This is a genomic window from Salinarimonas ramus (genome assembly GCF_014645695.1).
Classification (GTDB): Bacteria; Pseudomonadota; Alphaproteobacteria; order Rhizobiales; family Beijerinckiaceae; genus Salinarimonas; species Salinarimonas ramus.
This window is the reverse complement of sequence record NZ_BMMF01000005.1, coordinates 389,375-434,023: the sequence shown is the minus strand read 5'-3', so window position 1 is coordinate 434,023 and position 44,649 is coordinate 389,375. Positions and strand designations below refer to the sequence as shown.

The 44,649-nt window shown below is 70.9% G+C and carries 36 protein-coding genes, 2 tRNA genes, 1 pseudogene and 1 other annotated feature (1 of these 40 running past the window's edge); of the genes and pseudogenes, 18 read left to right on the top strand and 21 right to left on the bottom strand.

All coding sequences use genetic code 11. The features are described 5' to 3' along the window. On the top strand, positions 1-1,227 hold a 1,227-nt coding region (locus IEX89_RS11035), incomplete at its 5' end, for an amidohydrolase (protein WP_210317615.1). 63 nt (positions 1,228-1,290) lie between these two features. Then, positions 1,291-1,758 (top strand): LysE family translocator, encoded by a 468-nt coding sequence (locus IEX89_RS24770; RefSeq protein ID WP_188912715.1) that lies wholly within the window; start codon positions 1,291-1,293, stop codon positions 1,756-1,758. A 411-nt stretch (positions 1,759-2,169) separates the two neighbouring features. On the opposite strand, the gene IEX89_RS11025 is transcribed toward IEX89_RS24770, so the two are convergent. The 3 genes from IEX89_RS11025 to IEX89_RS11015 form a co-directional block, all read right to left on the bottom strand. Continuing rightward, positions 2,170-2,469 (bottom strand): hypothetical protein, encoded by a 300-nt coding sequence (locus IEX89_RS11025; protein WP_188912713.1) that lies wholly within the window; start codon positions 2,467-2,469, stop codon positions 2,170-2,172. A gap of 122 nt (positions 2,470-2,591) precedes the next feature. Next, positions 2,592-3,826, bottom strand: a protein-coding gene (locus tag IEX89_RS11020; protein WP_444544457.1) for an IS3 family transposase whose coding sequence is annotated in 2 segments (ribosomal slippage) — positions 2,592-3,529 and positions 3,529-3,826 — 1,236 coding nt in all. Because the reading frame shifts where the segments join, the coding sequence is not laid out codon by codon here. After that, positions 3,423-3,539 (bottom strand) — a sequence feature (AL1L pseudoknot). Its footprint overlaps the gene before it by 117 nt. Before the next feature lie 254 nt (positions 3,827-4,080). Continuing rightward, a tRNA-Ser gene (locus tag IEX89_RS11015) sits at positions 4,081-4,170 on the bottom strand. Positions 4,171-4,353: 183 nt separating this feature from the next. On the opposite strand from IEX89_RS11015, the gene IEX89_RS11010 reads away from it, so the two are divergent. Then, complete coding sequence (locus tag IEX89_RS11010) at positions 4,354-5,499, top strand: ISAs1 family transposase (RefSeq protein ID WP_188912709.1); 1,146 nt, start codon at positions 4,354-4,356, stop codon at positions 5,497-5,499. A gap of 56 nt (positions 5,500-5,555) precedes the next feature. Here the strand turns inward: IEX89_RS11010 and IEX89_RS11005 are convergent, their stop codons facing one another. Then, on the bottom strand, positions 5,556-6,527 hold the full coding sequence (locus tag IEX89_RS11005; RefSeq protein WP_244645279.1) for a class I SAM-dependent DNA methyltransferase: 972 nt from the start codon (positions 6,525-6,527) through the stop codon (positions 5,556-5,558). Continuing rightward, entirely contained in the window at positions 6,524-7,390 is an 867-nt protein-coding gene (locus IEX89_RS11000; RefSeq protein WP_188912707.1) for a glutamine amidotransferase-related protein, read from the bottom strand. Before IEX89_RS11000 ends, IEX89_RS11005 begins: the two co-directional genes overlap by 4 nt. Positions 7,391-7,473: 83 nt before the next feature. On the opposite strand from IEX89_RS11000, the gene IEX89_RS10995 reads away from it, so the two are divergent. Then, a complete protein-coding gene (locus IEX89_RS10995) occupies positions 7,474-8,451 on the top strand; it encodes a DMT family transporter (RefSeq protein WP_188912705.1) in 978 nt (325 codons plus the stop codon). A gap of 12 nt (positions 8,452-8,463) precedes the next feature. Here IEX89_RS10995 and IEX89_RS10990 read toward each other — a convergent pair whose 3' ends face one another. Both IEX89_RS10990 and IEX89_RS10985 read right to left on the bottom strand, forming a co-directional pair. Then, positions 8,464-9,945: a methyl-accepting chemotaxis protein gene (locus IEX89_RS10990; RefSeq protein WP_188912703.1), complete on the bottom strand. Its 1,482-nt coding sequence runs from the start codon at positions 9,943-9,945 to the stop codon at positions 8,464-8,466. Positions 9,946-9,966: 21 nt separating this feature from the next. Next, positions 9,967-10,527, bottom strand: a complete 561-nt coding sequence (locus IEX89_RS10985) for a PAS domain-containing protein (RefSeq protein WP_188912701.1) — start codon at positions 10,525-10,527, stop codon at positions 9,967-9,969. A 242-nt stretch (positions 10,528-10,769) separates the two neighbouring features. Between IEX89_RS10985 and IEX89_RS10980 the strand changes: the two genes are divergently transcribed. After that, the gene (locus IEX89_RS10980) at positions 10,770-10,931 is read left to right on the top strand and encodes a hypothetical protein (protein WP_188912699.1); all 162 of its coding nucleotides are present in this window, start codon (positions 10,770-10,772) and stop codon (positions 10,929-10,931) included. A 20-nt stretch (positions 10,932-10,951) separates the two neighbouring features. Here IEX89_RS10980 and IEX89_RS10975 read toward each other — a convergent pair whose 3' ends face one another. Continuing rightward, positions 10,952-11,737: a TrmH family RNA methyltransferase gene (locus IEX89_RS10975; protein ID WP_188912698.1), complete on the bottom strand. Its 786-nt coding sequence runs from the start codon at positions 11,735-11,737 to the stop codon at positions 10,952-10,954. Beyond that, positions 11,734-13,347 carry an amidohydrolase gene (locus IEX89_RS10970; protein ID WP_188912696.1) on the bottom strand — a complete coding sequence of 538 codons (1,614 nt, stop codon included), beginning with the start codon at positions 13,345-13,347 and terminating at the stop codon, positions 11,734-11,736. The genes IEX89_RS10975 and IEX89_RS10970 overlap by 4 nt, the downstream gene beginning before the upstream one ends. Positions 13,348-13,468: 121 nt before the next feature. On the opposite strand from IEX89_RS10970, the gene IEX89_RS10965 reads away from it, so the two are divergent. Further along, positions 13,469-13,545, top strand: a tRNA-Arg gene (locus IEX89_RS10965). An 88-nt stretch (positions 13,546-13,633) separates the two neighbouring features. On the opposite strand, the gene IEX89_RS10960 is transcribed toward IEX89_RS10965, so the two are convergent. The 4 genes and pseudogenes from IEX89_RS10960 to rlmN form a co-directional block, all read right to left on the bottom strand. Beyond that, positions 13,634-15,529, bottom strand: coding sequence for a DUF7380 domain-containing protein (locus IEX89_RS10960; RefSeq protein ID WP_244645277.1), 1,896 nt, complete (start codon positions 15,527-15,529; stop codon positions 13,634-13,636). Next, positions 15,516-15,708, bottom strand: a pseudogene (locus IEX89_RS24425) (DUF91 domain-containing protein); the annotation flags it as partial. The gene IEX89_RS10960 and the pseudogene IEX89_RS24425, both read right to left, overlap by 14 nt. A gap of 14 nt (positions 15,709-15,722) precedes the next feature. Continuing rightward, a complete protein-coding gene (locus IEX89_RS10955; protein WP_188912693.1) occupies positions 15,723-16,208 on the bottom strand; it encodes a hypothetical protein in 486 nt (161 codons plus the stop codon). Positions 16,209-16,215: 7 nt separating this feature from the next. After that, complete coding sequence (gene rlmN, locus IEX89_RS10950; RefSeq protein ID WP_188912788.1) at positions 16,216-17,517, bottom strand: dual-specificity RNA methyltransferase RlmN; 1,302 nt, start codon at positions 17,515-17,517, stop codon at positions 16,216-16,218. Between the two features lie 196 nt (positions 17,518-17,713). Here rlmN and IEX89_RS10945 point away from each other — a divergent pair, with 196 nt between their 5' ends. From IEX89_RS10945 to IEX89_RS10930, 4 genes are all read left to right on the top strand, one after another. Beyond that, the gene (locus IEX89_RS10945) at positions 17,714-19,162 is read left to right on the top strand and encodes a LutB/LldF family L-lactate oxidation iron-sulfur protein (RefSeq protein WP_188912691.1); all 1,449 of its coding nucleotides are present in this window, start codon (positions 17,714-17,716) and stop codon (positions 19,160-19,162) included. A gap of 10 nt (positions 19,163-19,172) precedes the next feature. Continuing rightward, a complete protein-coding gene (locus tag IEX89_RS10940) occupies positions 19,173-19,895 on the top strand; it encodes a LutC/YkgG family protein (protein ID WP_188912689.1) in 723 nt (240 codons plus the stop codon). Between the two features lie 136 nt (positions 19,896-20,031). Beyond that, on the top strand, positions 20,032-20,601 hold the full coding sequence (locus IEX89_RS10935; RefSeq protein ID WP_188912687.1) for a PilZ domain-containing protein: 570 nt from the start codon (positions 20,032-20,034) through the stop codon (positions 20,599-20,601). A gap of 182 nt (positions 20,602-20,783) precedes the next feature. Continuing rightward, positions 20,784-23,228, top strand: a complete 2,445-nt coding sequence (locus IEX89_RS10930; RefSeq protein WP_188912685.1) for a mechanosensitive ion channel domain-containing protein — start codon at positions 20,784-20,786, stop codon at positions 23,226-23,228. Positions 23,229-23,253: 25 nt separating this feature from the next. Here IEX89_RS10930 and IEX89_RS10925 read toward each other — a convergent pair whose 3' ends face one another. After that, positions 23,254-25,971: an ATP-binding protein gene (locus tag IEX89_RS10925; protein ID WP_244645276.1), complete on the bottom strand. Its 2,718-nt coding sequence runs from the start codon at positions 25,969-25,971 to the stop codon at positions 23,254-23,256. A gap of 142 nt (positions 25,972-26,113) precedes the next feature. Between IEX89_RS10925 and IEX89_RS10920 the strand changes: the two genes are divergently transcribed. The 3 genes from IEX89_RS10920 (at position 26,114) to IEX89_RS10910 (ending at position 29,112) form a co-directional block, all read left to right on the top strand. After that, positions 26,114-27,292, top strand: a complete 1,179-nt coding sequence (locus tag IEX89_RS10920; RefSeq protein ID WP_188912681.1) for a hybrid sensor histidine kinase/response regulator — start codon at positions 26,114-26,116, stop codon at positions 27,290-27,292. An 8-nt stretch (positions 27,293-27,300) separates the two neighbouring features. Further along, positions 27,301-28,554 carry a pilus assembly protein TadG-related protein gene (locus IEX89_RS10915; protein ID WP_188912679.1) on the top strand — a complete coding sequence of 418 codons (1,254 nt, stop codon included), beginning with the start codon at positions 27,301-27,303 and terminating at the stop codon, positions 28,552-28,554. Positions 28,555-28,773: 219 nt separating this feature from the next. Further along, positions 28,774-29,112, top strand: a complete 339-nt coding sequence (locus IEX89_RS10910) for a response regulator (RefSeq protein WP_188912678.1) — start codon at positions 28,774-28,776, stop codon at positions 29,110-29,112. A 31-nt stretch (positions 29,113-29,143) separates the two neighbouring features. On the opposite strand, the gene IEX89_RS10905 is transcribed toward IEX89_RS10910, so the two are convergent. Together IEX89_RS10905 and IEX89_RS10900 are read right to left on the bottom strand one after the other, a co-directional pair. Next, complete coding sequence (locus tag IEX89_RS10905) at positions 29,144-29,833, bottom strand: DUF4142 domain-containing protein (protein WP_188912676.1); 690 nt, start codon at positions 29,831-29,833, stop codon at positions 29,144-29,146. Between the two features lie 114 nt (positions 29,834-29,947). Continuing rightward, complete coding sequence (locus tag IEX89_RS10900; protein ID WP_188912787.1) at positions 29,948-30,886, bottom strand: dihydrodipicolinate synthase family protein; 939 nt, start codon at positions 30,884-30,886, stop codon at positions 29,948-29,950. Positions 30,887-31,123: 237 nt separating this feature from the next. Here IEX89_RS10900 and IEX89_RS10895 point away from each other — a divergent pair, with 237 nt between their 5' ends. Next, the gene (locus tag IEX89_RS10895) at positions 31,124-31,990 is read left to right on the top strand and encodes a D-amino-acid transaminase (RefSeq protein WP_188912673.1); all 867 of its coding nucleotides are present in this window, start codon (positions 31,124-31,126) and stop codon (positions 31,988-31,990) included. A gap of 91 nt (positions 31,991-32,081) precedes the next feature. Here IEX89_RS10895 and IEX89_RS10890 read toward each other — a convergent pair whose 3' ends face one another. Next, positions 32,082-32,753: an outer membrane protein gene (locus IEX89_RS10890; protein ID WP_188912671.1), complete on the bottom strand. Its 672-nt coding sequence runs from the start codon at positions 32,751-32,753 to the stop codon at positions 32,082-32,084. A 297-nt stretch (positions 32,754-33,050) separates the two neighbouring features. Between IEX89_RS10890 and IEX89_RS10885 the strand changes: the two genes are divergently transcribed. Continuing rightward, positions 33,051-33,566: a tyrosine phosphatase family protein gene (locus IEX89_RS10885; protein ID WP_188912669.1), complete on the top strand. Its 516-nt coding sequence runs from the start codon at positions 33,051-33,053 to the stop codon at positions 33,564-33,566. A 24-nt stretch (positions 33,567-33,590) separates the two neighbouring features. Here IEX89_RS10885 and IEX89_RS10880 read toward each other — a convergent pair whose 3' ends face one another. Together IEX89_RS10880 and IEX89_RS10875 are read right to left on the bottom strand one after the other, a co-directional pair. Beyond that, complete coding sequence (locus IEX89_RS10880; RefSeq protein WP_188912667.1) at positions 33,591-35,231, bottom strand: hypothetical protein; 1,641 nt, start codon at positions 35,229-35,231, stop codon at positions 33,591-33,593. After that, positions 35,228-37,456 carry a transglycosylase domain-containing protein gene (locus IEX89_RS10875; protein ID WP_188912665.1) on the bottom strand — a complete coding sequence of 743 codons (2,229 nt, stop codon included), beginning with the start codon at positions 37,454-37,456 and terminating at the stop codon, positions 35,228-35,230. The genes IEX89_RS10880 and IEX89_RS10875 overlap by 4 nt, the downstream gene beginning before the upstream one ends. Before the next feature lie 448 nt (positions 37,457-37,904). Between IEX89_RS10875 and IEX89_RS10870 the strand changes: the two genes are divergently transcribed. From IEX89_RS10870 to IEX89_RS10860, 3 genes are all read left to right on the top strand, one after another. After that, positions 37,905-38,948 carry an SDR family NAD(P)-dependent oxidoreductase gene (locus IEX89_RS10870; RefSeq protein ID WP_188912657.1) on the top strand — a complete coding sequence of 348 codons (1,044 nt, stop codon included), beginning with the start codon at positions 37,905-37,907 and terminating at the stop codon, positions 38,946-38,948. Between the two features lie 85 nt (positions 38,949-39,033). Then, positions 39,034-41,766 carry a DUF2339 domain-containing protein gene (locus IEX89_RS10865; protein ID WP_188912655.1) on the top strand — a complete coding sequence of 911 codons (2,733 nt, stop codon included), beginning with the start codon at positions 39,034-39,036 and terminating at the stop codon, positions 41,764-41,766. An 85-nt stretch (positions 41,767-41,851) separates the two neighbouring features. Further along, on the top strand, positions 41,852-43,489 hold the full coding sequence (locus IEX89_RS10860; RefSeq protein WP_188912653.1) for an alpha-D-glucose phosphate-specific phosphoglucomutase: 1,638 nt from the start codon (positions 41,852-41,854) through the stop codon (positions 43,487-43,489). A gap of 133 nt (positions 43,490-43,622) precedes the next feature. On the opposite strand, the gene IEX89_RS10855 is transcribed toward IEX89_RS10860, so the two are convergent. Continuing rightward, positions 43,623-44,612: a site-specific tyrosine recombinase gene (locus IEX89_RS10855; protein WP_188912651.1), complete on the bottom strand. Its 990-nt coding sequence runs from the start codon at positions 44,610-44,612 to the stop codon at positions 43,623-43,625. Beyond that, positions 44,609-44,649 carry the 3' end of a histidine kinase gene (locus tag IEX89_RS10850; RefSeq protein ID WP_188912649.1) on the bottom strand. 106 nt of this gene lie beyond the right edge of the window, so 41 of the gene's 147 nt are visible here — the last part of the coding sequence; its start codon lies beyond the right edge, outside the window; its stop codon occupies positions 44,609-44,611. Before IEX89_RS10850 ends, IEX89_RS10855 begins: the two co-directional genes overlap by 4 nt.

The window sequence follows — 44,649 nt, the reverse complement described above, 5'->3', positions numbered from 1 at the left end:
ATCCCGCCGTCAGCCTGCCAGCGATGGAGCCCTGACGAACGATCCGGCCACGCCCAGGATCGTCCATGGCACCGCGTCAGCTACACCACGCCTCGGGACATGATCCCGGGATACGAAGAGCACGAGACGGCGAAGCTGGTGGCGGAGCACCTGCACGCCAGCGGCGTCGACGAAGTGCACACCGGCATCGGAGGCACGGGCGTCGTCGGCGTCGTCGCGGGCAGGAAGGTCGGGGCCGGACGATGCATCGGCCTCCGTGCGGAGCTCGATTGCCTCGCGCTCGACGAGACGACGGGACTGCCTTGGGCCTCGCGGCGTCCGGGCCTCATGCACGCCTGCGGACATGACGGCCACGTGGCGATCCTTCTCGCGGCCGCGAGCTATCTCGCGACCACGCGCGACTTCGCGGGAACGGTGTGCTTCGTCTTTCAACCCGCCGAGGAGGGCGGCGCGGGCGCGAAGGCGATGATCGACGACGGTCTGCTGACCCGCTTCCCCCTGGAGGCCGTCTACGCCATCCACAACGCCCCATGGATCCCGTCCGGCGAGATGGCGGTCAACCCGGGACCGATGATGGCCGCGGCGGACCACTTTAGGATCACCGTCGCAGGCTCCGGGGGGCACGGCGGCATGCCGCATCTCGGCGCCGACGCGATCCTCGCCGCTGCACAGGTTGTGGTGGGCGTTCAGAGCATCGTCGCACGCCACGTCGATCCCTTCGAGGCCGCCGTGGTCAGCTTCGGCGCTATTCAGGCCGGCAGCATGCGCCAGCACAGTGTCATGCCCGCCCGGGCCGACCTCATCGGCACGGTCCGTACCTATTCACCGGATGTCCAGGAGGCGATCGAGTCTCTCATGGGCAGGGTGGTCGCGCATACGTGTGAGGGGCTCGGCGTCTCGGGAGCGCTCGAATATGCACGCTGGTACCCCGCGACGATCAATCACCCGCGGGAAGCCGGCATTGCTCTGGAGGCGGGAGCGGACGTATTCGGCGCCCGGAGCTGCAGGAGCGGCGTCAAGCCGAGCACCGCGGGTGAGGACTTCGCCTTTCTCCTCCGTGAGCGGCCCGGCGCGTATGTCTGGCTCGGACAGGGTCGAACGGGGTCGGCGAGCCTCCACAGCCCGAACTATGATTTCGACGACCGCCTGATCCCGCCGGGGGCCGCCCTGTTGGCCTGCATCGCCGAGCGAGAGCTCGCCGTGGAGGGGAGCGTCGTCCGAGCATGACGTTGCGCGAGATGGCCGGGTCGATCTCTCATAATTGAAACTAAAAATTGTTCAAAAGATCGCTTGCATGATCGATTGCCTTGCAGTCGGTGTCATACTACACCTGCAACATCCTGGAGGCCGCGAAGATGGGCTTATACTCAAATTCTGCTCGGTATAGCTGCAGTTCAATTCTTCGCTGCGGCCAGTCCCGGACCGAATTTCATCATCGTCACCAATTATTCGATCAGCAGGTCCCGTACGTATGGGCTCCTTGCCGTGAGTGGGATACTGGCTGCCCGCGTAACATGGGCACTCATGGCCACCCTCGGGCTCCGCGTCCTTCTAACCAGCTATCCGAACCTCTACGCGGCAATGCAGTACGCATCCGCTGCTTACCTGATCTGGCTCGGCGGAAAGATACTCCTCGGCGCCGTACGCAAGACATACGGCAAGCCGGCATCCGCTGATCTCGATCGGCTCACGGCTTGGGAGGCGGTTCGGGCGGGCTTCGTGACGAACATGACGAACCCGAAGTCAGTCGCCTACTAATCCAGCCTCTTCGTGGTCATGATTCCTCCGCATGCTCCGCTCGATCTCTTCGCCGCGGGCGTCGCGGTTGCGCTGCTGGTCTCGACGCTTTGGTGGGTCTCGGTCGCGACGTTATTCGGCGTAGGCGCAGTGCGCCGCGCGTACGAGCGGTCGAGACGCGCGATCGACCTCCTCATTTGCGGCCTTCTGATCGCCCTGGGAATTCGCATTGCGGTACTTCGCTGATCGCGCGGCCGGGCGCGGTATATCCGCGGTTCCCACCGCCGGTCCTCGACCGTCTCTTCCACACTGCGCATCATCCCCGCGCACGACGAGAGCTCTCAGGGAAGTTCGGACATCAGTAGGGACTTTCACCCCCGCGCCGGTGAGCCTCCGCCATCATCACCCTGCCCGCGGACTTCAGGCACGGCTTCAGTCCTCCTCGTCCAGCCGCTTCCCCTCCTCGATGGACCGGGCGATCCGGCGCTCCGCGTCCTTCAGTACCTCCGCGTAGAGCGCACAGGCCGGCGACAGCCGCGACAGCCCGGCGAGCACCCTCCGCGCGGCTTCGCGTGTCTCGAGGTCGCGGGGCATCGGCTCGCCGGCCGTTCCGGACCAGGAGCCGGACGTCGCCGCGGCGGAAAGCTCTTCGACGGCGTCCTCGATCAGCTTTCCCTCGACGCTCCTGCAGCGATCGGGATATTGTACAGCGAAGGGTTCGCAGGCGAACATGAACGTGTGGTACACGTGCCGGCGGAGCCAGAGCCAAGCGTGCTCAATGTTTCAGCCGCCACGGTGTCGAGCCCGAAAACTGAACCGCGCCGGGTTTGCCGGAGACCGGTTGCTTTGAGTAGCTACGCGGCCTCGGCCTGGTCTTCCAGCGTGGCGTAGTAGCGGGCTTCCGCCTCGGCAGGCGGGATGCTGCCGATCGGCTCGAGCAAGCGGCGATGGTTGAACCAGTCGACCCACTCGAGGGTGGCGAACTCGACGGCGTCGATGTTGCGCCAAGGGCCGAGGTGGCGGATCACCTCGGTCTTGAACAGCCCTATGACGCTTTCGGCCAGAGCATTGTCGTAGCTGTCGCCGACGCTGCCGACGGAGGGCACGATGCCGGCCTCGGCGAGCCGCTCGCTGTACTTTATGGACACGTATTGAACCCCTCTGTCACTGTGATGGACGAGGCGGCTTTGTTCGGTCGGCCGGCGGGCGTGCAACGCCTGCTCCAGCGCGTCGAGCACGAAGCCGGCATGCGCGGTCTGCGAGACGCGCCAGCCGACGATCCGGCGCGCGAAGGCGTCGATCACGAAGGCGACGTAAACGAAGCCGTTCCAGGTCGCGACGTAGGTGAAGTCCGACAGCCAGAGCGCGTTCGGGTTCGGAGCACGGAAGTTCCGGTTCACCCGGTCGAGGGGGCAAGCCGCCGATTTGTTGCTGACCGTGGTCCTCACGCGAGCTCCCCTGACAATGCCCTGGACGCCCATCTGGCGCATCAGCCGCGCCACCGTGCAACGGGCCGCGCGGATGCCCTCGCGGGCGAGCTGGCGCCAGATCTTGCGGACGCCGTAGACACGGAAGTTCTCCTCCCAGACCCTGCGGATGTGGCCTCGCAGAACGGCGTCGGCTCGGGCACGCGCGGAGGCCTTCGTCGGATCCGCACGGCGGGCGAGATGCGCATAGTAGGTCGACGGGGCGATCGGCAGCTCGCGGCAGATCGGCTCGACTCCGTACGCACCTCGATGATCGTCGACGAACGCGATCATGTCTTCGACCGGCGGTCGAGCTCCGCCATCGCGAAATAAGCCGAAGCCTTCCTGAGTATCTCGTTCGCCTGGCGCAGCTCGCGAACCTCGCGCTCGAGCGCCTTCAGCCTGGATCGCTCGTCGCTCGTGAGGCCGCCGCGGCGCCCTGCGTCATGCTCGTCCTGGCGAACCCAGAGACGAAGCGTCTCCGCGTTACAGCCCACCTTCTCGGCCACCGAGCGGATCGCCGCCCATTGCGAGGCGTGCGCCCCCTCGTGCTCGCGCACCAGCCTGACCGCGCGCTCGCGCAGCTCGGGTGGGTACGACTTCGTGATCTTCTTGCCTTCCATGGACCCCATCCTTCCAAACGTTGGGGTCTCCGGCAAACCCGGCGCGGTTCAAACGCCTCGGCGATGAGAATGCTCGATAGCCCGAAAGGCGCTCGGACACGCGCTTGCGAAACCAGTAGATGTTGGTCCTGGGATGCTTTTGAGGCGATGCCGTGGGGGGAGTGACTGTGTAGCACCTTTGCGCAGCACAAAGGCGACCCGAAGGCCAAGCTACGCAGCGGACCTGTTGGCCGACAACACTTTCGAGGTCGTCGTGGCGGAGAGGGGGGGATTCGAACCCCCGATACGGTTGCCCGTATGCCGCATTTCGAGTGCGGTGCATTCAACCACTCTGCCACCTCTCCGAACCGAGGTGGGACGTCGGGCGAGAGCCCGGTCCCGTGAGCGGTGGCGGACGCGATAGCACGGGGGCGCGGGGGCGGCAAGGGGATCTTGCGTGAGCGCTAGGGCAATCGCCTCAGGTTAACGGGCGTGCATCTCTTGACGTGGCGTGATTCCTGGAGGGCTCCCGTGATTCGGAGCCTGCCATGTCCGAGCCCTTTCTCACCCGCTCGCTACTCGACCACTTTTCCGCACTGAAGGACCCTCGTCAGTCCTGCAAGGTGGCCTATCCGTTCCGAGAGATCCTGCTTCTCGTCCTGTGCGGCACCATCGCGGGCATGGAGGATTTCGTCGAGATCCGCGCGTGGGGCGAGCTCCGGCTGGCGTTTCTGCGTCGTTTCCTGTCGTTCGAGCGCGGAATCCCCTCTCACGATACGCTCAACGACATCTTCAATGCGATCGACCCCGAGCTGTTCAAGGCCTGCTTCCTGGAGTGGGTGTCCACGCTACGCGACGACGAGAAGGAGGTCATCGCCATCGACGGCAAGACCTCGCGGCGCACCCATGCGCGCGGCCGGGGCCGCGAGCCGCTGCATCTCGTCTCCGCCTGGGCGACGCGTCAGCGCCTGGTGCTCGGCCAGGAGGCGGTCGCGGACAAGTCCAACGAGATCACGGCCATCCCGCTGCTGCTCGAGCGCCTCGAACTCACCGGAGCCATCGTCACCATCGACGCCATGGGAACCCAGGCGCAGATCGCGAACACCATCGTGAAGCGGGGCGGTGACTACCTGCTCGCGCTCAAGGGGAACCGGCCGGCCACTCATGCCGACGTCGTCGACTTCTTCGCCAATCCACCGCCCGAGATCGCCTTCGACACGCACGTCACCGTCGACGGCGATCTCGGCCGCATCGAGGAACGCCGCCACAGCGTCTGCCACGACGTCGCCTGGCTCGTGTCCGACCGACGCTACCCCGACGAGCCGAGCTTCCCCCACCTCGCCGCCATCGCCATGGTCGAGAGCCGCGTCGAGCAGGCCGGAAAGCCGCGCGTCGAGAGGCGATACTACCTCTCCTCCGCCCTCCTCGACGCCAAGACCTTCGCCGCCGCCGTGCGCGCGCATTGGGGCGTCGAAAACCGCCTCCACTGGGTCCTCGACGTCGTCTTCCACGACGACCTCGCCCGGCTGAGAACCGGTCACGGGCCGCAAAACATGGCCATCGTCAAGCACATGGCCATGAACATGCTCCGGAACCCGAAGGACAAGCACTCCCTCAAGGTCCGCAAGAAGATCGCCGCAATCGACGAGGATTACATGGAGGCGCTCGTTCGTCAGGCCCCGCCGTTAACCTGAAGCGATTCCCCTGGCGTGAGCGCGCGCGCCCGGCTCGGCCGCCGCCCGCGCCACTCTCAGCGGGCGAGGACGACGAGGTGGCCGGGCACGGGGACGCCGGCGTCGCAGCGTGTCGTCGCGGGCTCGATGGCGACGACGCGCAGCCCCGCGCCGGCGGCGCGCGCGCGCAGGAAGCGGGCGGAATGGGAGAAGCGCGCGTCCGCGCCGATGGCGTAGCCCTCCCCCGCGATCTCCTCGTCGAGCGCCTGCACGGAGAAGGCGAAGAGCCCGCCCTCGGCGAGCGCCGCGCCCGCCGCGGCCAGGACGTGGACCGGATCGCCCACGTAGACGAGGACGTCGGCGGCGAGCATCAGGTCGATCGAGGCGGGCGCCATGCCGTCGAGCCAGGCGGTGAGCTCGGCCACGTCGAGCGCGTCGTAGACGCCCTTCTCGCGGGCCTTCTCCACCATGGCCGGCGCGAGGTCGCAGCCGGCGAGACGCGCCACGCGGTCGCGGATCGCCTCGCCCATCAGCCCCGTGCCGCAGCCGAGATCGAGGGCGTGCGCGAAGCGACGCCCGGGCGCGTGGCGGTCGAGCGCGTCGCGCAGGAGCTGTGGGCCGCGATAGCCGAGATCGCCGGTGAGATGCTCGTCGAAGCGCTCGGCGTAGCTGTCGAAGAGGGCGCGCACGTAGCCCTCGGCGATGGCGTCGGCGGCCGGGAGCGCACCGAGCCGCGCCAGCGTGACGCCGACGCCGAGCGCGTCCTCGGGCTCGAGCGTGCGCGCGCGCTCGAGCGCCGCGATCGCGCCTTCGACGTCGCCCTGCGCCGCGAGCGCCTCGCCGAGCAGCGCCCATGCGGGCGCGAAGCCGGGGGCGCGCTCCAGCGCCTGGGCCGCGAGATCGGCGGCGGCGGCGAGATCGCCGTCCTCGAGATAGCCCGCGGCATAGGCGTAGCGGCGATCCGCGAGAATGTCGCCGGTGGAGCGATGGACGAGGAGCGGGCGCGCCGTCACGCGTGCGGCCTCCGAGAGCGGCAGCGGCGCGGTCACGCCCGCCCCCGCGCGCTTTTCGCGGGCAGGACGACCCGCTCGATGAAGTTCGTGATCTCGCGGGTGCGCCGCCGCGGATCGAGGATCTCCGCGTCGAGGCCGTGCCGCCAGGCGAGATCGCGCCGGCCGGGATCGGCGTCGAGCGCGCGCAGGTCGGCGACGTAGCTCGCGGCGGCGCCGAGATCGGCGCACAGGCCGTCCTGCACCAGGCGCTCGCCGTAGCGATCGAGGATCGCGGCGAGCTCGCCCAGCGAGAATTCGGGATGGTACTGCACGCCCCAGAAGAGCCCGCCATCGTGGCGGATCTCGGCGGCCTGGATGCCGGCCATGGCGTTCGCGGCGAGGATCGTCGTACCCTCGGACGCCGTCTCGACGATGTCGAGATGGATCGCCGGCGCGTCGTATGAAGCGGGGCGGCCCGCGAGGAGCGGATGCTCGGCGCCGGCGGCGGTCGGCACGATGCGCCGGGCGAAGCCGACCTCGCGCCCGGCGGGATTGCGCGCCACGACGCCGCCGGCCGCGGCGGCGCCGACCTGGATGCCCCAGCACGAGCCGAAGGCCGGCGTGCCCGAGGCGTAGACGGCGCGCATCAGCTCGATCTGGCGCGCGATCGCGGGGCCGCCGTCGTAGAGGTTGAGCGCCGACCCCGTGAGGAAGACGCCGTCGTAGCCCTCGAGCCCATCGGGACCCGGCAGGTTCGCCCCCTCGTCCGCCGGATGCGCGATGTCGCAGGCGGCGCCCCGCGGTGCGAGCGCCTCCACGAGGGCCGCGTAGCTCTCGCCGAAGGTCTTTCCGAAATCCCGTCTGTGCGTCTCGCGGTCTGCGCGCACGTTGCCCTCGACGACGAGAAACCTTAGAGCCATGGACGGGGTGCCCTCGAGGGTTCCACGAGCCGGACGCCTCGGTGCTCCGGGAGCCCGAGACGAGATCGCGGTGACATAACGCAATGGCGGACGCCCGCAAGCGAAACCAGCCGCAGGCGCCTGCGGCGAAGACGCCGCGCCTGCCGGCCGGCGCAACGTCCCAGGCCTATCTCTTCCTGACGATCACGGCCCTGTCCTGGGGCGGCAACGCGGTGGCGGGACGCCTCGCCGTGGGCGAGGTCTCCCCCATGGCGCTCACCGCCCTGCGCTGGCTGTGCGTCGTCACGATCCTGGTGCCGCTCGCCTGGCGCGACCTGCGCGCCCACGAGGCGACGATCCGCGCCCATTGGCGGCGCATCGCGCTGATGGCCGTGGCGGGCTTCACCTCCTTCAACGCGCTGCTCTACGCGGCCGCGCACTATACGAGCGCGGTGAACCTGACGATCATCCAGGGCGGCATCCCGGTCGTCGTGCTCGTCGGCGCGCTCGTCGTCTACGGCACGCGCATCACGACGCTCCAGGTCGCGGGCATGCTGGTGACGCTCGCCGGCGTCGCCACCGTTGCCGCGCAGGGCAGCCTCGCGACGCTGCTCTCGCTCTCCTTCAATCCGGGCGACGTGCTGATGATGGCGGCGGGGCTCGCCTATGCCGGCTACACGCTGGCGCTGCGCTCGCGCCCGGCGATGCCGCAGCTCGCGTTCTTCACGGCGATGGCGGCGGTGGCCTTCCTGGCCTCGCTGCCGCTGCTCGCCTTCGAGGTCACGACCGGCAGCGTGATCTGGCCCGGGCCGACGGGCCTCGCCATCCTCGCCTTCGTCGCGGTCTTTCCCTCGCTCATCGCGCAGCTCTTCTTCATGCGCGGCGTCGAGCTGATCGGGCCCGGCCGCGCCGGGCTCTTCGTCAATCTCGTGCCCGTCTTCGGCGCGATGCTGGCGGTGGCGATCCTCTCGGAACCCTTCCACCTCTACCACGCGGTGGCGCTCGCCCTCGTGCTCGGCGGCATCGCGCTGGCGGAGCGCGGCAAGGGGAAGGTCGAGAGCACCGCCGGCGCGCGGCGCTGACGGGTTCGCCCGTCAGCGCGCCCGGTCGATGTAGCTCTGCACCTCCGAGGAGAGCTGCGCCGTCTGGCCGTCGAGATCGCTCGAGACCCGGCTGACGGAGGATGCCGCACGCCCGGTCTCGGCGGCCGCGTCGGACACGCCCGTCATGTTGGACGTGATCTCGCGCACGGCGACGGACTGCTCCTCCACCGCCGCGGCGATCTGGTCGGAGGTCTCGCTCAGCGTCGCGATCTGGTCGCGCACGGAGCCGATCACGTCGACGGTCTCGCCGGTCATCGCCTGGATCCCGGCGATGCGCTCCTTGATCTCGTCCGTCGCCTTGGCGGTCTGGGTGGCGAGCTGCTTCACCTCGGCTGCGACCACCGCGAAGCCCTTGCCGGCCTCGCCCGCCCGCGCCGCCTCGATCGTGGCGTTGAGCGCGAGCAGGTTCGTCTGCGCGGCGATGGTCTGGATCACCTCGGTGATGCCGCCGATGGAGGCCGCGGCCTCCGCCAGGCGCTTGACGAGCCCGTCCGCGCCCGTCGCCTGGGAGGTGGCGTTTCGGGCGAGCTCGGTCGCACTCGTCACCTGCCCCGCGATCTCGCCGATGGAGGCGGCCAGCTCCTCCGTCGCCGCCGAGACCGAGGACGCCATGGCCTGCGCCCGCTCGGCGATCTCCGCCATGGAGGAGGCCGAGTGCGCCATGGAGGCGGAGGAGCCCGCCATCTGCTCCACCGCGTGCGTGACGCTCTCGGCGAGGCGCACGTTGTCGGAGATGATCGACCAGGAGACCATCGGCCCGAGATAGGCGCCATCGGAATTGCGGATCGCCGTGACCTTCAGGTTCAAGGTCTCCGGCCCGACGCGGATGTTGGAGTTCATCGGCAGGCGCGCGGGATCGCGCAGGATGCCGTGCTGGTGGGCCGGGTTCTTGTGGAACACGTCGACGGTCGAGCCCATCATCTGGTCGATCTTGATCGGCAGATGCTGCTCGATCTTCTTCAAGGTCTCGCGGCTGGTCTTGTTGAGGTAGTTGATCTTGAAGTCGACGGGATCGCAGGTCATCACCGCGATCGGCATCTCGTCGATCATCTGCAGGAGGCGCTGCGTCTGCGCCTCCTTCTCCAGGATCTTCGTCACGACGTTCCAGGTCAGCGTCGCATGGGTATAGCGCCCGCGCGCGTCGAAGACCGGGGCGATGTGGAGCGACAGGCGCTCGCTGCCGAGCTTGATGTTCGCCGTATGCGGAAGGCGGCTCGGGTCCGAGAGGAGCTTGCGCTGATGCTCCGGGTGCTTGTGGAACACGTCGATGGAGAGCCCGACGATCTTCTCGACGTCGATGTTCAGCTCGTGCGCGATCTCGCGCAGGAGCTGACGCGAGGCGTCGTTGGCGTAGATGATCTCGAAGCTCGGCACCTCGCAGAGCATCACCGCCTGGGGCAGCCCGTCCAGGACGTAGCGGGCGTCGACACCGAGCGAGGACGAGAAGGCGGGCTTGGTCTTGAGGGCGAACATCGTGATGCTCTCCGGCGGGGATCAGTGTCTGACGGGGACGGCGCTCGTGCGGGCGGGGGCGGATCCGAAGCCGCTGCCTCGAGCGAATCCGCTCCCGGGCGCGTGGCCCGCGCGCCCGAAATGGAGGCCGGGGACGACCTCGCTCGCGAAGAGCGCCGTGGAGACCACCCGGCGCCAGCGTCCGAAAGGCTCGGCGCTGGGGCGACCGCGGCGGCGCTCCACCTCCATCTCGAAGGCGGCGAAGCTCGTGATCCGGCCCTCGCCGTCGTGCACCGGATGGATCTCGACGGCGCAGAGATAAGGCGAGCCGTCGGCGCGGTAGTTCAAGAGCACGTCCCGGCAGGCCCGGCCCTCACGCAGGCTCGCGCCCAGGGCGTGGGTATGGCGGCGGTCTGTGTCGCGCCCCTGCAGAAGCCGCGGGCTGCGTCCGATCGCCAGCTCGCGCGCGAGCCCGGACATCGCGACGAAGGCGTCGTTGACGTAGCGGATCGTCGGGCCGGGAGCGTCGAGATCGGCGTCCGTGACGACGATCGCGGTGTCGCGCATCCGGTCGATGAGGTTCATGAGGTCGAATATGGTCATGCACGAATCCTCATGCATGATCCCTTAACGTCAGCTTAAACGAACGGCCCCTTTGCACGTAGTTCTGCTGTAAAAACTCTTAATTAGGCATAAACCCCTTCCGCAAGCTGGTAATACGGGCGCTTGCGTCGACTTGGTCGCTGCCAATTCACCGACAATAAAGACATTGCTGCGTAGAAAGACGTACGACCACTCGGATCGGGAGCATTCCAATGGTTGCCAAGGCTGACAAGACTGCGCGTATGCGTGCACGCTCGATCGCGATCTCGGCGTCGCTGCTCGAGCTGAAGACGCTCTCGGCGGAGATCCGGTCGAACGCCCACGCCTTCCGGGAGAACCTCGACCGCGTCGCCGGCTCGGACGCCCTGTCCAGCATGCGCCACCTGCTCAACACCATCCGCTGAGGATCGGGAGCCCGGCGGGCTCAGCCGTCGAGCCCCGCCAGCGCGTGCAGCGCGATGCCGCTCGTCACGGCGACGTTGAGGCTGTCGAACTCGCCCGCCATGGCGATGCGCAGCGTCCGCGCGCGGGACATGACGGCGTCGGGCAGGCCCGGACCTTCCGTGCCGAGCACGAGCGCGGCACGGGCGGGGGGCCGGAGCGTCGCGAAGGTGTCCGCGCCCCGCGGCGAGAGCGCGAGCGACGTGAAGCCAGCCTCCTCCAGGAGATCGAGGAGCGCCGACGGATCGCCGGCGCGGGCGAAGGGCACGACGAGGGCGCCGCCGGCGGAGACGCGGATCGCCTTGCGATAGAGCGGATCGCAGGTCTCCCCGTCGAGGATCACCGCGTCCGCGCCGAAGGCGGCGGCGTTGCGGAAGATGCCGCCCACGTTGTCGTGGTTCGTCAGCCCCACCAGGGCGACGACGAGAGCCCGCGGCGGGAGGGCGGCGAGCAGCGCGCGCGGATCGGGCGCGTCCCCGCGCACACCGACGGCCAGCACGCCGCGATGGATCGGAAAGCCCGTGACGGAGTCCATCACGGCCTGCGGCGCCACGTAGACGGGCACGCCGGCGGGGATCGTCTCGGCGAGACCGGCCCGCTTCTCGGACAGGAGCGCGGAAGCCAGCGGGAAGCGCCCGCGCGCGACGGCGAGGCGCAGCACCACCTCGCCCTCGATCACGAAGCGACCCATGCGCCCGACGAGGTCGCGCTCGCGCACCGCGCGGTAATCGGCGATGCGCGGGTCGTCGGCGTCGGTGATCGCGATCATGCCGCCTCGTGGGCGATCGCGCCGTCGACGATGGCCATCGTGCAGGCGGTGTCGCGTACGCGGTCCGGCTCGGCGAGGAAGTCGTGCGTGAACACGGCGATGTCGGCCAGCATGCCGGGCGCCAGGCGCCCGCGCGCCGCCTCCTCCTTCTCGACGAAGGCGCCGTACTCGGTGAAGGCCGCGAGCGCCACCTCCGGCGAGACGCGCTCGCCCTCGTCGAGCACGCGCCCGGTGCGCGTGCGCCGGGTGATCATCGCCTCGAGCGAGAGCCGCGGATCGAGCGCGCAGACCGGCGCGTCCGAGGAGGCGGCGGGATGGAGGCCGGCCTCGATCCAGGTGCGGGTCGGGTAGGAGGGCGCCGCGCGCGCCTCGCCCAGAACCTCGACGTAGAGATCGCCGAAATCGTGCAGGAAGACCGGCTGCGGCACCGGCTCGATGCGGAGCCGCGCCATGCGCGCCGTCTGGTCCGGGCGCACGAAGCCGCAATGCTCGATGCGGTGGCGCCGGTCCGGATCGGGCGCGCCCGCGAGCGCCGCCTCCATGGCGTCGAGCGTCTGGTCGATGGCGGCGTCGCCGATGGCGTGGACGGCGAGCTGCCAGCCCTGCTCGTGATAGCGGCGGGTATGGTCGCGCATCTCGGCATCGGTGAGCGACAGGAGCCCGCGCGTCTCGGGCGTGCCGAGATAGGGCTGCGTCATCGCGGCGGTGCGCCCGCCGGCGCTGCCGTCCGTGAAGATCTTCACCTGCTTGGCCATGAGCCGCGTATCGCCCCGCCCCGGCCGCCAGCCGGCGTCGTACGCCGCCTCGGCGATGCCGCCGGGTCCGCCGAGCAGGCATTGCGAGACCCGCACCGGAAGCCGCCCCGCCGCATGGGCCGCGTCGTAGGCGTCGAGCTCGGCGAGCCCCGCGCGCATGCCGACCGCCGCGTCCATCACGCCGACGATCCCGTGGGCGAGGCAGGCGCGCCCTGCGCGCTCGATGGCGGCGACGAGTTCCTCGCGCGTCGGCGCGGGGATCGCGGCGCGCACGGGATCGCGCGCGGTCTCGGCGAGGAGGCCCGTGAGACGCCCCCGCGCGTCCGTCTCGATGAGCCCGCCCTGGGGCGCGACGCTGGTCTCGTCGAGCCCCGCCAGCGCGAGGGCGGCCGAGTTGCAGATCGCCACGTGCCCGCAGGCGCGCACCACGTAAGCCGGGTGATCGGGGGCCGCGCGGTCGAGCTCGTCGCGCGTGGGATGGCGCCCGACGTCGAGGCGCGCCTGGTCGTAGCCGCGCGCCAGGATCCAGGCGCCCTTCGGAAGCTCCGCCGCGCGCGCCGCGATGCGCTTGAGCAGCGCCTCGAGCGTCGGCGCCGCCTGCGGCGTCAGGTCGAGCTCGACCATGGTCATGCCGAGCGGCAGGAGATGCATGTGCGCGTCGATGAGCCCCGGCGTCGCGAGCCGCCCTGCGAGGTCGATCCGGCGGGTGGCGGGGCCGGCGAGCGCGGCGATCTCCCCCGTGGTGCCGACCGCCAGCACGCGGTTTCCGGCGATGGCGATCGCTTCGTGCACGCCCTCGCCGAGCCCCGCGAAGACGCGGCCGTTCGTCAGGATCAGGGTAGGGGCGTCGCGCATGGGGCGTCCTCGTCTCGGGGCCTCCCCGTATAGCGCGCCCCCGAGCCGCCGCAACGCGCATCGCCGCACGCATCGCCTCTTGCCCGGCCTTCGCCGATCGGGTACCAAAGCCGCACGGCAGGCGCCCGTAGCTCAGCTGGATAGAGCGTTGGATTCCGATTCCAAAGGTCAGAGGTTCGAATCCTCTCGGGCGCGCCACGATCCTCTCGGACTTGAATCGCATAGGGCTTGGGGTATCCGGGCTTCTGCGCTGTCCTGAGCCTAGGAGCGCACGAAGAAGATTCGCTTATGTCGGCAATCTGATCTGACCGCGATGAGCGATGAGTGGGATGCAGCAGAGGCGAAATATGAGCCAGCACGCGTAGATCGCGTCTCCACTAAATGGACTGTCATCGTTGAGACGACCATGTGACAGGGCATGGCGAATGGTCGGCCCTGGTTTCGAGAGGAAGACATTATCAATGTCGGCAGTGATGGCCTTTCCAAAGGTGGCCTCCAATTCGGGCCGCATTTGATCGAAGAGCACAGAGATCGACCGGTCCTCCTGCACCTGTTGAGCGTCGTCGAAGCTCGTCACATCGTTGCCGCTCATTTTCAGTACGTGCCGCAACGAATTTTCAAGCATGGGCGTCAGGATGTAGAGGGCGCTTGCAAAATCGCCCTCAAAAAACCTTGTGAATCCGCGGCTAAAAGTTGCGAGTCGGTCCGACGGTACGAAAGGGCTGCCTTGAAGAAGCACATGGAACGTGTCATCGTTGATGTAAAAGCGACCCATGATGTGCTGTCTTGCCGGCTCCATTGTACCAATGGCGTATACGTGACGTCTGATGCCTTCCTGCCGGCTGATCTGTACCCGAAGCGCATCACCATTGTTGTTATCCTGAAAACCCCCGCCCTCGGTTTTGTGGATGACTTTGCCCTCGTGGTCGTGGAACGATGCCCCAAATAGGGAGGACAGTGGATGCTCCCTTATCGATTTGATGGCATCAGCCATAAGCTTGTCCGGATCAGGCGACCGCCCGAGCCTCGCAAACATCAGCAGCACGTCGATCAGCTCCTGTTGTTCGCCGAGCAGCTTCTCCGTCCGCTCGACGGCATCCTTTAGGTCAATTGGATACGAAAAGGAGGACATCTCTTCGGCGATGCCTGATTGGACATTTACCAGCTTGTGGCGAAGCTCAGTCCGACGATCCCGCTTGCCGGGTACGCCGTGATATTCGGCTATCGCTTGGCTGAGCCAATGCGACGCCAGCATTGCCGAGTTGTGACCTTCGGCCTCGGTCACAAGGGCTTCTGCGGCGGCCGTGCGGCACCGGTATTTGCCGTTGTCATCCTTCGCAATGTGGTACGCTCTCACCGCCAGCCGCCAGAGTTCAACCACAATATGCGGATTCGCGAAATCGTTTCGGCTTGTCAGAAACTGTTCGATTTCAGCGGCGAGGTCCTCCGGCGCGGAAATATTGAAGTCCAGGTCCATTTCGAAAAACCAGTGCACGGGAACCGGATTCCCGTCCTTTAACGCGCGCTCTCGAATGGCAATCACCCAATCTCGACACGTTGCAACCTCATCGTTATTCCAACCGACAGCTCTACCGATGGTAAGAGCGCGTCTCAACGCATCGCGCGTTGCGAGCCCGAGCACCGGATCGCTACGCTCCAACCGGTCTTTGAGGCGACGTGCATCTATTCCCTCGACTATACCGGCGTATGCCTCGACGGCGGCTCGTCCAAGCCCTTGTCGCTTTCGTTCGAGCAACCAGCATGTATCAGATAGCCGCGCTTTCAATACCGGGTTTGAGGCTCGCAAAGCGGCGTTCGCCAATGTCTCAACCGGTTGACCCCGGAAGTCCGCGGGAATGGCAGAGCGTCCACTTTCGCTTACCATCATCGGACCAAAAGGAGCGTTTTTCTCGTTTGGCTTGAAATGAAAACTCGTTACGTCCGCCAGCATTGCAAAGACACGGGCAGCAGGGGCGGCGGCCTCATTTCCAAGCTTTTCGTGAAGGTCGGCTGCCTTGCGATAAGCGGTGCTTAGGTCACAGCAATCCGCAGAGTTGCAGCCCTCTATCGGCCCTTCAAACTCCAGGTCGCATATGTCCTCCAATGTGGCCCGCAGCCAGATGGGGATCTGCGTACCTTCCCCATCCGGGGCGACTGACCACTCTGCTTCACGCTCGGTCATAGCTGCGGTCCATTAGCGGCTTGGCACATTCCAGCAATGCCGCGTCGGTGATGATGATTCAAGGCCCCCCCGGTGCCGAAGTGGCCGATATCGCGTACGTCGCGCGTGAAGCCCGTCTCGAGCTGGACTGCGTTAGAGTCCACGTTGACGAAGACTCTAATGTGCCGCCGTGTAGGGCGCTCGGAGGTTGAGGTCACTGCGCACTCTCCCGCCCGGCGGAGCGGCCCGATACCACCCAGTACACCAGCCCCGCGACGGCGCCCGTGACGAACAGGATCGCGGTGAGCCGGCCTTCCGCGGCGAGCGCAGCGGGGTCGCCCGCGCCGCCGCGCAGGAGCCAGGGGATGCCCGCCGTCAGCGTCGCGGTGAGCCCGCCGTAGAGCACGAGGGAGCGCGCGCCCGCGATCTCGCCGAGCGCCGAGACGAGCGTCACGGGGGCGACGACGAGGACGCAGGCGAGCATCCAGAAGCCGAGGACCATCGTCTCGACCATGGGCGCGGGATCGCCGCCGGCGGCCGCCACGCGGAAGATCGCGGCGAAGGCGGCGAGGCCCACGCGCCCGATCGTCTCGCGCGCGGCCGCATCGTTCAGGACGCCGAGCGCGAGCGCGATCGCCCCCGCGGGGATGGCGAGGACGAGGCCGACGAGCCAGAAGACGAGGCGCGAGAGCGCGTGCAAGGCAGCCTCAATCCCCGCTCTCGGCGGCCGCCGCGGCGTAGACGCCCTCCGCGCCGATGCCGCTCTCGAGCATCATGCGCGCGCGGGCACGCAGCTTCTCCGTCTCGCTCTTGAGCTGGCCGCAGGCGGCGAGGATGTCGCGCCCGCGCGGCGTGCGCACCGGCGAGGCGTAGCCCGCGCGGTAGACGATCTCCGAGAAGCGCTCGATCCGCTCCCAGGAGGAGCATTCGTAGCGCGAGCCGGGCCAGGGGTTGAACGGGATCAGGTTGATCTTGGCGGGGATGCCCTGGAGGAGCTTCACCAGCGCGCGCGCGTCGGCGTCCGAATCGTTGACGCCGTCGAGCATCACGTATTCGAAGGTGATGCGCCGGGCGTTGGAGAGGCCCGGATAGGTCCGGCAGGCCTCCATCAAGGCGGCGATCGGGTACTTCTTGTTGAGCGGCACGAGCTCGTTGCGCAGCTCGTCGCGCACCGCGTGGAGCGAGATGGCGAGCGCGCTGTTCGCCTCCTCCCCGAGCCGTCCGATCTGCGGGACGACGCCGGAGGTCGAGACGGTGATGCGCCGGCGCGAGAGGCCGAGCCCCTCGTTGTCCGCGAGGACGCCGATGGCCGCGACTACGTTGTCCGTGTTGTAGAGCGGCTCGCCCATGCCCATGAACACGATGTTCGTGACGAAGCGCCCGCCGTCGGACGGCACGAAGGCGCCCTCCGGCGGGCTCGCGTCCGGCCAGTCGCCGAGCCGGTCGCGGGCGACGACGAGCTGCGCCGCGATCTCGGCCGAGGTGAGGTTGCGCACGAGCTTCTGCGTGCCCGTGTGGCAGAACGAGCAGGTGAGCGTGCAGCCGACCTGGCTCGAGACGCACAACGTGCCGCGATCGCTCTCGGGGATGTACACGCACTCGATCTCCGCGCCCTTGTCGAAGGGGCCGGTGGAGGGCATGCGCAGCAGCCACTTGCGGGTGCCGTCCTTGGAGACCTGCTCGGAGACGACCTGGGGACGCACCAGCGTGTAGTGCTCCGCCAACGTCGCACGCAGGTGCTTGGAGACGTTGGTCATCTTCGAGAAGTCGTCGGCACCGCGAAAATAGATCCAGTGCCAGATCTGCGAGACGCGCATCTTCGCCTCGCGCTCGGGCACGCCGGCCTCCACGAGGCGGGTGCGCAGCTCCTCGCGGGTGAGGCCGACGAGGGAGGGCTGGCCGGCCTGGGCACCGGGGGCGAGCGTCAGCTCGGCGGCCTTCTCGATGCCGCCGGGAGCGAGCCCGGGCGCGTTCGGGTTATGGCGCGCGATGTCGAGCGCGTGGGACATGGTCGGATCGATCCTCTGCGTGATCCGCACCATATAGGGGAAAATCACGGCGAGCGTGAGTCCTCCTCGCGCGCGGCGCGTCGCTCGCGCGAGGGCGCGACCCTGCGCCCCCCTCGCGCCGCCCTCCGTACTCGGCTACAGCTAGAGGCCTGATCACCGCCTGCGATCACCGTCCGCGCCCCGGGAGCGTCTCTCCATGTCCGTCCACGCCACCTCTCCGCACTTCAAGGAGAACGCCCACCACGCGCTGCGTGACGTGCAGCTCCAGCGGGCCATGGGCAACGTGCGGGTCGGGTTCATCGACAAGCGGGCGAAGGCGGCCGCGAAACTGCCCGAGTTCGAGGCGCTGCGGGATTCCGCGCGCGACATCAAGAACCACACGCTCGCCCATCTCGACCTCTATCTCGAGGCCTACGTCGCCAAGGTCGAGGCGTCCGGCGGCATCGTCCACTTCGCCCGCGACGCGGCGGAGGCGAGGCGGATCGTCACCGACATCTGCCGCGAGGCCGGCGCGCGCACGGTGACCAAGGGCAAGTCGATGATCTCCGAGGAGATCGGACTCAACGAGCACCTGGCGGGCCAGGGCATCGAGCCGGTGGAGACCGATCTCGGCGAGTACATCATCCAGCTGCGCCACGAGGCGCCCTCGCACATCATCGCGCCCGCGGTCCACGTCAACGCGAGCCAGGTGGAGGAGGAGTTCCGCCGCGCACACACCCATCTCGATGCCGCGCGCGACCTCTCCGAGCCCGTGAACCTGCTGACCGAGGCCCGCGGCATCCTGCGCGAGCGCTTCCTCGCCGCCGACGTCGGCATCACGGGGGCGAACTTCCTCGTGGCGGAGACGGGCACGTCGATCATCGTGACGAACGAGGGCAACGGCGACCTCACCCAGATCCTGCCGAAGACGCACGTCGTGCTCGCCTCCATCGAGAAGCTGGTGCCGACGCTCGAGGACGTCTCGCAGCTCTTGCGCGTCCTCGCCCGCTCCGCGACCGGCCAGGAGCTGTCCGTCTACACCACCTTCTCCACCGGCCCGCGCCGGGTGGGCGACGTCGACGGGCCGGAGGCGTATCACGTCGTCCTCATCGACAACGGGCGCTCGTCGATGCTGGGCACGAACTTCGAGGAGATGCTGCGCTGCATCCGCTGCGGCGCCTGCATGAACCATTGCCCGGTCTACCACGCGGTGGGCGGGCATGCCTACGGCTGGGTCTATCCCGGGCCCATGGGCGCGGTGCTGACGCCGTCGCTCATCGGCGTCGACAAGGGCGGGCACCTGCCCAACGCCTCCACCTTCTGCGGGCGCTGCGAGAGCGTGTGCCCCGTGCGCATCCCGCTGCCCAAGCTCATGCGCCATTGGCGCGAGCGGGAGTTCGAGCGCCACCTCTCGCCGGCCACCGTGCGCTCGGGGCTGAAGGCCTGGGCCTTCTTCGCCAAGCGCCCGGCGCTCTACCGGCTGGCGACGCGGGTGGGCATGAACCTCCTGGCCTTCGCGGGGCGCTCGAAGGGACGCTTTTCGAGCCTGCCCTTCGCGTCGGGCTGGACGAAATACCGCGACTTCCCGGCGCCACAGGGTGGCACCTTCCAAGAGCGCTTCGCCCGCGAGCGCGCGGCTGGCGCCGGGCGCCGCAAGGTGGCGTGAGGACGAGACGATGAGCACCGCACGTGACGAGATCCTCGCCTCCATCCGCCGCTCGCTCGGCGTCACCGGCGCCGAGCGCCCGCGCCGTGCGATCGTCGAGGAGCGCCTCGCCCGCGCCCCGGCCGGAGTCGTGCCCGCCCGCGGCGGGGTGACCGGCCGAGCGCGCATCGAGCTCTTCATCGCCCAGGCCGAGGCGGCGCTCGCGACCGTCGCGGAAGTGGACGCGCCGGCGGACGTGCCCGCGGCCATCGCCGCCTGGCTGCGCTCGCACAACCTCCCCGCCACGTTGCGCCGGGGCACGGATCCGCGCCTCGCCGCCATGCCGTGGGAGGATACGCCGCTCGCCCTCGACGAGGGGCCGAGCGACGGCTCGGACCTCAACGCGGTCAGCCACGCGCTCGGCGGCGTCGCCGAGACCGGGACCTGCGCGCTCGTCTCCGGGCCCGAGAACCCCTCGACGCTCAACTTCCTGCCCGACAACCACATCGTCGTCGTCGATGCGGGCGAGATCGTCGGCGATTACGAGAGCCTCTGGGCGCGCGTGCGCGAAAAGGCGGGCAAGGGCGCCATGCCGCGCACCGTCAATTGGATCACCGGCCCGTCGCGCTCGGCGGACATCGAGCAGACCATGTTCCTCGGCGCCCACGGCCCGCGGCGCCTGCACATCGTCGTCGTCGGCGGCGGCAAGGCGGCGGGCTCGGGCGAGACGGCGGAGAACGCGCCGCCGGCCTGATTCCTCCGGCGCGACGCCTGGCTCGAATCGGCACGCACCGTCATAACCCGACAGGGACGCAAGCCGCGCGCAAGCACCGCAGCGGAACCTCGCTCGTCCGGGCGCGGAACGGCCGCGCCGGGTCGAGGATGCGGCCATGCGCAGCGACGACGCCTATTCCCCCTTCCACGTCGACCGGCGGCGCGCCGAGCGTCTGCCGCTCGCCCTCTCCTGCCGCATCCTGCTCGGCGACGGCAGCGCGCATGCGGGCGAGACCTTCTGCGTCTCCGCGGACGGCGCGGCGATCCGCACCACGGCGCCCGTCCTCGACGGCGAGATCCTGAACGTCGCGATCTCCGACCTCGGGCTCGCCCGCGCACGGGTCGCGCGCTTCGTCGAGGACGGCATCGGCGTCGCCTTCGAGCGCGACGGTCGCGACGCGCGCGTCGCCGCCCTGATCTGGCTCGAGGAGCGGCTCGAAGGCCGGCGCGCGGAACTGCGCGCGCATCCGCGATCGCTGCCGCCGCCGGCGAGCGCCCTCGTCACGCTCCTCGACGATCCGCCGACGAGCGCCCCCGCCGCCCTCGCCGACGTCTCGCTCGGCGGCGCGCGGCTCGTGACCGAGCTCAAGGCGGGAATCGGCGCGCCGGTGCGCCTCGGCAGCCTTCCCGCACGGGTCGTGCGGGTGCTGCCGGACGGCTTCGCCATCGCGTTCACGCGGGCGTGATCGCCGCGCCACACGGCCCAAGCGCCTCTCGCATCGGCGCAATTTCGATCCGCGCCGGTTCGCGGAGGCGAGCGGGTGCGCGTCGGCGGTTTTCCCGGGAATGGATTTCCCTATAGTGCGGCCCTGCCGCCGGGATTCGCCGGCGCGCCCCACCCCGCCCGACACCATCCTCCCCCGGGATCATGCGACAGCATTCCTCCCTCATCGTCTTCGTTCGCTCCCACACCCGCCTCGCGGCCGTGGCCCTCCTCGTCTCCCTCGCGCTGGCCATCCTGGTGCTCGCGAGCGCGGCCGCCCAGGCGCAGATCCCGGGCCTGAGCCTGCCCGGCGCGGCGGCCCAGGAGGAGGCGCCGCCGGCGGAAGGCGAGGCTCCCCCCGAGGGCGAAGGCGCTCCTGCAGGCGAGGCGCTCCCGCCGGAGCTGGAGGCGCTGCGTGCCGTCATCGCCGACGACGCGGCGCGCGCCCGCCTCCTCCAGGCGCTGGAGGCGACGGCGCCGGACGCGGCCGCCGCCGCGGCGCTCGTGGCCGAGGCCGTGGAGGAGGAGGCGCCGCTGCCCTTCGCCACGATGATCGCCGAGCAGACCCGCGGCGTCGCCGAAGAGATCGCGGGATTGTTCGCGGTGACGGGACGGGCGCTCGAGACCATCACCGCGCTCTGGGGCGACGTGAACCGGGACGACCTGGAGCAGCTCGGCCGCGTGCTGGCCTCCCTCGTCCTCGTCGTCGCGGTGACGATCGCGAGCTATCTCGCGCTGCGCTGGCTCGCCGGGCGCGTCACCGACCGCTTCGCGCGCAGCCGCCAGACCGAGCACATGGTCGGGCGCGTCGTCTTCTCGCTGGCGACCTTCCTCGTCGAGGCGCTCACGCTCGCGGCCGCCTGGGCGATCGGTACCTTCGTCGTCACGAATTTCGGCGGGACGGGCCGCAACGCGATCAACCAGCAGCTCTTCATCAACGCCTTCGTCATGGCCGAGGGCATCAAGCTCGGCGTGCGCGCGATCCTGCGGCCCCGCCGCGGGCGACTGCGCATCGTCCAGCAGATCTCGGACACCGCGGCGGCGTACTGGTACTTCTGGATCGGCCGCACGACCTCGATCGTCGTCTACGCCTTCCTGTTCGTGGCGCCGATCGCCGCCTGGAACGTGTCGTTCACGGCAGGCCAGGCGGTGCGCACCCTCGCGATCCTCGCGGCCTGCCTCGTCGGCATCCTCGTCACGCTGCAGAACCGCGAGGCCGTGCGCCGCCTGATGACGCGCCGGGCCGTCAACGGCAACGGCAACGGCAAAGCCGACGCCACCGCACGCTTCCTCGCGGCGCTCGGACGCGTCTGGCACATCCTCGCCATCGTCTATTTCGTGGCGCTCTTCGTCATCTGGTCGACGCGTCCCCGCGAGGCGCTGAGCTACATGCTCTCGGCGACCTTCGAGAGCGCCATCGCGCTGGCCGTGGGCGTGGGCATCGCCGTCTTCCTGTCGCGCTTCATCACCGGGGGCATGCGGCTCTCGGACGACGTGAAGCAGCGCCTGCCGCTGCTCGAGTCGCGGCTCAACGCCTTCGTCCCGAAGATCCTGCACGTCATCCGCCTCGTCGTGCTCATCGGCATCCTCGTCGCCGTGGCGCAGGCGTGGGAGCTGTTCGACTTCCTCTCCTGGGCCTCCTCGGGCGTCGGGCTCGCGGTGACGACCTCGCTGATCTCGGCCTTCCTGATCGTGCTCGTGGGGATCGCGCTCTACATCCTCGTCTCGTCCTGGGTCGAGTACCGGCTCAACCCCGATTACGGCACGCCGCCGACGGCGCGCGAGCGCACGCTGCTCTCGCTCTTCCGCAACGCCTTCACGGTCACCCTCGTCGTGGTCATCGCGATCATGGTGCTCTCGGAGCTGGGCGTGAACGTCGGGCCGCTCCTCGCCGGTGCCGGCGTCGTCGGCCTCGCGGTGGGCTTCGGCGCGCAGAAGCTCGTGCAGGACGTGATCACCGGCGTGTTCATCCAGCTCGAGAACGCCATGAACGAGGGCGACGTCGTCTCCGCCGGCGGCATCTCGGGCGTGGTCGAGCGCCTCACCATCCGCTCCGTGTCCATCCGCGACCTCCACGGCGCCTATCACCTGGTGCCGTTCTCCTCGGTGGACATGGTCACCAACATGATGCGCCACTTCGCCTATTACGTCGCCGACATCGGCGTCGCCTATCGGGAGAACGTGCCGGAGGTGAAGCAGGCCATGCAGGACGCCTTCGACCTCCTCACCCAGTCCGAGGAGCACGGGGCGAACATCATCGGGCCCTTCGAATTGTGGGGCGTCGAGGCGCTGGCCGATTCGGCCGTGGTGATTCGCGCCCGCATCAAGACGGCGCCCGGCAAGCAATGGTCGACGGGCCGCGGCTATCTCGAGGTCGTCAAGCAGGTCTTCGACGAGCGCGGAATCGAGATCCCCTTCCCGCACCTCACGCTGTATGCCGGCGAGGGCAAGACCGGCACGGCGCCGCCGCTGCGCATCCTCACGGAGCGCGCGCCGGCGAACGCCGAGCCCGCACCCGCGCCTCAGCTCTCGACCGCGAAGGAGGCGGTGGAGAGCATCGCCGCCAACACCACGGCGGCGCCGGAGGAGACCGGGGCGAAGGCGAGCTGAGCCGAGCCGCGTCGGAGTGCGGGGCTCACGCCCGCATCGCCGCCGACGCGTCGTCCGACGAGGGCAGCCGATCGCGGAGCGCCCCGATGGTCTCGTCGAGGAGCGGCGCGAGGGCGTCGATCGCCGCATCGTCCGGCAGCGTGCCCGCCTCGCGCGCCGCGGCCTCGATCAGGGCGAGGCGACGGGCGAGGGCGGCAGCACCCACGTTGAGGCTCATGGATTTGAGGGCGTGCGCCGCGCTCGCGACGCGGGCGGGCTCCGCGCCGTCGCGCACGGAGGAGGCGAGCTCGGCGAGCGCCGGCGGGGCGTGCTCGAGATACAGACCGAGGATGCGCTGCAGGAACCCGGCGCCGGCCCCCGCCGCCATCTCGACGATGCCGGCGACGACCTCCTCGTCGAGCAGCGGCGCGTCGCCGTCCCCGCCGCCGATCGAAGCCGCGGCGGGCCCGGCCGCTGCCACGCCGGCGTCCACGTCCTCCACCGCCTCGCTCGGCGCGAGGTGCTCGGCGAGCGTCCGCGCGAGCGCCGCGAGGGTGAAGGGCTTGTGCAGCACGCCGTCCATCCCCGCCTGGCGCCAGGCGTCGGCGCCGGCGCCGACCACATGGGCGGTGAGCGCCACGATGGGCAGGCGCGGTGCGCCGGTCTCGGCTTCGCGCGCGCGGGCGAGACGCGTCGCTTCGAAGCCGTCGAGCTCGGGCATCGAGCCGTCCATCAGGACGAGGTCGATTCCGCCCGCGGCCATGGCATCGAGCGCCTCGCGGCCGTCCGCCACCGTGCGCGCGACGATGCCGAGCCGCGCCAACGCCTCGCAGGCGACCTCGCGATTGACGGCGCTGTCGTCGGCGACGAGCACCCGCGCGCCGGGAAAGCGCGGCAGCGCCGCGTCCGCGGAGGCCCGCCCCGCCTCCTCGCGCGGGAAAGGCTCGCCGGAAACGAGGCGCGCGAGGGCGAGCGTCCATTCGCTGGGCGCGAGCGGGCGCCTGAGCAGCGCGTCCGCGAGCCCGCGCGCACGCGCCTCCTCGCCCGCGCGCTCGCCGATGGGCGAGAGCGCCAGCACACGCCGCGCGCCGACGGGTCGGCCCTTGCGCAGGAGCGCGTCGGCATCGACGATCCAGTCCGCGTTCTCGGGCGTGGCGTCCGATCGCGTGAGGACGAACCCCGCCGCCGCCAACGACGCTTCGAGCGCGGCGCGCGTCGCCTCGCCGGCGCAGGCGACGACGGCCGGGCGCGGCGCTTCCAGGCGCGCGCGAGTGCCGGCCTCGTCGTCCGCGGCGATGCACGGCAGCAAGACCGTGAAGCACGAGCCCTCGCCGACGACGCTCTCCACCCCGATCGTGCCGCCCATGGCGGCGACGAGCCGCTGAACGATCGAGAGCCCGAGCCCGGTGCCGCCGTAGCGCCGCGTCGTCGACTGGTCCGCCTGGGAGAAGGCCGAGAAGATCGTGCCGAGCTTCTCCTGCGGGATGCCGATGCCGGTATCCTCGACGCGGATCGTCACCCGCTCACCCTCGCCCGCGATCCGCACCAGGACGTGGCCCTGCTCGGTGAACTTCAGCGCGTTGTTGACGAGGTTCGCCACCACCTGCGTGATGCGCACGGGATCGCCGAGGAGGCGCGGGACGGCGGGGTCGATCGCGGCCGCGAGGTCGAGGCCCTTTCCGGCGGCGCGCTCGCCGAAGAGCGTCACCACCGTCTCCGCCGCCTCGGCGAGGTCGACGGGCACGGCCTCGAGCTCGAGCTTGCCGGATTCCACCTTCGAGAAGTCGAGGATGTCGTTGATGATGGCGAGCAGCGACTGGCCGGATCGGGCGATCACCTCGGCGTAGCGCCGCTGGCGCTCCGGGAGGTCGCCGGCGGCGAGGAGCTCGGCCATGACGAGCATGCCGTTCATGGGCGTGCGGATCTCGTGGCTCATCGTGGCGAGGAACTCGGACTTGGCCCGGCTCGCCTCCTCCGCCGCGTCCTTGGCGACGACGAGGTCGCGGGTGCGGTCCTCCACGTCCTGCTCCAGGCGCTCGCGGGCCTGCGCGAGCCGCGCGTCGCGCCGCCTGATCTCGCTCAGCATGGCGTTGAAGCCGAGCGCCAGCTGGCCGATCTCGTCGTCGCTCTCGACGGGGCAGGCCTCGTCGTAATCGTGCGACTCGCGCACGCGGCTCATCGCAGCGGAGAGCGTCACCAGCGGGCGGGTCAGCGCGCGCTGGAAGCGCACCGCGATGGCGAGCCCGATCCCTCCGGCGATCACGGCCGCGCCGAGCCCGACGCCGAGCACCTCGAGCAGCCGCCCCCAGAGATCGCCGGTCATGGCGACGATCTCGAGCGATCCGATCGGCATGCCGCCGTCCACCACCGGCACGCGCACGAGCACCATCGGGGATGTCACGAGCGCGACCACCGAGATCGGCGCGTCCTGCTCCAGCACGAGGGCGTCGGTGAGGCGCACGCCCGTGCCGACCTCCTCGACGATGCGGCCGTCCATGTCGGTGACGGTGAGCGTCGTGATGCCCGGCAGCTCACGGATGGCGCGTCCCGCCTCGAAGATGGCGTTTCCGTCGCGCCGCGCCACGGCCTCCGCGCTCGCGGCCGCGAAGACCTGCGCGACGGCGAGGAGCCCCTCGCGCTTCTGCTCGCCGTAGCGCTCGACCTCGAGGACGAGGCTCGCGCCGGACCCGAGCGCCAGAGCGACGAGGATCGAGGCGACCACCAGACGGCCGAGCTTTCCGACGATCGACGTCTTGGGTTGCAAGCGGCATCTCCTGGGAGGGATTCGTCCCGCGTCTCGGCGGCGATGACGATTATTCGGAGAAACCGTGAGTGTCGGCTTAACTAACCGATTTAATCGGGGATTCAGAGGTCGTGCGTACGGTCGGGGCAAAGAGGGTCGAACCATGCTCCTCGGCAAGACGAACGCCGGCTTTCTCTACGTCTTCGACGCTCCCACGCGTCTGCTCGTCGTCGACGACGACCCCATCATGCGCGAGTTCGCGTCGGGCCAGCTCGACCATCCCGGCGGCGAGGTCGTCACCGCCACCGACGGCGAGGAGGCGCTCGCGATCCTGCGCCGCGACCCGCGCTTCGACCTCGTGCTCAGCGACCTCGAGATGCCGCGGATGAACGGCTTCTCGCTCCTCACGGAGATCCGGCGCGACGCGCGCCTCGCGCATCTGCCGGTCGTGGTGATCACGAGCCGCGAGGACATGTTCGCCATCGATCGCGCCTACGAGGTGGGCGCGACCTCCTTCGTGGCGAAGCCCGTGAACTGGCGCCTCGTCGGCTACCAGCTCCGCTACGTGCTGCGCGCGGCGCGCATGGAGGCGCAGGCCCACGAGGCGCGCGCGCAGGCGCAGGCCGCGAGCCGCCTGCGCGAGAGCCTGCTGGCGCTCCTCCAGCACGAGACCCGCACGCCGCTCAACGCCATCATCGGCTATTCCGAGCTCCTCCAGGCGAGCCTCGCGCCCGATGCCGATCCCCGCTCCTATCTCGACAACGTCATCGAGGCCGCGCGCGGGCTGAACGCGACGCTCCAGCGCGTCTTCGCCTTCGCCCAGCTCTGCGCCGGCACCGTCCATGTCGAGCCGGAGACACTGCGTGCGGCGGATCTCGTCGAGGACGAGGCCCATCGCCGCCGGCGCGCCGCGGAGAGCGTCGGCGTGCGCCTCGTCGTGGAAGCCGACGCGGACGCGCTCGTGCGGGCGGATGCGCGCCTCCTGACCTCGGCGCTCGGCGAGCTGACCGCGAACGCCCTCGCCCACACGCACGCGGGCGACACGATCCGGCTCCTCGCGCGGCGCGCGGAGGGCGAGGTGGTGATCGCCGTCGCCGACACGGGGCCCGGCCTGGACGCGCCGACGCTCGCGCGCGTCACGGAGCCCTTCGTCCAGGCGGAGAACGCCCTCGTGCGCCATGCGAGCGGGCTCGGCCTCGGCCTGCCCACCGCACGGCGCATCGCAGAGATGGCGGGCGGGCGCCTGGCCCTCGCCTCCAGCCCTGGTCACGGTCTCCTCGCCGAGATCCGCCTGCCCGACGCCGCGCTCGCGGACATGCCGTTACGGGAGGCCGCCGAATGAGATCAGCCGTGAGAGAGCGCCTGTCCGCGTTCGGCCGGCGGCTCGCCGACGAGACCGGCGCCGTCGTCGTCTTGTTCGGGCTCGCCCTCGTGCCGATGCTGGGCGCCGCCGGCCTCGCGGTGGACGCGACGAGCTGGTACGGCGCCCGCGCCGCGCTGCAAGCGGCCGCCGACGGCGCGGCCATCGCCGCCGCGCGCGAGATGCGCCTCGCCAACACCCCCGCCGATCAGCTCCAGGCGGGCGCCGAGAACGCCGCCCGCGCCGCCGTTCAGGACCGTGGCTTCGACCCCGCCGCCGCACGCGTGCGCGCCGTCGTCGATTCCCGCGCCCACACCGTGCGCATCGACATCGCCACGCCGCTCGAGCGCATCTTCAGCCGCGTCGTCACCGATACCTTCGTCGAGGTGGCCGTGAGCGCCACCGCACGCATCAGCGGCAGCGCGCCCATCTGCGTCGTCGCGCTCGACGAGAGCGGCTCGAAGGCGCTCCACCTCGAGAAGCGGGCAGCCATGGAGGCCTCGCGCTGCGGCGTCTTCTCGAACTCCACCCATCGTCAGGCGCTGCGCATGGACGACGACGCGCGGATGCAGGCCGCGCTGATCTGCTCCGCCGGCGGCCATCACGGGCGAGGCACCGCCTTCACGCCGACGCCGCGAACCGATTGCCCGCCCATCCCCGATCCGCTGGCGGGCCGCGCGCCGCCGAGCGTCGGGCCGTGCACGCACCAGGACCTCGTCGTGCGCCGCAACGCGACCCTCCTGCCCGGCGTCTATTGCGGCGGCATCCGCATCCGCGACGGCGCCGAGGTGACGCTCGCCTCGGGCCTCTACGTGATCAAGGACGGGGAGCTGCGCGTCGACGATGCGGCGGTGACGGGCGAATACGTGTCGCTCTACTTCACGGGCAAGAACGCGGCCATCGACTTCCGCAAGGAGTCGCGCATCGACCTCTCCGCCATGCGCGACGGCGCGCTGGCCGGCATCCTGTTCTTCCAGGACCGTGATGCGGAGGAAGGGCGCGACTTCAAGATCGCGAGCGACGACGCCCGCACGCTGCTGGGCACGATCTACCTGCCGCGCGGAGACCTGTTCGTGAACGCGGAACGCTCCGTGGCGGACCATTCGGCCTACACCGTCATCGTCGCCCGCCGCCTCGAGCTGTCGGCCGGACCCGTCCTCGTGCTCAACACCGACTACCACGCCACCGACATCCCCGTGCCCGAAGGTGTCGGGCCCACCGGCAACGTCGTTCTCTCGCAATGAGGCCGCGCTCGCGCCCGGGCGACGTCTTCGAGACCAGCGAAGACCGCCAGGCTGCGCAGTAAGACATGGTTAACCACGATGTTTCGACTTCGCTTAAAGGTCGAGCGATCGGGAACTCGGCATCTTTCGGCAGGTTGAGCCGGCAAGAGGACACACGAGAAGGAGCCCCGAGATGCGCTCCGGCGGTGCCGGAGATCGGGCGGCGGCGAGGTGAGAGACGTGAGCGTGCGTATCCTGATCTGCGAGGACAATCCGTTGATCGCCCTGGATCTCCAGGCGATCGTGGAGAGCGATGGCCACGAGGTGGTCGGCGTGTGCGACAGCACGGAGGCCGCCCGCGCGATGCTGGCCGCTCCCGTCGACTTCGCCCTCCTCGACGTCGATCTCACCGACGGGAAGAGCTACGCGGTGGCCCAGGCGCTCGCCGCCCGCGGCGTGCCCTACGCCTTCGTCTCCGCGACGCGCCCGAGCGAATTGCCGGAGGACCTGCGCGACGCGACCTTCGTCGCCAAGCCCTATCGCGAGGACGCCATCCTGCGGGCCGTCTCGCGCCATTGAAGAGACGATCGGTGAGCCGGTCTCGGCCGGATCACCGTTCCTCGCCGCCGCCGCGCGCGGCGATGAACTCGGCGACCAGCTCCTGGCGGATCGTGACCGCCTGGTAGAGCGAGGCCTCCAGCATCGGCAGGACGAGACGCGCGAACTCGCGCACGTCGTCCTCGGACCCGAACCTGCGATAGAAGCTCGTGAGCGCGATCGCCTCGCGATGCGCCTCGATCATCGCGTCGATATAGGCTTCCTCGAACACGATCGCCCGCGTCTCGTCCTCGAGCGCGGCGAGAATGTCCGCGTCCTCGCGGGTGAGGAGGCCGGCGGCCGCGCTCTCCGGCAGCGTCTGCGCGGCGACGCCGCGGCCCGCTTCGTGCGCGGCGAGGATGTCGCGCGCGACGTTCGTCGTGCGCTCCCGCGGATCGCGCGACAGGACGAGCTCGGAGGCGCGCATCACGAAGGCATCGAGATTGGCGAGGCGATCGACGTAGGTCTGCGCATCGAGATCCTCGAGCGTGCGCCAGTCGAGGTCGGCCGCGGGCGCGAAGCGCCGAGCGGCGTCCTCCTGCGAGAACGGCGCCGATTCGACCGCGGGAGGCCCCTCGGGAGCGACCGCCTCGCCGGTTCCACCGCCCGCTCCGGTCTGGGCGAGGGCGGGTGCGGCGACGAGGAGGGCGGCCACGGCGAGGAAACCGGGAAGGGCGCCGGCGCGCGGGAAGGTCGGGAGCACGGTCTCACCTCTTGGGATCGTCCGTTCGCATGAACGGCCCGATCCGGGAACGGAGGCCTCGTGCGCACGGTTCCCGCGGCGGCGAGACGCGCCGCTCCGATCCGCGCCGCGGCCTCAGGCTCCGCGCAGATCTCCCGCGCGGGCGTCGTGGCGGGCCAGCCGGGCGAGGAGATAATCCACCTCGCCGCGCGTCTTTGCCGAGACGCCGCCGCCTGGCTTGCGCAGCGCGGCCGAGCCGATGATGCCGCGGCGCATGAGCACGTACTTGCGCACGGCGAGCCCGGCACCGGGCTGCTGCTCGTAGCGCATGTAGGGCAGGTGGGCGTCGAAGAGGTCGTGCGCCGCGTCGCGCTCGCCGGCGGCCGAGAGGCGCACCACGTCCGCCAGCATGTCCGGGAAGGCGTAGCCCGTCATGGCGCCGTCCGCGCCGCGCTCCGTCTCGAAGTCGAGGAACATGCCGCCGTTGCCGCACAGGATCGAGATCGGCCGCATGGAGCCGTCCGCCTGGAAGCCGCGCAGCGTCGAGATCTTCTCGAGGCCCGGCCAGTCCTCGTGCTTGAGCATGACGGCGCCGGGATTGTCGGCGACGATGCGACGGATGACGCCCGGCGTCATGACGATGCCCGTGGAGAGCGGGTAGTCCTGGATGACGAAGGGCACGTCCGCGCCGATCGCCTCCGCCGCGTTGGCGTAATAGCCCACGATCTGGTCGTCGGTCTTCAACGAGGAGGGCGGGGCGATCATCACGCCCGCGGCACCCTTGTCCATCACCGCGCGCGTGAGCGTGCGCATGGCGGCGAAGCCGGGCGCCGAGACGCCGACGACGACGGGCACGCTCGCCCGCTCGATCACGCGCGCGGCGACCGCCAGCGCCTCCTCCGCGTCGAGCTTTGGGGCCTCGCCCATCATGCCGAGCACGGTGATGCCGGTGGCGCCCGCGCCGAGGAAGAAGTCCGTCATCGTGTCGATGGACCGCTCGTCGACGCGCCCGTCCTCGTGGAAGGGGGTCGGGGCGATGACGTAGACGCCTTTCGCGGACGCGTCGAGCATGATGGGGGGCTCCTGGCCAGGTGGATGGAACGAAGGGATCGAAAGATGGATCGAACAGGGTTCGAACGGGGGATCGCAGCCCCTCGGGGCCGATCGGTCGAGTGGATGCGCGCACGCTAGGGCCGGCATCCGGCAGGCGCAAGCGCGCCCACGCCCATGCGCGTTTCGGCCCGCTTGCAGGAAGGCGCACGGCCGTGGTGTGCTGCGCGCGATGAACGAGATCACGAGAGGTCGCGATAGATGTCCCGTACCGTCTTCCTGAACGGAGACTTCGTCCCCTTCGAAGAGGCCCGCATCCCCGTCATGGATCGCGGCTTCCTGTTCGCGGACGGGATCTACGAGGTCGCGGCGATCATCGACGGCAAGCTCGTCGACGAGGTCGCCCACCTCGCCCGGCTCGACCGCTCGCTGCGCGCCATCGAGATCGCCAATCCCTACACGAGCGAGGAGTGGATCGCGCTCATGCGCGAGCTCGCCGCCCGCGACGAGGTGCGCGAGGGTCTCGTCTACATCGAGGTCACGCGTGGGGTCGCCGAGCGCGACTTCCCCTTCCCGCCCGAAGGCACGCCGCCCACGGTCGTCATGTTCACGCAGGCCAAGCGCATCCTCGGCGCGCCCGCGGCGGAGAAGGGCGTGGCCGTCATCACGGTGCCGGACCTGCGCTGGAAGCGCCGCGACATCAAGTCGGTCGCGCTCCTCGCCCAGGTTCTCGCCAAGCAGGAGGCCGCCCGCGCGGGCGTCTCCGAGGCCTGGATGGTCGAGGACGGGCACGTGACGGAGGGCGGCTCGTCGACCGCCTTCATCATCACGCCGGACGACCGGCTGGTGACGCGCCCCCTCTCGAACGCCGTCCTGCCCGGCATCACCCGCATCGCCGTGATGCAGCTCGCGCGCGAGATGCAGCTGACGATCGAGGAGCGGCTGTTCACGGTGGAGGAGGCGCTCTGCGCCCGCGAGGCGTTCTACACCTCGGCCTCCGCCATCGTCATGCCGGTGGTGACCATCGACGGCAAGGCGATCGGGGACGGCAGCCCCGGCCCGATGACGAAGCGGCTGCGCGAGGTCTACCTCGCGCTCGCCCGCGACGGCGCGCTGGCGAGCGGCTGAGCATTTACACGGCGCTCGAGAACGAGAGCGCCCCGCCGTCCGGGAGGACGGCGGGGCGCTTCGTTTCCGGGATCTGCGCGACGCCGCGAGATCAGAACTTGTAGTTCACGCCCGCACGGACGGTCGAGAACTCGAGGCCGGCCTCGCGCTGGACGTCGAGGTCGTAGGTCTCGTCGTCGAGGTCGGTGTAGAGATACTCGACCTTGGCGGTGAGGTTGTTCGTGAAGGCGTGCTCCACGCCGCCGCCGAGCGTCCAGCCGACATGCGTCTGATCGTCGGAGAAGGTGCGGCCGGCGACCACCGCCGTCACGTCCGCGCCGCCATAGGCGAGACCGCCGGTGGCAAAGACGAGGGTGCGGTCGAGCGCGAAGCCCGCGCGGCCGCGCACCGTGCCGAAATAGTCGAGCTGGGCCTCGCTGACCGTACCGGCGAGCGCGCCCGGGACGGCCGGGCCGCCCTCGAAGTTGGTCCACTGCAGGTCCGTCTCGAGACCGACGACGAACGAGCCGAACTGAACATTGTAGCCGAGCTGGCCGCCGCCGACGAAGCCGTCACCCTCGTCGAAGAGGACGCCGCCGGTCGCGCCGGTGAAGTCGCCCCAGCCATAGCCGAGGTTCACGCCGGCGTAGAAGCCGGTCCAGCTGAACACGGGGGGCGCGGAGGGAACGAAGGGGGCCGGCTCGGTGCGCACCGGCAGGTCGGCGGCGACGGCGGCCGCCGTGAACGCCACGAGCGCGGTGGAAGCGATGAGCAGACGTTTCATGGGTTTTTTGTCCTCTGTTTGGGATGACGGACACATAGCGCTTTCGCGGGTGCAGCGAAAGTCGCGCCGAGAAGTTACCGAAGCATTGAGAGACTTCGTTGTATTTCTGCAACTTAATCAAGCATTAAACATACTCGCGCCGTCTTCCCGACTACTTCATGGCGGAAGTGTGGCATCGCCGATTACACGATGCCGTGAAGTCTTCGGTCGCTAACGAACGCTTCACCATGTTCGCAGAGGCCCTCGCGCGCACCGGTCGCGTTGACACCTGTGCGCCCGCTTGCGATCTCCCTCGCCATGCCGACCATCCACGTCTGCCCGCTCTCGCGCCTCGACGACATCGTGCTCGAGACCCGCGCCTCCCACCTCGTCACCCTGGTGAAGGTGGGCACGCCCTTCACGCGCCCCGTCGCCATCGCCGAGGCGCGGCATCTCTCGCTGTTCATGAGCGACATCGTCGAGCCGATGGACGGGCACGTCCTGCCCGGGCCCGAGCATGTCGAGCCCTTCCTCGCCTTCGTGCGGGAATGGGATCGCACGGCGCCGATGGTGATCCATTGCTGGGCGGGCATCAGCCGCTCCACGGCCGGCGCCTTCGTCGCCGCCTGCGCCCTCGCACCGGAGCGCGACGAGGCGACGATCGCCCGCGCGCTACGCGCGGCTTCGCCCATGGCGACGCCGAACAAGCGCATCGTCGCCGTGGCGGACGCGCTGCTGGGGCGCGAGGGACGCATGGTCGAGGCGATCGCCGCCATCGGGCGCGGCGAGGACGCCTACGAGGGCGTCCCCTTCACGCTCTCCCTGCGGGACTGACGGCAGAGCCGGGAGGCGACGCCCTCAGCGGGCGCAATCGTCGAGATCGCCCGGCTCCACCGTGCCTGCGGCAGCGAGCAGCCCCGCGGCGGCGAGGGGCACCGGGCCGGCGCTCGGCGCGGTCGCGGCGAGCGAGCCGTCCTCCTCCAGCGTCTGGACCGCGCCGACGAGCGGCGCCGTCGTCAGCCGCGCCACCGGGGCGGGCAGGCCGGCGATCTCCTGTACGAGCGAGGCGGCGATCTCGCCGGCCATCTCCGACAGGGGCCGCCCCGCGAGATCGCTCACGATGTCGACGAGCCCGTGATCGACGATGGCGACGCGCATCTCGCGCGCCCGCGCCCGGGCGAGGTCGCGCACGCCGAGATCGGCGATGTCGGCCTCCTCGGCTATCTCGAGATCGAGCGCGGCGGTGGCGTCGGCGAGGCCCGGCGCGTCGAGGCACACGAGCCGTACGCGCAGGCGCCCCGGCCGCAGGACGGCGTCCGCCTCGACGTCGAGGCTCAGATGCGGGCCGCCTTCGAGCCCGGCCGCGCCGCCCTCCGCCGTCACGGCGGCGGCGATGGTGCGGGCCTGCTCCTCCGCCGGCGTGCCGGCGAGGAGCGCCGCCGAGGCCTTGAAGCCCTGCAGCGAGGCGTTGGCGCGCGACGCCGAGGAGCCGAGGCTCACCCGCAGCGCGCCCTCGTCGGCGACGATGACAGCGGGCTCGGAGCCGGCGCGGCGGGCGCGCAGCAGCAGGTCCTCGAACGAGAGCGAGAACAGCCGCGGCGCGTCGTCCTCTTCCGGATCGGCGAGGCCGAGCGCCGCCTGCGCGAGGCCGGTGAGGCTGCGCGGCGAGCCGTCGAGGGTGAGCGCGCCGAGCGAGAACTCGGCCGAGCCGGCGAAGCGCGCCGCGCCCGAGAGGTCCCGCGCGGAGAAGCCGGCGATGTCGAGCGCGGGGATCGCCGCACGGTCCTCCGCATCGTCCGCCTCCGCCCGCGCCACGAGCCCGGTGAGCACGAGGTGGTCGGCGGCGAAGCGCGACGCGAAGCTGCCGCGCGCGGCGTCCGCCACGCCACGGCGCACCTCGACGACGAGGTCCTGCACCACGACGTCCGCGGGCTCGGCCGCCGCCGGCATCTCGCCGGTCGCGGCGGCGCCGAGCGTGCGCAGCGCGTCCGCGGAGAGGACGAGGATGTCGGCCGCCAGCGTGCCGCCCTCGTTGGCGAGGGTGAAGCCCTCGAGCACGAGGTGATCGCCCACGAGATAGGCGTTCGCCGCGGCGAGACGCGTGTCGCGCCAGCCGATCGGGAGCGACAGGCCGCTCGCGACGAGCTCCGGCTGGAGCCGCACGCTCTCGCCCGTCGTGCCATCGGCGAGGGGATGGCCGGCGGGCAGGCGCACGGTGACGGGCGCGCCGTCCCAGGCGATGCCGGTCCAGGTCGCGAGCCCGAAGACGGGGTGCGCGTCGAGGAAGAACTGCGCCAGCGTCCCGTCCGGCGCGGCCGCACGCGCAGGCGGGGTCACCTGGGCGGGGTTGGGCTGACCCAGGACCGGCGGCGCGGTCTGCGCGCTCGCGACCTGGGGCACGAGGCCCGCGCCGAGCACGAGCGCGAGAAGGCCGACGCCGGCGCGGAGTCTCGCGCTCGAGAGGAGGTTCGCTCCGCGATGTCCGAACGTACCGCTCATTGGGCCCAACCCGGCCTCCATGCATCGGCCGGCGCCGCGCCGGCATAGGGATCCGAGCGCTGGCCGTTCCAGCCGCCACCGCCGCCGGCCCACCAGCCGCCGCCGCGCGGATCGGGCTGCGGCTCGGGCTGCGGCTGCTCGGGCTCGATCCAGTAGGGCGCCTCCTCGCGGGCGAAGAGCGAGGTCTCGATCTCCTCGGAGATGATGCCCGCCGCCCGCGCGTCGCGGATGAAGGAGGCCGCGATGGGTGCCGCGAAGGAGCCGCCGGTGGCGCGTCGGCCGTTGATGGAGGGCAGCGGATCGTCGTCGTCGCGGCCGATCCAGACGGCGAAGGCGATGTCGCCCGTGCGGCCGACGAACCAGTTGTCGCGATGCTCCTGCGACGTACCGGTCTTGCCGATGACGCCCGAAGGACCGTTGGCGAAGGCGCCCGCGGCGGTGCCGCGCACGACGACGCCGCGCATCATGCTCTCCAGCGCCTCGAGGTTCTCGCGGCTCGAAATGTCGCTGCGGCGCGGATCGAGGTTCGCCATGGCGAGTGCCATGCGATAGGGCGAGGTCTCCACGGCGCCGATGGAGGCCGAGGGGAAGAGCAGCCCGCGCTCGTCCGGCGGATAGAGGCTCGCGGAGACGGCGACGCGGCGCACCTCCTCCATGCCGACATGCATGGCGAGGCGGGCGGCGACCTGGTTGTAGCTGCGCTCGAGCGCCGTGAAGACGGGCACGTAGCTGCCGCCGCCGCCGTCGTAATTGCCCGGCGACCAGACCTCGGTGCCGATGGTGACCGCGATGGGGCCGTTGAGCACCCAATCCTGCGGGCGCACGCCGCCGTCGAGGGCCGCGAGCCACACGAAGGGCTTGAACGAGGAGCCCGGCTGGCGCTGCGCGCGGGTACGATCGAAGCCGCTCGCCCAGCTGCGCGTACCGCCCACGGAGGCGATGGGCTCGTTCGTATTCAGATCGATGGCGACGAGCGCGCCCTGGACGCGGGGGCGCCCACGCACCTCGCCGTCGGGGAAGAGCGCGAAGACGTCGCCGAGCTCCGCGCCGCGGGGCACCTGCGGCGTCGGCGCGGCGGGGGCGTCCGCCTGGGTGGCGCCCGTCGTGTCGACGGTCTCCCGCGGCTCGATGATCAGCCCGTCGCGCCCGACGATCACGCGCACGACGCCCTCGGGTAGGCGCGCGACCACGCGGTCGGCGGCGAGCCAGAGCGAATCGGGGTTGCTCGCGGCGCGATCGAGGGCGCGCTCCGGCAGACGCCCGAGCGGCGCGTCCGGCAGGCGGCGGTTCACCGGCTCGAGCACGGCGTCGAGGGCGCGCTGCGCGATGGCCTGCGCCTCGGCGTCGAGCGTCGTGACGAAGGGCCGGCCCTCCGGCTGATCGAGATAGGGGCCGATGCCGATGAAGCGCCGCGCCTCGGACAGGGCCCAGTAATCCGGATCGGACGGCGAGGGGCCCGCCTGAGGCGGGGGCGGGGGCGGCGCGACGGCGATGGGCTCCGCCTGCGCGGCGTCGCGCTGCTGCGGCGTGATGAAGCCCACCTCCGCCATGCGGTCGAGCACGTGATCGCGACGGGCGCGGGCGCGCTCCTCGTTGCGCAGCGGGTCGAGGCCCGACGGCGCGCGCAGGACGCCGGCCAGGAAGGCGTTCTCGGAGAGAGCGAGGGCGTCCCAGTCGCGTCCGAACCAGTTCTGCGCGGCATTCGCGGCGCCGTCCGAGCGCCGGCCGAAATAGACGGCGTTGGCGTAGCTCTCGAGGATCTCCTCCTTCGTCGCGACGCTCTCGGTCATGACGGCGGCGATCGCCTCGGCGACCTTCCGCTCGAGCGTGGCGGAATCGCCCACCAGCGCATTCTTCGCGAGCTGCTGCGTCAGGCTGGAGCCGCCGCCCGCATCCGATCGACCGCCGAGCGCGCCGACGACCGCGCGGCCGATGCCGGCGGGATCGAGGCCCATGTGGCGCTCGAAGCTCGCGTCCTCGACGGCGACGAGGGCCTGCACGAAGTCCTCCGGCAGGTCCTCGAAGCGCACGGTGGCGCGATCGACGCCGAGGCGCCCGGCGGTCTCGCCGTCGCGATAGGCGATCTCGATGGAGCGCGAGGCGCCGGCCTCGGCGGTGCCGTGCAGCGCGATGACCGGATCGGCGTCGACGACGCCCACCGGCCCGGCGACGAGCGGCGTGCCGAGCGCGACGAGCGCGGCGAGGGCGGTGAACGCGTCAGACATGATGCGACGTCTCTCCGGGACCGGTCATGATATCGGCTTTTCGCCTGAACGCGTACGCGCGAGCCGCTTCGTTTTCATTTGCACCCTAACATCGGTTACGTCCAGGTTGACGTTCGCCCCGGGGGAGGTCCGCCGTCGCATTCGTCACACGGTGTGGAGAACGGGTGACGGACATGACGCGCGGCCATGCGAGAGCGTTCCGCGGCCATCACGCCGCCGCGAAAGACGGCGAATCCCCGCTCGGCGGCTTCGTCGCGCGCCGGTGTGGCGGAAAGCGGGCGCCCGCCACGCGGCATGCGGAAAGGACCGCCTGTTTCCCGTGAAACAGCCCCCGGACGCAGGATGCCGCGGCGACGCACGCACCTTCACGGGCCCCCTTCCGCGGCCTCGTGCGTTGTGACTGCGGTGCGGACGGGCTATCGACCCGCTCGCAAGGAGGCGCCGTCCCATGTCCCTCACGACCGGCTCGTCGCAGACGCCCCGCAGAGCTCTCGTCACCGGCACCGCCGGCTTCATCGGCTACCACGTCGCCGCACGCCTCCTGGCGGAGGGCTGGCTCGTCACCGGCATCGACGGCATGACGCCCTATTACGACGTCGCGCTGAAGCAGGCGCGACACGCGCGCCTTCGCCGCTCCAACGCCTTCGTGGCCCACGAGATCATGCTGGAGGACGAGGCGGCCATCGCCCGCGCCTTCGACGACGCGAGGCCGGACGTCGTCGTCCACCTGGCTGCGCAAGCCGGGGTGCGCTATTCCCTCGACAACCCGCGCGCCTATGTCGACGCCAACCTCACGGGGACCTTCAACGTCATGGAGGGCGTGCGCCGGCACGCGCCCGCGCATTTCCTCCTGGCCTCGACCAGCTCGGTCTACGGCGCCAACACGGCCATGCCCTTCGGGGAGCGCGACCACGCCGACCACCCGCTCACCCTCTACGCCGCGACCAAGAAGGCGGCGGAGGAGATGACGCACGCCTATGCCCACCTGTGGAAGGTGCCCACCACCGCCTTCCGCTTCTTCACCGTCTACGGCCCCTGGGGCCGGCCGGACATGGCGCTCTTCAAGTTCGTGCACGCGATCCTGGAGGGCCGACCCATCGAGGTCTACGGCGAGGGCGCGATGCAGCGCGACTTCACCTATATCGACGACCTCGTCGAGGCCATCGTGCGGCTGATCGACGTCGCGCCCCGGGAAGGCGAGCCCGTGACCGAGGGCGATTCGCTCTCGCCGGCCGCACCCTGGCGCGTGGTCAACATCGGCGGCGGCCAGCCCGTGGGGCTCCTCCCCTTCATCGAGACCATCGAGGCGTCGCTCGGCGTCGAGGCGAAGCGCACGCTCCTGCCCATGCAGAAGGGCGATGTCGTCGCGACCTTCGCGAAGGCCGATCTGCTCGAGGCGCTGACCGGCTATCGCCCGGCGACGCCGGTGGAGGAGGGCGTTCGCCGCTTCGTCGCCTGGTACCGGGAGCATTATCGCTCGCCTGCGACCTGATGGCGCGCCGGGCGATCTTGCGGTAAGCGTGGCCCCGGCCGGCAGGGAGCGAGGTCGGCTCGGCGCGGTCACTTGGGGGCGGGCGATGGACGACGAGATCCTGTTCATCCTGATCGGGCTCGCGATCCTGGCCCTGCCGATCCTCGCCATCGTCGCCTTCGTGATGGCCTACAACACCCGCCAGCGGGTGCGGGCGCTGGAGAGCCGCCTCCGGCTCGCGGAGAGCGCCCTCGTCCAGCTTCGGCGCGAACCGCCGCCCGCCTCCGCGCCGACGCCGGTGGAGACGGCCGTCGAGACGCCGCCGGCGGTGGAAGAGCAGGCGCCTCCCGAGCCCGAGCACGCTTCCGACGCTCCCGCCGACACGGCGCCCGAAATGCCGCAGGAGCCCGCCGACCTGCCGATCGCCGCCCGGCAGGGGCTGGAGGAGCGATTCGGCACGCGCTGGGCGGTGTGGATCGGCGGCCTGGCGCTGGCGCTCGGCGGCGTCTTCCTCGTGCGCGCCTCGATCGAAGCCGGGTTGCTCGGGCCCGGCGCCCGCGTCCTCCTCGGCGCGCTGTTCGCGGCGGCCCTGATCGCCGGCGGCGAGGTCCTGCGCCGGCGCACGGCGCCGATCCCCGCCTTCGGCTCGGCCTACGCGCCCGGCGCGCTGACCGCGGCCGGCGCGACCACCGCCTTTGCCGTCGTCTACGCCGCCTTCGCGCTCTACGGCTTCATCGGGCCCGCCCTCGCCTTCGTGCTGCTCGGCGCCATCGCGCTCGCGACCATGCTGGCCGCCGCCCTGCACGGGCCGGCGCTCGCGGCGATCGGGCTGCTCGGCGGCTTCGCCGCGCCGCTCCTCGTCTCGAGCGCGGATCCGAGCCTGTGGCCGCTGCCGATCTACCTCGCCTTCGTGGCGATCGCCGCCTACGGCGTGGCGCGCCTGCGCCGCTGGCGCTGGCTGGCGATCGGCGCCGCCGTCGGCGCCGGCCTGTGGGCGCTCGTGCTCACGGTCCTCGCCTTCGGCGACACGGCGCCGGGGCTCGTCCACGTCCTCGTCCAGACGGCGCTCGCCGCCGGCGCCTTCGTCGCCCTGCCCTACGGCCGCGACCGCGCGCCGCGCCCGTCCCTCGACCGCGTGGCGACGGGCGTCCTCGCCGGCTTCGCCGGTCTCGCGGTCCTGGCGCTCTCGAGCGGCGACGTCGGACCCACGGCCCGCATCGCCTTCGCCGGCGCCATGGCCGCGCTCCTGACCGCTTGCGCCGTGCGCTACGCTCCCGCCGCCGGCGCCGCGCTCCTCGCCGCGGGGATCGTCGCCGGCAGCCTCGTCACCTGGCCCGTGGCCTACGAGATCGCGGAGGAGCCGCGCCGCGTCGTGCCGGGCGGCGTCGCCCGCGTGCTCTGGCCCGAGGCGCTCGAGACCTTCCTCGCCTTCGGCGCGATCGCCGCCCTCGCCATCGCCGCCGCCGCGGGCGCGCGCCTCCTGCACAGCACGCCGCTCCTGCGCCTGCCCGCGGCCGCCCTCGCCGCCGCGGCGTCGGGAACGCCCCTCCTCGTCCTCGTGACGATCTACTGGGCGCTCACCGACGAATTCCGCAGCCTCGACGCCGCGCCGGCCCTGCCCTTCACGCTGGGCGCCGCGGCGCTCGCCGTCGCCTACACCGCGCTCGCCGTGCGCCTGCAGCCGCTCGTCGGGGCCGAGGACGGCGAGACGCCCGGACGTCTCCTGCTCGCCGGCGCCGCGGCCGCCGCCCTCGCCGCGCTCTCCGCCGGCCTCGTCTTCACGCTCGATCGCGGCCTCCTCACGGTCGCGCTGGCGCTCTCGGCGGCGGGAAGCGCGTGGGTCGCGGACCGCACGCGCATCCCGACGCTGCGCTGGGCCGTCGGCGTGCTCGGCTTCGTCGTCCTGATGCGCCTCGTGGAGGATCCGACCGTCGCGGATGATCCCGGCCGCACGATCCTGCTCAACTGGCTCCTCGTCGGCTACGGCGTGCCGGCCGTGGCCTTCGCGCTGGCCGCGCGCCTCCTCGACCGCACCCGCCGGGACGGGATCTCGCGCTTTTCCGAGAGCCTCGCCTTCGTCTTCGGCGCCTTCCTCGTGTTCTTCCAGATCCGCCATGCGCTCCACGGCGGCGATCCCCTGGCCGAGACCACGAGCCACGTGGAGATGGGGCTCCTCGCCACCGCCTCCCTCGCCTTCTCGGTTCTCGCAACGCGCCTCGACCTCGCTCGGCGCGACACGGTGACGGGCGTCGCGAGCCTCGCCTTCGCGGCGCTCTCCATGGCCTTCGTCGTCTTCGGCCTCGCCTATGCGGCAAACCCGCTCGTGACCGACGATGCGATCGCGGGAGCGCCCCTCCTCAACGATCTCGCCCTCGCCTACGCGCTCCCGGCGATCCTCGCGGCGATCCTCGCTCGCGCGGCGCGCGCCGTGCGTCCCGCCTGGTTCGTCGAGGCCGCCGGCTGGCTCGCGTTGGCGCTCGGCAGCGCCTGGATCGCGCTCGCCATCCGCCACGCGGCGCAGGGCGCGCAGATCGGCATCGATCGAGTACCGACCGAGGGCGAGATGTGGGCCTATTCCGCCGCCCTCGTCGCGCTGGCGCTGGCGGCGCTGGCCTACGGCCTCCTGCGCGACGTGCGCCGCGCCCGCCTCGTGGGCGTCGCCTTCCTCGCGGCGGCGGTGGTGAAGGTCTTCCTCGTCGATCTCGCGAACCTCGAGGGCGTCATGCGCGCCCTCTCCTTCATCGGGCTGGGCCTCGCTCTCGTGGGCATCGGGCTCGCCTGGCAGCGTCTCGCCGCGCGGCGCCCCGCCGCGGCGGCGGGCGGCGCGCCGATCGATTAGGCGCTCGCGCGCGTTCACGAGGGATGGAACCGCGCGCCGTGATCGCTATGCTGCGCGCGAAGAGCAACCCACCACGGGAGATCGCATGACCATCGCCGTCGAGACCGTCGAGACCACCCCCTTCCAGGACCAGAAGCCGGGCACGTCGGGGCTGCGCAAGAAGACGGCGGCGTACCGCCGGCCGCATTACGTCGAGACCTTCGTGCAGGCGATCCTCGACGGCGTCGAGGACAAGCCGAACGCGACCCTCGTCGTCGGCGGCGACGGCCGCTATCTGGTGCGCGAGGTGGTGCAGACGATCATCCGCATGGCGGCGGCGAACGGCGTCGGGCGCCTCGTCGTCGGCGCGGAAGGTCTGCTCTCGACGCCGGCCGCCTCCGGGCTCATCCGCAAGCGCAGGGCGGCGGGCGGCATCGTGCTCTCGGCGAGCCACAATCCCGGCGGGCCCGACGGCGATTTCGGCATCAAGTTCAACGTCTCCCACGGCGGCCCGGCGCCCGCGAGCGTCACCGAGGCGATCTACGCCCGCACCAAGACGATGAACGCCTACCGCATCGTCCGCACGCCCGACCTCGACCTCGGCTCGCTGGGCGAGATGCGCGTCGGCGACACGCTCGTCGAGATCGTCGATCCGGTGGCGGACTATGCCGAGCTGATGGCGCAGTTCATCGACCTCGACGCCATTGCCGCCCTGTTCGCCCGCGGCTTTCGCATGCGCTTCGACGCGATGAGCGCCATCACCGGACCCTACGCCAAGGCGATCCTCGAGGAGCGTCTGGGCGCGCCGGAGGGCACGGTCGTCAACGGCACGCCGCTGCCAGATTTCGGCGGGCACCATCCCGACCCCAACCCCGTGCACAACGCGGAGCTGGTATCGCTGATGACCGGGCCCGACCGGCTCGACTTCGCCGCGGCGTCGGACGGCGACGGCGACCGCAACATGATCGTCGCGCCCGGCATGTTCGTGACGCCCTCCGATTCGCTGGCGATCCTCGCGGCTCACGCGCATCTCGCGCCGGGCTATGCCGACGGCGTCAAAGGCGTCGCCCGCTCCATGCCGACGAGCCGCGCCGCGGACCGCGTGGCGGAGGCGCTCGGCGTCGAGGCCTACGAGACGCCCACCGGCTGGAAGTACTTCGCCAATCTCCTCGACGCCGGCATGATCTCGATCTGCGGCGAGGAGAGCGCCGGCACCGGCTCCTTCCACGTGCGGGAGAAGGACGGGCTGTGGGCCGTGCTGCTCTGGCTGAACATTCTCGCGAAGACGGGCGAAAGCGCCGACGCCCTCGTGCGCGCGCACTGGTCGCGCTACGGCCGCGACTATTACCAGCGCCACGATTACGAGGAGGTCGACGCCGAGGCGGCCTCCGCGCTGATGGAGCACCTGCGCGCGCGCCTGCCCGCGCTTCCCGGCAGCGAAGCCGCCGGCTTGCGCATCGAGGCCGCCGACGACTTCGCCTACACCGATCCGGTTGACGGCTCGGTGGCGGAGAGCCAGGGCATCCGCATCTACTTCGCCAATGGCGGCCGCGCCGTCTTCCGCCTGTCGGGCACCGGCACGGCGGGGGCGACGCTGCGGGTCTATCTCGAGCGCTACGAGCCGGCCGACGGCCGCCACGACCTCGACGTCGCGGACGCGCTGGCGGAGGTCGTCGCCGCGGCCCGCGCCGTGGCCGAGATCGAGCCCCGCACCGGCCGCGCCGAGCCCAGCGTGATCACCTGAGAGACGAAACGAGCACCCCCTCCCCGCAGGATACGAGCGCCTCCTCCCCGCAGGGGAGGACGACGACCCGAGGGTCGGAGGGTGGGGAGGGGGCGGGCCGCCCGATCGGCGGTCTCTCCCACCTTACCCCGCACTACTCCTCCGCTTCCCGTGTAGCCGCCTCCGGCCGCGCATCCGCCAACGGGTGCAGGTCGCGCACCATCGCCGCGACGCGCTCGTCGAGCACGTGGGTGTAGATCTGCGTCGTGGCGATGTCGGCGTGGCCGAGCAGCTCCTGGATGACGCGCAGATCCGCGCCGTTCTGCAGGAGGTGGCTGGCGAAGGCGTGGCGCAGCACGTGCGGGCTGACCAGCCGCGCCGGGATTCCGGCGGCGCCGGCGAGCGCTTTGAGGTCGCGGGCGAAGGCCTGGCGGGTGAGGTGCCCGCTCTCGCTGTCCGCCGGGAACAGCCACGGCCCCGCGGCCCCCGCCTCCTCGAGCGCGGCGAGATAATCCTGCGCCGCCGCCCGCGCCGGTTCCGTGACCGGGACGAGCCGCTCCTTGTTGCCCTTGCCGCGCACCACGATGGCGCGCTCGCGGGCGCGCGCGGCATTGCGCGGAAGCGCGACGAGCTCGGAGACGCGCAGCCCCGTGGCGTAGAGGAATTCCAGCAGGCAGCGCATGCGCAAGCCTCGCAGCCGCTCCTTGGGCGTCGCGTCGGCGCGCTCCGCGGCCTCGCTCGCGACGGCGAGCAGCCGGTCGACCTCGTCGATCGAGAGCGTCTTCGGCAGGCCGCGGGCGAGCTTGGGGCCGTCCACCGCCGCCGTCGGATCGTGCGCCGCGTGCCCGTCGGCGAGGAGGAAGGCGTGGAACTGCCGCACCGCCGAGAGCCGCCGCGCGCTCGACGACGCCGCGAGCCCGCGCTCGGCGATGGAGGCGAGGAAGCCGCGGATCGTCTCCGCCCGCGCCTCGATCGCGGCGGTGCCGGTCTGCGCGAGATAATCGAGATAATCGTCGAGATCGCGGGAATAGGCGTCGAGCGTGTTTCGCGCGGCGCCGCGCTCGGCAGCGAGCATGTCGAGAAAGAGCCCGACGAGCCGCCAATCGCCCGCCTTGCGGCGCGTCGCGGCGGGGCGCGCGCTCATCGCGGGGCGAGCCGCGAGGGCGGCACCGTCGTCGAGA

Bases quoted from the DNA above. Each gene is read 5' to 3' on its own strand.
- IEX89_RS10975 (WP_188912698.1), bottom strand. From the start codon at position 11,737: ATGATCGCGATCACCGACGCCGACGACCCGCGCATCGCCGATTACCGC.
- IEX89_RS10870 (WP_188912657.1), top strand. From the start codon at position 37,905: ATGTCCCTCACGACCGGCTCGTCGCAGACGCCCCGCAGAGCTCTCGTC.
- IEX89_RS11000 (WP_188912707.1), bottom strand. From the start codon at position 7,390: ATGGCTCTAAGGTTTCTCGTCGTCGAGGGCAACGTGCGCGCAGACCGC.
- IEX89_RS10935 (WP_188912687.1), top strand. From the start codon at position 20,032: ATGCGCAGCGACGACGCCTATTCCCCCTTCCACGTCGACCGGCGGCGC.
- IEX89_RS10985 (WP_188912701.1), bottom strand. From the start codon at position 10,527: ATGACCATATTCGACCTCATGAACCTCATCGACCGGATGCGCGACACC.
- IEX89_RS11010 (WP_188912709.1), top strand. From the start codon at position 4,354: ATGTCCGAGCCCTTTCTCACCCGCTCGCTACTCGACCACTTTTCCGCA.
- IEX89_RS10970 (WP_188912696.1), bottom strand. From the start codon at position 13,347: ATGCGCGACGCCCCTACCCTGATCCTGACGAACGGCCGCGTCTTCGCG.
- IEX89_RS11025 (WP_188912713.1), bottom strand. From the start codon at position 2,469: ATGTTCGCCTGCGAACCCTTCGCTGTACAATATCCCGATCGCTGCAGG.
- IEX89_RS10930 (WP_188912685.1), top strand. From the start codon at position 20,784: ATGCGACAGCATTCCTCCCTCATCGTCTTCGTTCGCTCCCACACCCGC.
- IEX89_RS10855 (WP_188912651.1), bottom strand. From the start codon at position 44,612: ATGAGCGCGCGCCCCGCCGCGACGCGCCGCAAGGCGGGCGATTGGCGG.
- IEX89_RS10895 (WP_188912673.1), top strand. From the start codon at position 31,124: ATGTCCCGTACCGTCTTCCTGAACGGAGACTTCGTCCCCTTCGAAGAG.
- rlmN (WP_188912788.1), bottom strand. From the start codon at position 17,517: ATGTCCCACGCGCTCGACATCGCGCGCCATAACCCGAACGCGCCCGGG.
- IEX89_RS10995 (WP_188912705.1), top strand. From the start codon at position 7,474: ATGGCGGACGCCCGCAAGCGAAACCAGCCGCAGGCGCCTGCGGCGAAG.
- IEX89_RS10860 (WP_188912653.1), top strand. From the start codon at position 41,852: ATGACCATCGCCGTCGAGACCGTCGAGACCACCCCCTTCCAGGACCAG.
- IEX89_RS10875 (WP_188912665.1), bottom strand. From the start codon at position 37,456: ATGTCTGACGCGTTCACCGCCCTCGCCGCGCTCGTCGCGCTCGGCACG.
- IEX89_RS10940 (WP_188912689.1), top strand. From the start codon at position 19,173: ATGAGCACCGCACGTGACGAGATCCTCGCCTCCATCCGCCGCTCGCTC.
- IEX89_RS10980 (WP_188912699.1), top strand. From the start codon at position 10,770: ATGCGTGCACGCTCGATCGCGATCTCGGCGTCGCTGCTCGAGCTGAAG.
- IEX89_RS10945 (WP_188912691.1), top strand. From the start codon at position 17,714: ATGTCCGTCCACGCCACCTCTCCGCACTTCAAGGAGAACGCCCACCAC.
- IEX89_RS10960 (WP_244645277.1), bottom strand. From the start codon at position 15,529: ATGACCGAGCGTGAAGCAGAGTGGTCAGTCGCCCCGGATGGGGAAGGT.
- IEX89_RS10990 (WP_188912703.1), bottom strand. From the start codon at position 9,945: ATGTTCGCCCTCAAGACCAAGCCCGCCTTCTCGTCCTCGCTCGGTGTC.
- IEX89_RS10885 (WP_188912669.1), top strand. From the start codon at position 33,051: ATGCCGACCATCCACGTCTGCCCGCTCTCGCGCCTCGACGACATCGTG.
- IEX89_RS10920 (WP_188912681.1), top strand. From the start codon at position 26,114: ATGCTCCTCGGCAAGACGAACGCCGGCTTTCTCTACGTCTTCGACGCT.
- IEX89_RS10880 (WP_188912667.1), bottom strand. From the start codon at position 35,231: ATGAGCGGTACGTTCGGACATCGCGGAGCGAACCTCCTCTCGAGCGCG.
- IEX89_RS10890 (WP_188912671.1), bottom strand. From the start codon at position 32,753: ATGAAACGTCTGCTCATCGCTTCCACCGCGCTCGTGGCGTTCACGGCG.
- IEX89_RS10865 (WP_188912655.1), top strand. From the start codon at position 39,034: ATGGACGACGAGATCCTGTTCATCCTGATCGGGCTCGCGATCCTGGCC.